We start from the raw sequence: 57,671 nt of genomic DNA, 5'->3' as shown, positions 1-57,671 counted from the left end.
CACAAAGAAATTGAAACCCAACTAAGAATCATTCATGCGTGTGAAAAAGGAGCAACGGGGGTTTACTACGGTCATAGGCTGATTGCAAAACTATTTTTTAAAGACATGGTCAAAGCACTAGATGAAATGCATCAACATGAAACTGAACATTTTAACCTGTTCGGTTATTTCTTTGCTCAATACAAAAATGCTGTTGTCTTACCCTCTATACTTTGGTGCGCAGGCGGAATAATTTATGGATTATTGATTGGATTGCTAGGTAGAAATGCAATTTGGATCAGTACTGCAAGCATTGAAAATATTGTAAACAAAGAACTTGATGAAGCTGCAATTTTCTTCAAAGAAAAAGATATTGAGATTCATCATGCAGTATTAGATATTCAAAAAGATGAAATTCATCATCAAAAGATTGCTTCTGAACATGCAGACTTTGATAATAATTTAGCAAAAATCATCAGTTACTTTGCTCAACAATGTGCATATTTAGCAAAGTTTCTTGCCATTTATCTCAAAATATCTGTTCCAACAAAAAAATAATCTTTACAATTGATAAAGACTATAGAAAATACGATCTCTCAAATTCACTCCATTATTTAAATGTATAGCTGAAAGGCTCTTCGAAATCTGATAAATATGCACAATCAATACGATAAGCTTAAGATCTAAAGTGTCTTGATGGTTATAATTTAGATCTCTCTATGTTCTGATTAAAACAGTTGTTAAATTTATCTCCTCAACCTAATTTCTCTCTTTTTCTGGTTATTTTCTCCTTGGCAGTTGGTAGTTTCTGTATTGGAACGACTGAATTTGTTGCTATGGGGTTGATTCAAGAAATCGCTACTGATTTAAATGTCAGTGTTCCACATGCAGGCTATTTCATTAGCGCCTATGCGCTTGGTGTTATGGTTGGCGCACCAATTATTGCAATTTTAGGAGCTAAAGTACCGCGTAAAACGCTATTACTCAGCTTGATGTTATTTTATGGTTTAGCCAATGCCGCAACCGCTTTCGCAACAACATCTGAAGCTATGCTGATATCTCGTTTTATTGCAGGCTTTCCTCATGGTGCTTATTTTGGTGTAGCCGCATTAGTTGCAGCCGAATTGGCAGGAAAACAACGTAGAGCAACCGCGATTGCACAAGTAATGATGGGACTCACCCTTGCCAATGTGATTGGGGTTCCTATTGCAACTTGGCTTGGTCAGCAATTTGGTTGGAAATCTGGTTTTGAGTTTTCTGCCGTCATTGCCTTTATTACTTTAATCTGTGTCAGCCTTTTTGTGCCTAATATTCCACTTCAAAAGACAGCCAGTATTAAAGCGGAATTGGCAGGCCTAAAAAACATCAATATGTGGCTAACACTTGCAGTGGGTGCAGTTGGTTTTGGCGGCATGTTCTCTGTTTATAGTTATGTATCTCCAATTTTAACTGAATATACACATGCCGATATTCGTATCGTCCCGATTGCGCTAGCCATTTGGGGTGTTGGTATGGTGATTGGAGGTCTCGTTTCAGGCTGGCTGGCAGATAAAAGCCTATTTAAAACGATGATTGGAATTTTGGTGAGTTCTGCACTCACCTTTGTACTTGCAAGCTTTATGATGTCTAATCTTTATACTGCGATTATAGCCTTATTTCTGATTGGTTTCACTGTGATTGGGTTAGGTGGTGCATTACAAACACATTTAATGGACATCGCAGGCGATGCACAAACATTAGCGGCATCATTAAATCATTCCGCATTTAATTTAGCCAATGCCTTAGGCGCATTTCTTGGAGGATGGGTACTTAGCCATAATATGGGTTGGTTAGCACCGATCTGGGTTGGGTTTGTACTGAGTTTAGGGGGATTAGCAATCTTATTAATTGCTCTGGCTTATGCTAAATACACTCACAAAAATCAATCTGCCGTAATTTAACGGCAGATTGATCAGTTTATCTATATGAACTGATCAATTTATTGAGTTGTTGGTTATGCCATTTAGATAAGAATAACAAGGCTGCGATCGCTCCTATTAAGGCAAAGAACATATCAGATTGAGTGTCCCACTCATATCCTTGTGTACCAAGAAACTCTTGCGCACCTTGTCCAAGTGCTAATGCAGCTGCCCATTCAATCAATTCATAAGTCGCACTAATGGCTAGTACAATACAGATCACAATAAAACTAAGCATTTTCCCTTTAGCTAAAATCTGATATCGAATCAAAATTTCCCGTGCAGCAATGGCAGGCACAAAACCTTGCATAAAATGTCCAATCTTGTCATAAGGATTTCGATCTAAACTGAACCATTGAGCGATCTCAAAACCTAAAGGTACACGTGCATAGGTATACGCCCCACCGACGATTAATACAATTGCATGCAAAAAAATTAGGCTATACAAGAGATTAGTTAGTTGAAATCTGGAATAAGTTGCAAATAAGATAGGTAAAACAACGAGGACAGGAACAACTTCCATCAACCATGTCGCTCTATCATACGGCTGTAAGCCAGATAAAAGCAGCAACAAAATTAAAATAATAGCTGCTAAACATAGAATCTTTGATTGATTCATATCAAACTCTCACATTAATTTTATTTTTAATTACATTAACATCAAAGCAAAAACATATTCCAGTAGATCGCTTGGTCAGACCAAACATCGAATTAGAAAAAGAAAAATTTTACGGAATCTATACTTGGCTTTATTATTGAAATGACCAAAAGTAAGGCCATAGATCCATTAAAGAGTTGAACTTTTTTCTGATTATTGACAATCTTTTGCAAGCGCTCACCCATGTAAGCCCAAATACCTACACATGGGATACTCACTACACCAAATACTGTACCAATAAAAATAAACTCAGCGAGATGGCTATCTACAGTACTATAAGTTGCGATTGCACCCATCGCCATAATCCATGCTTTAGGATTGACCCATTGAAACAGAGCTGCCCCGATAAAATTTAATGGTTTTTCTGAACGTTCCTCAGCTTGTACGCTACCCGCACCATAAATTTGATATGCCAAATATAATAAATAGACAATACCTATTATTTTAAGCATTTCATACATCACAGCAGATTGACCCAAGATTGCGCCAATACCGAAACCAACTAAACTGACCATGACTCCAAAACCAAAGCCGATGCCCAAAATATGTGGGATACTCTTTTTAAAGCCAAAGTTTAGTCCTGAAGCAGCTAACATAATATTATTCGGCCCCGGTGTAATGGAGGTCACAATCGAATAAATCACAAATGATAAAAAAGTCAGTAAACTCATAAATTCAGATAAAAAATATTTTCAAACTTGCAGACAATATAGCAGTCTAAAAGATTATTTTTGATTGATTGTTAAAATAATTCTGCCACCTTACTCCGAAAGCTTCTCACCACAATGTGGACAGAAACGATAAGATTTCTTCTCCTGCTCCTGATCTTCAAGTAGTTTTTCTCGCACGAGCTGAATGATAATTTCATGCGTCTGCTCTTTGGGTAAGCCGACTTTTTTCCGAATGCGTTCAATTTCCATTTGATCATGCAGTAGATCCAGACCTTTAGCTTGTAAGACTTCACGGAACTCCTGTTCCAGTCGCTGATTCCTCATATTCAGTTCATTGGCTAGACCTGAAGCCAAGATACCCGCTGGTAAAGCAGCAATCCCTACACCGAGAATAGTAATAAATGCACCTAATATTCGTCCTAGATTAGTCACAGGTGTGACATCGCCATAACCCACTGTAGTTAAAGTTACTACGGCCCACCACATTGCTTGCGGAATCGAACTAAAGGCTTCAGGTTGCGCTTTATTTTCAACGACGTAAATCGCAGAAGCAGTCATCACAATCATAATGACCAAGATAAAAATAACCGCTTGGAACGAGCCTTTTTCTCGCTGAATCACCCGTAAAAGAATTTGTAATGACACAAAATAGCGCGTCAATTTGAGCAATCTTACCAACCGTAGAACACGCAGGAAACGTAAATCGATATGGACAAAGAAATTCAAATAAGCAGGTAAAATAGCCATTAAATCTATAATTGCCCCACCACTTTTCATCCAACGAATACGCTGCTTCCATGCAGCCTCGTCTGGATTTTTTTCGACGATACTCCATAATCTTAATAAATACTCTCCACTAAAAATCAGGATTGAGATATTTTCAAACAAATCAAAATAAGCTTGGTACAGCTTATAGATTTCATTAATCGATTCAAGGAGAACAGCAGCAACATTACCAATAATGAGAATAATTAATAAATAGTTAATACAAGCGCTTATTGTACTTTTGTAGTCATCATTATGAAGATTATTATAAATAAAAAGTCGCAACCGTTGCCATGAAAGTTGAGTCATACCGTACAGATCATGATGTAAACTAAGCTAAAAATGTAACACGTTGCTTAACGATTTGATAAGTGATTTTGAGCAAAGACAATAATTTTACTTATCAATCAAAATAACGCTCTATACACAAAATTACCTTTGAACTTTTCTCTTTGGCTTTTAATAATCAATCTTTAATGAAAGTTTTTTAAATGCTCATTTATACACAACTATAAATTTTATTAAACCCATGACAACAAGGGGAATTCACGTGGGATTCAAGCCTATTCCAACCCTTATTTCTTTATTCATTTCGCTTCTCATATGGTTCATTATTCCAGTTCCTTCTGGTGTCGATCCGAATGCATGGCATTTGTTAGCAATGTTTGTCGGTGTCATTGCCGCGATTATTGGTAAAGCCATGCCAATTGGTGCAATTGCGATTATTGCTATTACCTTAGTCGCCGTGACGGGTGTCACCAATGATAGTCCCAGCGGAGCTATCCAAGATGCACTCAGTAGTTTTGCTAACCCTCTGATTTGGTTGATTGGTATTTCGATCATGATTTCTAAAGGTTTGCAAAAAACAGGATTGGGTGCACGCTTAGGCTATTTATTTATCGCGGTTTGGGGCAAGAAAACTATTGGTATTGGATATAGCATGGTGCTTTCCGAGCTGATTCTTGCGCCAGTGACACCTAGTAATACGGCTCGTGGCGGTGGGATTATTCATCCGATTGTACGCGCGATTTCTACCAGTTATGACTCTGACCCAGCCAAAGGCACTGAAGGTCGTATGGGGAAATATTTAGCTTTGGTGAACTACCAAGCCAATCCAATTACTTCTGCCATGTTTATTACCGCAACTGCACCTAACCCATTAGTGGTTGATCTGGTAGCGAAAGCAACCAACAGTCAGATTTCATTGAGCTGGAGTACATGGGCACTGGCGATGTTATTACCTGGTTTAATTGCCTTAATCATCATGCCATTAATCATGTATTGGATGTATCCACCTGAAGTCAAAGAAACACCCAATGCGGCTCAGTTTGCCAAAACCAAGTTAAAGGAAATGGGTCCCATCAGCAAAAATGAAATCATTATGCTCGGTGTATTTGGGATTTTACTGCTGTTATGGGCGGGTATTCCTGCCATGATATTTGGCTCAGTTTGGGCAGTTGATCCAACCACAACGGCTTTTATTGGTTTGAGCTTGCTGCTAATTACGGGTGTACTGACTTGGGAAGATATCCTGACGCAAAAAAGCGCATGGGATACTATTACTTGGTTCGCAGCTTTGGTAATGATGGCGACTTATTTAAATAAGCTCGGTTTAATCACATGGTTCTCAGGTGTGCTCGAAACTGGGATTGGCCATTTAGGCTTGAGTTGGATGCCTGCCTGTTTGTTATTGATGCTCGCCTATCTATATGCACATTATATGTTTGCCAGTACCACGGCACATATCACTGCCATGTTCGCGGCCTTCTATACGGCTGGACTGGCATTGGGTGCGCCACCGATGTTGTTTGCCTTAATGATGGCAGCGGCCTCTAGCATCATGATGACCTTAACCCATTATGCAACAGGTACATCGCCTGTGGTATTTGGTTCAGGTTACACCACACTGGGTGAATGGTGGAAGGCAGGCTTTGTCATGAGTGTCGTCAATATCATCATTTTTGTGGTGATTGGCGGACTTTGGTGGAAAATGTTAGGTTATTGGTGATTAAATATGAGGAACATTCTGTACGATTAGGAATGTTCCTCTAAATTTAGATTCCCAAATGTAGAACATATAAACTATTATTAGAATCAATGACCTTCTGCATAAGTTCTGCCAATATTTCAATTTTTTGTATCACTTCATTCTTTTGCATAATGATTTTTTCATAACCCGCTGTTTGTCTTAAAATACGATCAACATTTTCATTTGGGTCAATCACATCATCATATGCATGAATAAAAGTATACTCGCCTGTTAACGTTAAAACTTTTGGCGATAACTTTAAAATATTAACTAGACTAGAAAACAATTGAAATGCTTCTTTAGCTCCATCTCCATCAATCACTGTTACACCATAATAATTTAAACCAGTATGCCTAACTTTTAAACTTGGATTATAGGTAGGTATCCATTTTAAAAAATCATTAAAATAAATAATAAGATCATCATGGATTGAAACATCATGAGAAACCTTACCGACTAGCTCGCAGCAATCATCATAAGAGAATTCATTTTTATTTAATAAAACAAAATCATGTAGTAATGCCATAAATAGAACCTCAATTTAAATGGTAGTTTTCTCTATCTATCAAAGCTTTCCACTCTTCATGGCTATAAAGTTTAAGATTTTCTAGCTGAGTTCCTACCAACAAAAAACGATCATCCCATGTAAGAACCTCCCTATCATCTTCTAGTTTTCTTTCTGAAAACTTTGGAAAAAAATTAGCATCAAAATCCATTATACCTATTTCAAGTAGATGCTTTACCTCTCTAGGATTTTCAGGAAGAGAATGAAATACAGGAATAATTTCTATTAATTTGCAGGCAATTTGATATGGCTCAGAATAAAAATCATCTAAATACCATTTCTGATCAGCCCCTTTCCATATATATGCATCTGAACCATTTTGCTCGATTAACAATGTCTCAGTAACAGCATTTGGATCTTGATACCAAACGATAAATTCTAAACTTTTAGTAGGAATAATTGAAAACGTTGGAGGTTTTAGATACGGATACGCTTTTAATATCTTAGAAAATAATTGTTGGATTGAGATTTTTAACTCTTCAAGATTTTGCTCTTTATAAAAAATATTGTCTAACTCAAGGATATTGTCTTTTAAATTTAAAATGCTTTTCATTTTATAAAAAATAAGGGCTGAATCTTCAGCCCTTATTTTTAGCTAAACCAACAAATTAAGTCAATTGAGCAGCTTGGATCTTCTTAGTATCAACTTGATCAGCTTCTTTAGTATATTCGCCCATCTTGTCGAAGTTTAAGTATTTGTAGATGTCAGCAGCAGCACTGTCGATTTGCGACGCGTACTGTTGATATTCTTCTGGGCTTGGTAATTTACCAAGAACCGCAGCTACAGATGCAAGCTCAGCAGAAGCTAAGTAAACGTTTGCACCTTGACCTAAACGGTTCGGGAAGTTACGAGTAGAAGTCGATACACATGTAGTGTTCGGTGCTACACGTGCTTGGTTACCCATACACAATGAACAGCCCGGCATTTCAGTACGCGCACCAGCACGACCATAAATGTTATACAAACCTTCTTCCATCAATTGATGCTCGTCCATACGCGTTGGTGGAGCCAACCATAAACGAGTAGACAACGAACCACTTGGTACTTTGTCAAGTAACTGACCAGCAGCACGGAAGTGACCAATGTTAGTCATACAAGAACCGATGAATACTTCATCAATTTTGTCGCCTTGAACGTCAGAAAGAAGTTTCGCATCATCTGGATCGTTCGGGCAGCAAAGAATTGGTTCTTTGATGTCAGCAAGATCGATTTCGTAAACTTTTAAGTATTCTGCATCAGCATCCGCTTTTAACAAGCTTGGGTTGTCTAACCATTTCTGCATGTTTTCAGCACGGCGCGCCATTGTACGAGCATCGCCATAACCTTCTGCGATCATCCACTTCAACATGGTGATGTTAGAACGTAGGTATTCAGCAACTTTCTCTTCAGAAAGTGTGATTGAACAGCCAGCAGCAGAACGCTCAGCAGATGCGTCAGAAAGTTCAAATGCTTGCTCAACAGTCAAGTCATTTTCCATTTCTGATAAATCGATCTCAAGGATGTTACCAGAGAAGATGTTTTTCTTACCTTTCTTCTCTACAGTTAAGTCACCAGCTTTGATCGCATAGTAAGGAATCGCATGTACAAGGTCACGTAAAGTGATACCAGGCTGCATTTTACCTTTGAACTTAACAAGTACAGATTCAGGCATATCAAGTGGCATAACGCCAGTTGCAGCTGCGAACGCAACAAGACCAGAACCCGCTGGGAATGAAATACCGATTGGGAAACGAGTATGTGAGTCACCACCAGTACCAACAGTATCTGGAAGTAACATACGGTTTAACCAAGAGTGGATAATACCGTCACCTGGACGTAAAGATACACCACCACGGTTCATGATGAAGTCAGGTAATGTATGGTGAGTTGTTACGTCAACTGGTTTTGGATACGCAGCAGTGTGACAGAAAGACTGCATCACTAAGTCAGCTGAGAAGCCCAAGCACGCTAAATCTTTTAACTCGTCACGAGTCATAGGACCAGTAGTATCTTGAGAACCAACAGTTGTCATCTTAGGTTCACAGTAAGTACCCGGACGGATACCTTGACCTTCAGCTAAACCACATGCACGACCAACCATCTTCTGAGCTTGTGTAAAGCCTTTACCAGTGTCAGCAGGTTGTACTGGAGTACGGAATAAAGTAGAAGGTGCAAGACCTAATTCTTCACGTGCTTTCGCAGTTAAACCACGACCAATGATCAAGTTAATACGACCACCAGCACGTACTTCGTCTAAAAGTACAGGCGTTTTAAGCTCAGCTTCTGCAATTTGTGCACCGTCTTTGAATGCAGTAACTTTTGCAGCAGTATGATCAATTTTCAATACAACTTCGTCGCCCATGTTCATGTTAGCAACGTCGATTTCTACAGGTAATGCACCTGCATCTTCCATTGTATTGAAGAAAATTGGAGCGATCTTAGAACCTAAGCACACACCACCATCTTTTTTGTTTGGAATGTGTGGAAGTTCGTCACCGAAGAACCAAAGTACAGAGTTAGTTGCAGATTTACGGCTTGAACCCGTACCAACAACGTCACCAACGTAAGCAACTTGGTTGCCTTTCGCAATCAATTCTTTGATTTGGTTTAATGGACCAACTTCACCTGGTTTTTCAGGATTGATACCGTCACGCTCGTTTTTCAACATTGCATTTGCGTGTAATGGGATATCTGGACGGCTCCAAGCGTCTTGAGCTGGAGACAAGTCATCAGTATTCGTCTCACCTGTTACTTTGAACACTGTGATTTTGATTTCTTCTGGAACGTCAGCACGGCTTGTGAACCATTCTGCTTCAGCCCAAGATTGTAAAACAGCTTTAGCCGCAGCATTGCCTGCTTTTGCTTTGTCCGCTACGTCATGGAATGCATCAAATACAAGAAGAGTTTTCTTCAATGCTTCTGCAGCTAATTCAGCAAGCTCAGCATTGTCAAGAAGTTCAACTAAAGGAGCAACGTTATAACCACCAAGCATCGTACCTAGTAAGTAAACTGCACGCTCTTTAGTTACAAGTGGAGAAGTTGCTTCGCCTTTTGCTAGAGCAGCCAAGAAAGCAGCTTTAACATACGCAGCTTGGTCAACACCTGCTGGAACACGGTTTTCAAGCAAATCTACTAAAAATGCTTCTTCGCCTGCTGGTGGATTTTTTAATAAAGTTACAAGTTCAGCAGTTTGAGCATCATCAAGCGGCTTCGGTGGGACTCCGAGTGCGGCACGTTCTTCAACGTGTTGGCGGTAAGCTTCTAGCACAGTGTTATTCCTCTTTTTTAAAAAATTACTTGTAAGTTCCAGCTTGCTACAAGCTTTACAAGTAATATGGACAGCAAAATTTTACTAGACTTCGCGTTAAAAGTTAATGCAACTACCGTATTTCTACGTGATGCCCATTATTTTATAGCGAAATGTTCGTCTCTTTTGAATACCGCTTTGGTCTTAGATCAAAGCTTAATAAAACAACAAATTACATGCATAAAAAAAGACAACTAATGTTGTCTTTCAAATGAACCTATTAAAATGATTTATACTTTGGTAGCTGGTCATGTGGTGTAGCCAAGCATTGTTCAGTAAATTTCTGTTTCAACTGTTCACGTTCTGCATCGGGGTTCGCCTTCAGTTGATCGATTGGCATTGCATATACCGTTTCAATAATTTCAAAGATAAATTTACGTGTTGTTTCATCTTCAATTTTATCTGCATGTTCTTTTGCTTGCTTTTGTTCAATGCCATTTTGACGATCCAAAGTAATTGAACGTGCTGCATTGCCCACACTGACACAATAACCATGCCACTGTTCTACTGGAGTTAATTGCTTTTTATCTGCACAACCAACTAACACCAAACCTATTGCAATCAAAAAAACTTTTTTCATCATCGTACTGCGATTAATTTGATGCACACATCATACTGAAAGTTGTTCATTTTGCAAAAAAGAAGCGTTTAAATCGGTATGAGCTGCAATAAAATAATACAAATCATTTACTGCATCGCATGCTATTACCCATTTTCTGACATTTACCGCCTGTAGAAGAAAGATATGTTGTGCCTGCAACTAAATTATAAGGTTTACCTTTCGCATCCCAACATCTTACACCATTACAATTCTTCACAGGGATCAGTGCTTCGCTCGCGGCTGTAATGGTTGCGTTTGATGTTGCAATAGTTGTACCTGTTGATTTCGCAGTTTGTGTTGTTACCGTTGTAACATTTTTTTGTTCTTTGTTATTGGCCACGGAAACGTTTATCGCACTGGGAGTTGTCACTGTTGCATTTATATTTTTTTTAGTTGGATCAAGTTGAGGATCTTGCTTCTGAGTGGGTGGTGGTGTTGCAGAATAAGTCGTTACCCCTTTCGAATCGACCCATTTATAATACTCTTTTGCATTTGCTTGGATTGTAAAGCTGAGCAATATTAAGCCTATAGTTGCCAAAAGTTGACTTAAAGTGACAGGTTTCATCCACTCTCTCCAAAAAATGTCATTAATCTATATATTTTTCAATAGCTTATTTTTATTTTAGCATATTTTTAAAAATGTCCAGTATAAAAAAACCTGCTTTATTTTCATAAAACAGGTTTGCTAAAAAAGCTTTAAAAGCGCCAATTATAGAATACGTCAATTGCACGCTCTAAAGATTGACTTGCTTCTAAGTATAAACGGCGATTCATTTGATAACGCAAGGTCAATTTATTTACAGGTGTAAACACGCCTATGCCATAACGAATAAACAGGTCTGGCGTGATATAGCCCGTTAAACTCACTTGAGTGTCATCACCTGTACCCTGTGCATCAAGTGCTAAACCACTGAGACCAAATGTTCGACCAATCTGATTCGTTAAGGCCCGCGTTCCTCCTAAGCCCATACTAATGCCTGCCGCTGCAATGGTATTGTTTACATCAGATTTAAAGCCTTCTGTATTACTTAGGCCGCTACTCCCTTCATTGATACGACCTGTGACCAATGCATTCAATGCTTCTTGTTCAGATAAACCTGCATCATTATAAATTTGAACATTTGGAACGGTTGCTGTCCCAGTAACACGTAAACCAACCATACTACCTTGGACTGATTTATTCGCATCAATATCAAGTGTTGGATTCGCAAGTGGACCATTAAAACGTGCGATTGCTCGGTTTAAATCTAAGCTTTGACCATAAGCTTCAATCTTCACTTTCTGACTTACACCAATTGCACCATTTGCTCGCATTGCAGTTTCTAAACCACGTTGTGATAAATGCAAGCGACCAGCCAATGGAATATTACTTTCAAAACCTTGGAAGATCACTTGATTACCCAATGTCAGTGTCATATCCGCACGAATATCCCACGGTTTAGCTGCTTTCAATGTTGCAAGTAAATCTTGTCCTTGCTGTACGACTCGTACATCTGGTGAAATATTTACAACTGGTGCAGTAGTCTCTGGCATAGAAATACGAGCACGTGGTACATCAATCGTTCCTCTTAAACTCAATTGTTGTTTAAATGGGTAAACATCCAAATTTAAATCTGGTTGCACGATTGCGGTAATCATCGGCGCTTGTCGAATTAAAAGATTATCGCCTTTCAAACTAAGCGCGAGATGAGGATCTTCTTTCCAATCGAAGCTACCTTTTAATCGCCCAACCCCTTGTCCACTGTTGAACGCACCATCAATACTTGCTGAATCTTGTCGAATAGACGAATAAAGCTGGATATTATTTAGATTTACAGGCAGTGAAATCATACTAATTGCACCATTTTTTAAGCGCATTTCACCTGTAAATTGTGGCTGAGTCAGTGTGCCATTAATTTTTCCAGCAAGTGCTAGTGTACCCGCCATTGAACGTACATCTTTAATAAATGGCTTGAAGACTTTGAGTTGTACATCATCAAAAGCAACTTCACCACGCATTGGCATTCCATTTTGAAATGGATTCACGATCACGTTAGCGTAACCTGTACCAATGTCTGGTGTTTTCATATCCACACGGAATAACAAGCCATCATTGACACTTTTCGCAATTAAGCTCAATTCATCATAGGTGACTGTGGTCGCAATATCTTGAGGATCATCAGGTGCAAGACCTATTTCACCTTTACGAGTGACTAAACTTGCATCCAGTTTTGGGCGACTACCTTTAGCCCACGAAGCTCGAGCATAACCATTCAGTTGACCAGTAACTGCTAAACCTTCTGGCATAAATACCGCAAAATCATTTAAATCTAGATTATTGGTAACAACTGAAAAATTTCCTTTATTTTGGCTAATACGTGCCGATTGATCTAAACAAACCTGACTATGCAGACTTTGCCAACAATGCTGTCCAATATAAAGTTCAGATTGGGCTGTAGAATAAATGATAGCTGCGCTTTGATTTTGTACTAAATCAATACGGCGTGATTTAAAGTGACCTTTTTGTAATTGTCCTAACCATTCATTGTTCTGATTGAAACCACCTGCAAGCTGTACATAAAAATTAGATTGGCGATTATTACTTTCAACTTTTAATACATGTGCTTTGCGCGTACCACCTAAGTTAATCGTTGCATTTTCTATTTCACGATTACCACTACGTAAATGATCAACTTTGGCAACTAATAATGTAGGTGTTGCTTCAGAAGTTGGCAATTCACCTTGAATACGTAAAGATCGAATACTCGCCAACTCATTAAATGCAAAATTATCTACCGCAATATTTGCCGTTGCTTTTAAACGTGGTTGTGATTGAACGTTTAAAACGCCGTAGGCACGACCTTGCAAACCTGGATAAAGCTCATACAGGGCTGGAGCATTCAGTTTCACTCTTAAACTTTGTGCATTACCTGTGGCTTGTAACTGGTTCTGAGCATAGGCAAAAAATAAGTTATTGGCTTCAAACTGTTGTGGTAAAAAACCTTTCTGATTGGAGTCTAACAACAAAGTAAGATTGCCACGACCACGAACAGGTTTATTATTCAGAAACCCTGCCGCGTTTAAATCCCGAATATCAATGCGCTTCAACTTTTCGGACCAAACACCTTGTGTTTTAACATGCCCTGAGAGTTCACCTTTAAGTGTTGAAACAAAATACTGTGGTTTAAAGCGTACTAAAGATGCATTGATATCCCAACCAAGTTTATCTTTTAGATTCACAGCACCTGTAGCAAAAATCTTACCTGCCACACCATCATGTTTTAACTCATTAATTTTTATATATTCTGGTGTTCCTGCCACGTTGATTTTCAACAATCCATTGCCTTGATTTAATGCATTTAATGAACCGTTGTAATCAACTGCAAAACTTTTAAAACCTCCACCAGAATTCTGATCATTAAACATTAAAGCGGCTGTACTTTTGCCTTTTAATGCAACGGTTTCTATACGATCTGACTGAACAATTTGACCTTTTAAATCAATACGATCAAGTTGAATGATTTGTTGATTCGGTTTTGCAAAACCAGTTGCTTTAATATCACCATTTAATAGATTAACAGGTGCAGTAGCAACGACTGTTTGTGGATTGAAATTCTCGGCTTTAAGCTGAGCCTGCCACGCTAACTGTTGCTTTTCAGTAGGTAATTTAACTTTTGCTTGACCAGACAAACTACCTTTCGCAGCCTGATAACGAAAGTTTTCAACATTCAGCAGATTTGATTTTATATCAAGACGGGCATCATATTTACCTGTTGGTAATAATGCTTTCTCATGAGGTTTCACAGTTGTAGAAACATAGATATCTTGTTGACCTTGTTTTAAGGCGATGTCGGTATGACCGTCTTCGCTACTCAACCAACCAATATAAGGGACTGCTCGATCTATATTTTTCCATGCAACATTTAATAGCATCGGCTGCGGTTTGTGATCTTTCGATGCAGCTTGATTGAGTTTAACAGCCCAAGTTTCATATTTATCAAAAGCAAGCTGTGCACTTAAAGCTAAACCTTTTTCCAAAGATCCGGATGAACTTAAATTAGCATCTAAATTAGGTGGTAAAAAATCCTGTGCGATTTGCGGAACAGTTTTATCTTTAGGATTTAAATGATCCAAACGACCTTTAATATCCCATGAAACATGCTCATGCCAATTGACTAAACCTTTGAGCGCAATAGATCCACCCATTAATTGACCATTAAAGTCTTGAATATTCAATTGATTCTTTAGATCTGTCTCCATTAAAGCATTGTATTTACCTTCGGGGATTTGCTCACCTTTTAAATCGATATCTAGATTTAGAACCAATTTTTGAATATCACCACTAAATCTAGCAACACCATCTTTGGCAAATAATTTCTGTTCTTGCAACAAAGGTAAATGATAATTTTTAAAAAGCAGTTCGCCTTGCATCGGTACGTGATCGCGTACTGGGTGTATAACAGCCCAACCCGTTAATAAATCTGGGGTCTGGGTTGCGATACCTGCTTTTAATGTATCTAAAGATCCCGCTGCAACAACTTTAATAGTATGAATATTTAAACTTTTTAACGATGGAATAATTAGATCTGCTTTCGCATTAATTGGATATTTACCACTAAAATCCATTTTCCCTGTTGCATGTTGGACTGCTAGATATCCCATATCCATTTTAGAGTCCTTAAACTCTAATTTGGTTCCAGACCATAGGGCATCTTTCAAGTAAATATCATTAAAACCAACTTTCGATGTTTGAGTTTTAATCTCAAGATGATCAAGAGTTGCTTCATCTACACGCAATACAAATGGAAGTTTGATTGCATCAAAGGCAAATGGTTTACCTGAAGGCGGTTTTTTGTTGATCACTTTCAGATTACGTACATCAGCATGACTTAAATGTATTTCTTTATTTAAGATTGCGCGCCAACCAAGAGAAACATCAGCACGATCCAAAGAAACATCTACAGCTTTTAATTGAACTAAAACATTCTTAAGGATGATTCCTCTGAGTAAATTTCCACCTTCATATTCATAACGAATCATTTTTTGGCTTTGCAGTACTCGATCTAATAAAAAACGACTGCCTTTGTCGGTAGAAATCATAACGATTAAAGAGCTAACCAATAACAAAAGTATGATCGACAAAATTAACGCAACACTTCTCATGATGCGTCTTTCTGATCTTGGTCCAACTGGTGGCGTTAGTTGCGGTTCTACTTCCGTCATAATCAACCTAAAATTGTTTGAGCTTTTCTAGAGGATGTTTTTAAATTATTAAAGCTGTGAGCCGATGAAAAAATGTAATCGGATCGGGTTATTGTCATTGGAAATACCAGATGCCACATCAAGCCGTATTGGTCCTATTGGTGATCTCCAACGGATACCAACACCAATACTGTATTCGGTTGGATTACTAAACTGTTTGTCATATGCATTACCAAAGTCAGAGAAAATTGCTGCTCGCCAACCATCTTTAAACTGATAATTGTACTCTAAAGATCCTACGCCTAAAGCTTGTCCACCGATTTTAAAACCGTTCTCCTCTGGCGAAAGACTTTTGTAATCGAAACCGCGTAAGGACTGGTCTCCCCCCGTAAAGAAACGGAGGTTATAAGGCACTTTATTAAAATCATCTGTGAAAATATAGCTTGTGTCAGCTCGACCTACAAATTGGTGATTTTCATTTTCACCCAATGAATAAATAAAACGCCATCCACCTGTCAAAATTGCCATATTTGCATTTGATAATAATGACTCTGTCCCTAATTCAAGCTTGTAAGTTTGCTTAAAACCTTTGGTTGGATTCAAACGAGAATTACTATTAGTCTTAGAAAGTTCATATCCAAATAACAAAGATTCTTGTTCAGAATCAATCCCTGAAACTTTAAAAGCGTCAGGTAATTCATTAATATCAATATCACCTTTTTTAGTTAGACGATCTAAACGGTAACGTAAACCAATGATATGTTGCCAATCGCCCAAAGGATTTTTAATAACGCGTTCACCACCTAAAACAGCAGACTCAACCAATAAATTAATATCTGGGCCAATGTCGTTGCGCTCTTCGCGCTCGTAACCCCCCACAAGGTTAAAGTAATCGTTGAGTGGATGTTTATAAGGGATGCTGTATCGCCCATCTATAGATTGACGAATTTGTGACACCTCAATGTTGGCATCAAATGCATGACCATACTTATTTACAATTGCTCGTCTGTATTGACTACGCACACGAGCACCCGTGTCTGTACCGTAACCAATACCAGTTTCTAAACTATTCAAACGATCTGCATTAAGCGTGACTACGACTGGAATTTTTTTCTCAATTCTCGTTTGCTCTTCTAATTTCTGGCGTTCCTCTTCGTCATCATCATGTTCATGTGATAAGGGCATAGAGCGTGCTAAAGCGTATGCTTGTGGGGGTTGACCTCCAGAAAATTGCGTTTCATCAACGACATCTTGCGTCACTTCTTGTGCAGACGTTACTTTTTGTCTTGCCAACTCTGCTTTCTGTTGACTATTTAGCAATTGAGATTGTTGTATTTTCTGTTGATCGACTAAAGCTTGAAGATCTGGCGCTAATTCTAAAGTAGGCTGGACTGGGTCAGGTTTAATCGTATCTACCAATGTGTAATTAAAGTAACGTGTATTGGTTAAGTTATTTGCTAAGGCATTTACACGCCAAAATGCATAGTCATCACCCTCTTTCCAAGGTGCCAAACTATCTAAAACTTTTTGAGTTAAAGGCAATGGCTTAGTAGGATCGCTCATACGATACTCAACTTGTTTAAGCTTATATCGCTCACCCGTCTCATATTTTAGATTAATTTCAGCTACTTTTTCTGGCTGGCTAATTTTGACATCATGCAAACGCCAATAACTATCAAAAAAACCGTTATCTGATGCTGCATTCACTATCTTTGTTTTTGTCGTTTCATATTTACCGTGATTAAAGATATCCCCTTTGTCTTGTTCAGGGATCAAGCGTAAAACTTGGAATTGAGGCAAGTTTTCACCCGCACCAGAAAATTCAATATTTTGCTCTTTAATACGGACGGGTTCATTCGGTGTGACAATAACTTTGACTTTATTATCACTTACCCGTTCAAACTTATACGTGGCATTATAATAGCCTACAGCTTGTGCAGCCTGATTGGTCAACACTCTTAATTGAGGTAACGCAACGTTAAAGTCTTCAAAAGATTCTTGAGTAAAACTTGATAGTTTTGCTTTTATATTTGCAGCCAACGCAGGAGGAGCACCAGTTACATCAGCAGTAATACGTGGGATTTTCTCTGCACCCATTAAGTTATCTGGGTGAAAACGATTCCATATTTTTCGAAAGAACCCGACTTTTTCTTTAGGCTGATCACTTTGTGTTTGAAACTCAGGTAATGTCCGACCCGTTTCATTTGCTTCAACGACAATCTTACTGTCGGTTTGAATGTCTTGCATTAGCCGATTAATATCCACTGGAGCCTTAGTAATTTCTATCAGTTCAGGCTGTGAAATCTCATTAACAACTGTTGGTGGATTTTTTGACGTACTTTCTCGATAAGCTTGGGCCTCATTTTTTGCACTCTCAGCCTCACGAAAAATTTCATTCGCCATTGTTTGATCAACAGGGATAACTGGCAAATTTTCTAAATTATCATCAAGCTGAATCGGTTTTAATTCATTAATCTGATTATTAGACTGCTCTTGCTGTTTTAATGCCAACAAGCTGTCTTGTTCAGCTTGATTAGCAAGAGACTGATTTGTACTGCTTGATAAAACAGTTGATGTGTCCTCAGTACTTTGATCAGATTTAACTTGATTCAAAGACTGTTGGTCTACGGTTTTATTATTTGATGTATCTGTTAATTGTTCTTGCGCACAAACAGCTGATATACAAGAAGTAATTAAAAAAGTGCTACAAATAAGTTTAGGAAAGCTCTGCATTTTAAATATTAAATGCATAGAATGAACCAACGTTAACTGTTTAAAATTAGCTTTAGATGACATGTAGAACTCTAAACTTATTTTTAATTTATCATTTGTGACTGGTGAAAATACTTCAAATCTTTGATTTTCATCCAATCAAATATGAAAGTATCATACATGCATTTTGTAGCATTTTTACAGTACGTCACATTTTTTTATAAAACACAATGAAGTGAACACACGATGAAACAAGATGAGCGCTTAATGACATCACGTCGGTTTGCACCGATGTTTTTCACTCAGTTTTTTGGAGCCTTAAATGACAATGTTTTTAAGCAAGCTCTACTTTTAGTGATCACTTATGGTTGGATTCAGCAACAAAGTGCTCCCGTCAGTACGCTCAATAATCTAGCTGCCTTATTATTTATCTTGCCTTACTTTTTCTTTTCTGCAACTGCTGGGCAAATTGCTGATAAATATGAAAGATCTCAACTAATTCGCTTTATAAAAATATTAGAAATTATCATTATGTTGATTGGAACCGCAGGGTTTTTGCTTGGAAATTTATGGTTACTACTTTTTGCATTATTTCTGATGGGGACGCACTCAACTTGTTTTGGTCCAATCAAATATGCAATTTTACCAGAAATTCTAAAACAAGAAGAATTGATGTCTGGTAATGCACTTTTCCAATCAGGTACATCGATCGCAATATTATTAGGGATGATTCTTGGAGGTGCAGTCATTGCATCATCGGAAGGAAACTTATTGTGGATTAGTGTCACTGTTGTCATCATAGCTTGCTTAGGCTATTTATGTAGCCGATTTATTTTACCTCAAAAGGTTGCAGCGCCAGATTTACAAATTGACTGGAATTTTTTTCGTACAAGTTTTCAAACTTTAAAATATGCTAAAAGCCTTCCAATCATATTTATTGTTTTGCTCGGTAATTCTTGGTATTGGTTTTATGGCGCAACCTACTTAACTCAAATTCCTCAATTGACCCAACAAAACCTGCATGCTTCTGAAAACGTTGTCAGTCTACTTCTCACCTTTTTCTCTGTTGGGATTGGTGTAGGTTCATTACTGTGCAGACGTATCGGTGGTACAGAGATCAATATTAAAATGGTACCTTACGGTGCGATTGGGTTAACGATCTTTGCTTTGTATTTAGCAGCGAGCCTCTCTTTTGTTCCTGAACGAACTGGCGATTTACTGAGTTTAAAAGATATTTTTACCCAAGGTACCGTGTACTATCATGTCATGCTTGCCGTGACTTTATTAGGTATTAGTGGTGGATTTTATATTGTGCCGCTATATGCAATGATGCAAGCTTACTCACCACGTTCTCACCGTGCGCGTGTGGTGGCCGCAAATAATATTCTAAATGCTGTATTTATGGTTTCTTCTGCAGTTTTCTCAATTTTAATCTTAAGCATTTTAAAAATTGATATTAAAATATTATTTACGATTACTGCAGTTTTAAGTGCAATTTTCTCATTTTGGTTATTAAAGCGTTTAAAACCATTGTTGGAAAATGCACCCAATACTTTAGAGGATTAATATATGCGTCATTTTACAGGTATCGATAAACTTATTAATTCTTTTGATCAGGCGCTGCGTAGCTTAGTGCCAGGGGCAACTGCTGCTCAACGATCTAATCCCGCAAATTCAGAACCTTCACAATTATGTGTTAGCGATGCTCGCCATGTAGCAGGTTTAATGCGTGTCAATCATAGTGGCGAAGTCTGTGCGCAAGCGCTTTATCACGGTCAGGCGCTCACTGCAAAGCTGCCTCATGTTAGAGAAGAAATGCAACAAGCTGCGATAGAAGAACAAGATCATCTCGCTTGGTGTGAAGATCGTTTAAAAGAATTAGACAGTCATACGAGCGTACTCAATCCAATTTGGTATGGTTTATCTTATGGCATGGGTGCAATAGCAGGTATTGCAGGTGACAAATATAGCTTAGGTTTTGTTGCTGAAACGGAACGTCAAGTCAGCCAACATCTACAGGAACATATTCAACAACTTCCATCTCATGATGATCGTTCACGTAAAATTTTAGAACAAATGAATGAGGATGAATTACACCATCGCGAAACAGCCTTAAAGGCTGGAGGTGTTGATCTACCTGTACCTGTGCGTATTACCATGACAGCTATATCAAAATTGATGACTAAAACCAGTTATTATTTATAAATAAAAAAAGGGGAAATTGTAATTTCATAATTCCCCTTTTTTATTACTTCAATCAATTTAAATAATTCTATTTAAAAATTAACGTAACCCACGTTCAGCTTTAAAACGTTCCAAATTTCGAACTGCATCTTGATAACGGGATTGGACTCTGCTGCTATTAATACGCAAATCATATAAACGTTTTCTATAATCATCACGATCCTTAACAGATAAGTCTTTACGCTCTAACTCTTTTAAATAATAGTTAATGTCATTTTGTGAGCGATCAAATTCAGAATTTGCTTGATAGTAGTCATTTGCAACTTGATAATATATTCGCAACGATTCACGTTTATCTAACGGACAGATACGAAAATCACCACGCCCTTCTAATGCTTCATTGAAAATGGTTTCTGGTCGGCAGTAATAACCCAAACCTTTTTGGTAACCTTGTTCATAAAGCTTTTGATTTGGCACGATATTGGCTTTTTGGCAAGAAGAATAATATTTATCTAATCGAGATTCCTGTCCTGCTGCACCGTCTTTTTCTCCAACATTAAACCAATTTGCAGTTTTACATTGTTCAACACTCATGGCAGCACAGCCTGAAAGTAAAATTGTAAAGCCTACTAAAAATGAAATTCTCTTCATGGAATATTGTTCCTATTATTATAGTGTTACAGATAAAAAGCGTTACATAGAAATAACTGGATAAGAATTTTTCCTATCATAATCTAAGTCTGGAATCTGCCATAAATCATAAAGTGGAATTTTAACATCTAATGCTAATGGTAACTTTTTTGGATTAAATTGCATATCGTCTAAAGTCTCCCCCCAAGCAATCACATCAATATCCAAGCTAATATTATGTGATGGACGAACTCGACCAGATTGTGCTTCTAAGTTTTTCAGGGTTTCAGTGATCTCATCAACACTCAGTCGACTTTTTAATAAACAAGCTGAATTCCAATAATCGGCACCAACACGATCCCGACATGGGATTCTATAAATTGAAGAAAATTCCACTATACCTAAGCTTAATATCTGTTGATAAGCAAAAGTGAAATTTTGTTTTTGTTTGAGGTTACTCGCCAATGCGAGCGCAAAAATTGTTTCTGTTGCGTTCAAGGCGAATTCCTACTGCATTGGCTTGTGCAATGATGGCGGGTTTACGAATAGTGATAACGATCGATTCAATTGAAGAAAATGTCGTAAATAGACATTCAAGCACCAATTGTGCAGCATGCTCAATCAATTTGGGTTTGGCTTTTTGAATCACCTGAGCTGCAAGTTCGCAGATTTGTGCATAATTCAGCGTATCTTCTAGCTCATCTGATTGCGCAGCTTGAGTTAGATCATTATGAATGGTGAGATCTAGCATCAAAGGTTGAATAATTTGGCGTTCCCAGTTGAAACAACCAACCACAGTATCCACCTTCAACCCTTCAATTATAATGGCATCCATAATGACCTAATGAACCGATAAATAAATTAATGCTTTAAAAACGAAGCAGGTTCAATATTGTGAACCATTTTTAAACGTTGGTCAGCATAAATATCGGTATATGGTGCGAGAACACGCATGAAACGATCAAAATATAGCATTTGCTTGAATAACAAAGCGAAGTCACGTGGAAATTTAATGCCGTGACGTTCACCTACTGCCACCATATCCATCATGATGTCATTCAAATCTGCTGGATTGGAACTGAGAATTTCTTGTGGGTCTGCCAATAACACTCCACTAAACAAACGCTCTAAATCATCAGCAAGCACTTGTGTATCAATTTTCTGATGGGTCATCCCCATCTTAAGCATGTTCTCAGCCATAGCAGTGTAATTGGTATGCTGTAATGCATCCATAAATGCCATACATGCTGTCCAAACCTCAGGATTCAATTGCCCGACAATCCCGAAATCAATAAAACCAATACGGCCATCTTCAAGTAACATCAGATTTCCAGCGTGTAAATCAGCATGGAAACTCTTACATAGCATGAGACTACCAAACCAAGTATTCATGGCCGTAATCAGAACTTGTGTTGGATCTTTGGCATATTTTTTAACAACATCAAAATCAGTTAATGACACCCCGTACAAGCGCTGCATGGTAAGTACACGACGCGTTGAAAATTGATGATAAACTTTTGGTGCAGTGGCAGCCTGATTGCCAGAAATGTTCAGATATTGAATAAAGTCATCCAGATTCTGTGCTTCTTCAATAAAATCAACCTCACGTACCATACGTGTTTTGATCTCATCCACGATTTCAGAAAGTGAAGCAAATTTAATTTTAGGAACTGCTCTTTCTAACAGTTTAGTTGCCCAATGTACGACATTTAAATCAGTATATAAAATCGTCTCTACACCAGGTTTTTGCACCTTTAATACCACATCTTCACCCGTAACTAGTCGAGCGGCATGGACTTGTGCAATTGAAGCTGAAGCTAGTGGCTTTTCATCGATAAAACTAAAAATTTCATTCAGATTACGGCCTTCAAATTCTTCAGCTAATACTTGTTGGATATAGCTAAATGGTAAGGTTGGCGTTTGATCTAAACAGCCTTGGAATTCCTGAACGTATTCACGAGGGAACAAAGACGGCGTACTAGCAATAAACTGACCCAGTTTAATATATGTTGAACCAAGCGACTCAAAGGTCTCACGCATGAGTTTTGCATTACTTGGTTTTTCAGTTGCATATTTCACACCTGCTTGTGCCGCAACAATAACTGTTTCACCGATACGTGCAACAGAACGTAATCCATCGAATAAAATATTTCTTTTCATAATCTTTCATTGCCTTACAGATGGCCTTAGTTTAGCAAATTTTGCTCAATTTACCGATCAAGTTGCCTGACAAACTGGACAATTTACATCTTTTTCAAATTTAAGAATGCGTTGTGAGAGATTTAAACCATTCCAAAGCAACAATTTTTGCTTTAATGGTGTTAAACCAAGCCCTAAAAACAGCAAAGTGTGATGCGCTTGTAATGACGCTATCATTACAGGAGTGGTAGCTAATACACCTGACTCCGCACAACGTAACCCTTCATTGGCATGATCTTCTTTCGGAAACAGGCATTCATAACAAGCTGAATCAGCATCCACCATAAACAGTTGCCCTTCAAAACCAATGGCTGACGCACTGATAAGTGGTACTTGATGTTTTCTACACACCGCATTCACTAGATAACGGGTGGTAAAATTATCACAACCATCTAAAACTACATCTTGATGCTGTACAAGTTCATCAGCATTCGTTTCATCGAATCGTATATTTTGATAGCTAACTTGTATATTCGGATTAATGTCTTTTAGATGCTTTGCCAGTATTTCGGCTTTGTATCGACCTAAATCTTTTGTCGTAAAGGCAATTTGTCTTTGCAGATTACTCATTTCAATCGTATCGGCATCGACAATGGTAATTTTACCTACACCTGCACGTGCCAACAGCTCGGCACTGGTACAACCAATTCCGCCAGCTCCGATAATCAGCACATTGGCGAGTTTGAGTTTTTCTTGTGCTTCGATATCCCAACCATCTAATAAAATCTGACGACTATAGAGATGCATTTCCTCATTACTTAGCTCAAATTCGTTTTCAAAATGGTTTGACACGTAAATTGCTTCTTTATCATCAAAAGTGTTCATGATTTTAAGTCGATGTAGGTTCTGAGGAAAGTAATAAATTAGAACGAACACTGTTTTCTTTTGACAAAAAGCTATTTTTACCCCAATATTTTTCTTACTCTTTAACAGCTTAATAAAATCAATAAGTTACAATTTGGGTCAAAACTTTGGGTATTTACCCAATTTTCTTGATAAATCCATGTTTTAACTTATTTTATTTACTCTATTTTACTGTTCACTGCCATATAGGCAGCTTAGAAAACCGAGATTAATTGAATCGGTACTGTTTTGCAGTTCACTGCCATATAGGCAGCTTAGAAATCCTGAAATCATTATGTTTTCAAGAATGGGTCGTTCACTGCCATATAGGCAGCTTAGAAATAATGATATTGAAGATATTAAATTAGCTAAAAGTTCACTGCCATATAGGCAGCTTAGAAATAGTGAATTTTTTATTGCTGCTTATCCGTGTTGTTCACTGCCATATAGGCAGCTTAGAAAGCCCCAGTAAATAGTATTGTACATTTGCTTTTGTTCACTGCCATATAGGCAGCTTAGAAATATTCCAGTTATTAATTCTGATCATTCTGAGAGTTCACTGCCATATAGGCAGCTTAGAAACAGAGCTTACAAACGAGCAGATCGGTCAGGTAGTTCACTGCCATATAGGCAGCTTAGAAAACCCGAACCCATAACATTCTCACGGATGGGGCGTTCACTGCCATATAGGCAGCTTAGAAAATGTGCGGATAAGCCCCAAAATTGATAGCAACGTTCACTGCCATATAGGCAGCTTAGAAAATCACAGCAAGATTCTTTTTAAATTCAGGGCGGTTCACTGCCATATAGGCAGCTTAGAAACTATCATTGTGGTACTCCTGAAACATCGTTACCGTTCACTGCCATATAGGCAGCTTAGAAATTGATGCAGTTGATCACCGTTTACAGTTTCACGTTCACTGCCATATAGGCAGCTTAGAAAATCAATCGAGCTTTACCAAGCGCAGGCACAACGTTCACTGCCATATAGGCAGCTTAGAAATAAGGCACGATAAATTTTTGCTCGTACTTCATGTTCACTGCCATATAGGCAGCTTAGAAAGTGACCACACCGACTGCAGGCTTTGTCGATATGTTCACTGCCATATAGGCAGCTTAGAAACCAACGTTGGTTTGGGATGATGTCAAAGGCGGTGTTCACTGCCATATAGGCAGCTTAGAAAATGTTGTATCTAAATTACTTAATAGAGCGCCAGTTCACTGCCATATAGGCAGCTTAGAAATTGCTCTTTCAGTATTTCGTTTGATCCACTCAGTTCACTGCCATATAGGCAGCTTAGAAAATATTGTGAAAAAGGTTTAAACCCGCCCGTGTGTTCACTGCCGTATAGGCAGCTTAGAAACATCGAGCATCAATGAATTAATCTGTAATGCTGTTCACTGCCGTATAGGCAGCTTAGAAAAATCACAAAAAGTTTAGTTTTACTTGTCATTCGTTCACTGCCGTATAGGCAGCTTAGAAAATCAAAGGAGATAGGACGGACTTTAATTTGCCAGTCGTTCAGTGTCACATAAGCAATCTCTAAATATTCATCAATAAGAATTTACTACTGATTTAATTGGATGCTCTCACCAAAATAAATAAACTTCTAAAATGATATGCTTGTAGATTTTATAAAAACAATTTGTTAAATTGCATAAACGAATATTTATTGGATATATTATGAGAAAAAAAATATTAAAATCTGCTTTTGCTTTAATGATACTAACAACATTAAATTTAAATGCTTATGGAAATATTTATATCTCTATTCCCTCTTTTAAAAAACCTAAAATTTCACCTTTCACCAAAGCACAAGCTCTTAAAACTGATGAGTTTGAAACATCAACAAAACAATTATTGGAAGAAGGTTACATACCAATTAAATCGCAAACTTTTAATGGTCGAGATGATTTTCGAGGATATGAAAATGTAGTTGCTGCTTTAGAAAAAAGGGGGGATAATCTAGGTGCTCAAATCGTCTTATTTACAAATGAAAAACCAACTGGACAAATTGGCTACTATAATTTTTCAACTCCATTTGTACAAAATACATCGATGCAATCAAACTTTGAAAGCACTAATAATAATTTTAATTCAGCAAATAATTCTTTAACTCAAACTGCTCCGAAATATAATGCTCAAAGAGAATATATTGTCAGTTATTTTTATAAATTTCACTCAATTACAGGTGTCTATCCTATTGACTTATCAGATTTAGACAAATCAAGAACAGGGCAATTAGAAGGCATAAAAGCAAAATATATTTCAAAGAATTCACCTTCCACAGATGTAATTTTAGAGGACGATATTATTTTAAAAATTGATAATATTGTTGTCAGAGATGTTAGTAATTTTGTTGACATATCGAATTATTTAAAAAATGGAAAGGTTGAATTAGAAATTCTTAGAAAAGGCCAGAAATTAGTTAAAGAAATCTTATTAAAATAAGATTTCTTTAACAACTCAATTTAATGTTTAAACCAAAATTCATAAAAATTATAATTTCTTATTTAGTTAAGCTTCTTCTGATCATTCATAATTTCATAAGATTGTGCTCGGAGTAAATCTTCTTTTGTCGCAAATGTACTATTACGAAGTTGTTCAATTGATTGTTGTTTGTTGGAATCACTCGCATTGCTTTTAAGAATCTGTTCACGCTCAGACAAATAGCTATTCACTTGTTTCTGCCATCCAGCTTCTTCTTGGTCAACTTTTTCTAATCGGTCTGCCGCCTCAGCACCTAACAAGCTCTCACGCATGTTACGAAGCTCTTGTGCTGAGCCTCCTTTTTCTTGAATTTCCTTTGTAAGCTGTTGCAATTCAGCAAATTGCATAGACACTCGAACACCATCAGCCAAAGTCGATGGTAGTTGGTCAATCAAGTTTGCCAACTCGGTTGCTTTCTGTTGAGCATTCAAACTCTTATTCGCATGAATACGCATTTGATCAATATTAAATTGATTCAAGTTACGTTCATTTCCGAATAACGCATTAATTTCTGCTGAATTGAAGAATTGCTGCTGAACTTTGTACATTTGATCGAGTATTTTTTGAAAACCTTCAGCGTCTCCTGTTGTAAAGCTACTTGTAGGTTTTAGATTTTTTAATGCATGAGTATATGCAACATACTGATCTAGCAAATAACTCGCATAACTTGAAGCACTGTCAGGTAAAGTCGCTTTAAGATATTGTCGAATATCCGAGATAAGTTCCGTTTCAGTTTTTTCACCTAGACTAGAAAAGAAATAGTCAAAACAACTGCGAATACCTACGGTTAAGATTAATTTTCCATTTGCATCCACTTGAATTGGACAATCTATTTCTGTGCCCTGTAAAGACGGCGCAAGATTTGGTATTTTTCCTTGATGATTTGTATCGTCGATTTTTTGAATATTATTATTCTCGGATGATAATTGGTTTTGTTGATTGAGGTCATTCTCATGTTTTTGCGCTTCTGGTTTAAATATAAAATAGATCAAGACCAATGAGAGCAGTAAACACACCATCAAACCTAAGAAGATGATTCGATTATTCAAAAGTTTAATTTTCATAGTCCCTTGCTCTATTTATTATTCCGTTTTAAATCTTTTGTTGGTTAAGGGAGTAAGTCTCTACTCCCTTAATGTTTAGATTAAAGTCCCTGATTTTTCAAACGATTTGCTTGAGTACGATAAGGTGTAACTGGGTTTTGTAAGAAGCCAACTAAGCCTAATATTTGATTGACTTCATCCAAGTGATTAAACGCATAATTATCACGAATAACGGTACCAAGATGACTCGAACAGCGTGGAACTAAACCATCATTTTCACTAGGAATTAATAAAGATGTCGCTGTTAATGCATAATCCAATGGATCAAGCGCATTGGTAAATGGGCTCGTTCCACTCCATGAGTAATAACGGACACCATTAACCAACTCTGTACCTGAGCCACAAGCCGTTGTTGGAACAGCTGCTGGAAAACGTTGATTAAAGTTAGCAGAACCACGTGTCGTTAAAGAGTTCAACCCCGCGAGTGCATCCTGATCATAATAATGGCCAGAACCAATTCCTACTAATGAGAAAAAAGCATTTACTCCCGCCGCGATAATAGGTGCAAGTGCAGGACCAACAGGTGATTTAACAACTGAATCTACAACATCTGCAACTTCTGAACCTTTAGTTGGACCACCAACAGCCGTCACTGATGCCACTTTATCTGGCAATAAACTTGCAACATAACGAACTGATTGTGAACCATGACTATGGCCGATTAAATTCACTTTTTGAGCGCCTGTAATCGCAAGCACTTGTTTGGTCTGAAGTAATAACTGTTCACCACGTACTTCTGATGAATTAAAAGAAGCTTGTTGTGCGACAAATACATTGGCCCCATTACCAACGAGGTCCTCTGTAATTCCATTCCAATATTGCAATGGACCTACAGCAGAAAAACCGGCCATTCCGTGAGCTAGTAAAATTGGATACTTGGTTTTAGCATAACTAGATGTAACGTTAGTACTTCCACCAACCGTACAACTGCTTACGTTACAGTTTTGCCATGATGCTTTTGGTGCTAGAAAATCAAACAAACCTGCATGTACAACAGATCCACTGCTTGCTAGCATACCCGTCATTAACACCATAGCATTTAAATATTTTTTCTTCACATTTTGCTCCTAGCATTTTTCATTTTTATTACAACGATTGAGTCCTTAAACTTTGTATGTGGATTCATTCCAGGCATACAAAAGACTTGCAGAATTATACCCCCTTGCTAGATTGTATAAATTTTAGACTAAAACAAAGCGTGCCAAAATCATAACAATACATGCCAAAATTTTGCTTGATTCGTAAAATTCCGATGAATGTACATTTTCAAATCACAACAGCTAGATTACTTTTTGATTTAGTTTGATCAGTTTTAAAATGGAATTTGCTTAAAACTATGAGTATTCCCCGCCACCAACAGCATTTTATTAGTAGCTCTTATGTTCATGTATTAAGCGAAGTCGTATCTCGATGGAACATTAGCGCCGAAGAGTTATTTTGGGGAACAGGTGTAGAGACTGATCAATTACAAGATCTAAGCTATAAAATCAGCTTAAGTTCTTTTAAAAAGGTAATTACACGTACAATCGAATTAACAAAAGAAGATGGCATTGGATTCTATGCAGCAACGCAACTCAAGATTAGTTCTCATGGTTTATTAGGTTTAACTGCCGCAATATCTAAAAATGCACTCGATGCAATCACAACCATTAATCAATTTGTGAATTTACAATGCTCATTTGTCGAATTAAATTTCGAAATAAAAGATGATCTTGCTTATTATCATATTACTTACGAGCCATCACTACTTAACTTTAATCATCAGATTGATGCTCAAGCCTATGAATTTAGTTGTACCTTTTTTCTAATTGGCTTTGTTCATCTTGTCAGATTATTTATTCCAAGTTTTAAACCGATTATAGATTTACAATGCAAATGTCCAAATTACTTTGCGCGTTTCAGCGATCTATTAGCCTCCTCTTTTGCAGAAATACGCTATCAACAACCCTTCACTCGATTAATTGCATCTGCTGAATTTTTAGATATGCCTTTAAGCATGGCTGACCCATTAACTGCAGAGAAATTTAAGTTGATTTGCCAAAAAGAATTAGACGATCTTGCTGCAACTCAAGATATCTTATATCGGGTCAAATATCTTATTGATGATCCGAATGAAGGTTTACTCGGTATCGAACAAGTCGCTGAAAAGTTAAATTTAACTAAGCGGACTTTACAACGCATGTTGCAAGAAAAATCTATAAATTTTCAAATACTTTATGATGAAGTACGCAAACAAAAAGCAAAAAAACTGATGCTCAATCCTTTCATTACCAAAGATGAACTTGCTAAAAAACTCGGTTATTCATCCCTTTCAAGTTTTAATCGGGCATATAAACGCTGGGAAATTGATTAATCTTTTCGCCAAAGTTTATGCAACAATAATGTCTACAATCAAGATCGTGGATATTACATGAGTAGCCCAGAAATCATAGCCGTTGAACTTGCTAAAGCCTATCGTTTACTGAATCATGGTCCAACTGTTTTAGTCTCAGCACAGCATGGAAATGATAAAGATGTAATGGCTGCTGCTTGGGCATGTGCTTTGGAACTCACACCAGCTAAAGTTACTGTAGTACTCGATAAAAGTACCAAAACACGTCAGCTTGTGGAACAAAGTGGTTATTTTGCTTTGCAAATACCTTGCTATGCGCAAATTGATATGGTGCATCAACTCGGTACAATTAGTAAGTTTGATCAACCAAACAAATTGGAAGATTGTAAAACCGAATTGTTCTATCAAGATGAGCTTAACGTCCCACTTGTAAGCGGTAGTATTGCTTGGCTTGTGTGTAAAGTCATTCCTGAGCCACATAATCAGCAAACTCACGATTTATTTATAGGATCTGTTATTGCTGCATGGGCAGATTCAAGAGTCTTTCGTGATGGGCATTGGTATTTTGAAAACGCAGCCAAAGAATTACGTAGTCTTCATTATATTGCAGGTGGTACTTTCTATCTAATTGGGGAAGAAGTTAAAGCAAAATTATAAAGCTAAAATTTAAGAAGCAATTTTTGACAAGGATTGTTTCTTATTTTGATTCAATTTTCATTAACTCTGTATATAAACTATCTAAGAATTTCTGTTGCTGCGGATTATCTTTAAAATAACGTTGGTACAGCACACTACAACTTTCGACATCAGCAATATTGGCTTTGTTAAATGACCAGTCCGTCGTATCTTTTACAGTAATGCCCAAATCGTCATCACAACTTTGCCACTGTCTAGAAAATCGCGTTTTTTGATGTTCTGCTAATTGATCAAAACTAGCATAAACAGAAAAACCCTTCATTTCTGAATTAAAGAATTTAGCAATCATCGTCACGGGCACACCACCCCAATCAATGGTTTGATCTTTTGGTAATTGAATTTCAGTTAACTTATCTTCTGCTAACAAATTCTCCTGTTTACCTACTTTACCACGATATTTTTCATAAGTTAAAGTTGTTCCTGCGGGCACAACTATTTTTTTCACGACCATCACCTGTTGGGTCGTATAGTATGGATAATTAGGATTTGAGTTGCCGCCTGTTGGATTCATATTTCCAACACAACCATTTAAAAACAAGCTAAGTGCAGAACAGATCAAAATTGGATATTTCACCTATACAACCCTCTATTGAGTGAATGAATGATTTGCAAAAATACACAGAAACCAGCAGAAATGACTAAAACTCAAACTTAGTTTATGAATAAACCATATAAAAACAAAAACAGTTGTAAATTTTCATTTACAACTGTTTTATAAATTAATCTATAAATGATTTAAATAAATTTATTTCGCAGCCATACGAATACCGCCATCTAAGCGGATCACTTCACCATTTAAATATGAATTTTCAGCAATATGTGCAACCAAACGACCAAATTCTTCAGGACGTCCCAAACGTGATGGATAAGGCACCATTTGCCCTAAGGCATCTTGTACATTTTGCGGTAAGCCTTTCAGCATTGGAGTTTCCATAATCCCTGGTGCAATGGTTAAAACACGAATTTGATGACGTGCTAACTCGCGCGCAATTGGAAGCGTCATCGCAACTACAGCACCTTTTGATGCAGAATAAGCCGCTTGTCCAATTTGCCCATCAAAAGCTGCCACAGAAGCGGTATTTACAATCACCCCACGATCTTCATCGCCTTCAGCAACAATATTTTTACTCATTGCATCTGCTGCAAAACGTAACATGTTAAATGTACCCGTCACGTTGATATGTAAGGTTTTTGAGAACATGGCTAAATCATGTACAGATTCTTTGCCCACAACTTTTGCTGAGGGTCCAATCCCTGCACAGTTGACTAATCCATATACCGCACCATATTTTGCAACAACATCTTTAAAGAATTGCTCTGCAGCTTGTTCATCAGTTACATCTAATTTTACAAATTCAGCTTGCGCACCTAAAGCCTGTGCCTGCTGTTCACCCGCTTCAATATTCATATCGACTAAGGTAACCGTCGCACCTTGTTTAACGAGAACCTCTGCTGTTGCAGCCCCTAAACCAGAGCCACCACCAGTAATAACAAAATGTTTTCCTTGAATTTTCATCTAAATTTCCTCTTAAATTAAAGATATAAATTTTTATAAGCCAGAGTAAAGCCAAGTTTTTTCCGATACAATTCCTAAAAGTAGCAAAAGTGATGCGACTTTTGAGCATTCAACCTATTTACTCTCCTATATTTTATTTCTATATGAGCAAAAGCACCGATCTCGATCTTAATTCTGCTAAGGATACAATTTCAATTGCTTTAATTCGTGAAGCATTGAGTGTTGCCGCAAGTCGAGGTTTAGATATTCTCCATATCGCCAATCAAGCAGGCGTTTCAGTCGAACTGCTCAGTTCAGCTAAAGCCCGTGTTCCAGTGATGCAATGTGCAAGATTATGGATTGAGCTAGCAGAGCATATGAATGATGAGTTTCTAGGGATGGATTGCCACCCTATGCGCAGAGGGAGCTATAGCCTATTAGCAAAATTAGCATTCAGTGCAGAAACATTAGAACAAGCTATTCAAGAAATCTTAAAGTTTCTAAGTTTAGTGTTAGATGACATCCAAGGTGAATTGATTCAACAAGGTGCAAAAGCATACTTAATTCTGCATGATCGTGAACATCCTAAACGAATGTTTACTTATTCGACTTATTTGATGTTAGTCCATAGTTTAATGTGTTGGCTAAGTGACCAACGCATCCCTTTTCAGAAAATGACCTTTAAATGTCATCAACCTGTCGAAATACAGGATTATCGTGTTCGTTTTTGCGAAGATATTCAATTTAATGCTGATCAAAATCTCATTGAGTTTGATGCAAATTACCTCAAACACAAAATCAAAAAAGATAAACAGGCTTTAAATGACTTTCTCAGACAAACGCCTTACAACCTAATTGTTCGCTTTAAAAATGAAAATTCTTTAAGCTTGCAAATCCGTCGTCAACTGCTTTTACAACCACCCTCAGAGTGGGATGAACTCAAAGAAATTGCCCAACAACTAAATATGTCAACGGCAACAATTCAGCGCCGTTTAAAACAAGAAGGTGTGAGTTATCAGCAGCTTAAAAATGATATTCGATGTGATATTGCAATTGAACGACTCAGCAAAACTAATGACTCTATCCAAAGTATTAGTGATGATCTAAGTTTTCATGATCCAAGTGCATTTCATCGCGCTTTTAAAAAATGGACAGGAGTTAGCCCAGGTGCGTATCGTGCGAAAACACTATTTAGCAAAATAGAAGTTTAAATAGTTTTTTGTCCTAGACTGACACGATCATTGCCACCATAATCCTTGATAGTCTGAATCTGCTTAAAACCTTGTTGTTCAAAAATATCTCGTACCGCTTGGCCTTGGTCATATCCATGTTCAAGCACAATCCAGCCATTCGGTTTAAGCCAGTCTTTACCTTGAGTAATAATGGTTTCAATATCCGCCATACCCTGCTTATCAGCAATCAAAGCACGCTCAGGTTCAGACTTGAGCTTTTGCATATGTACATCATCAGGATCAATATAGGGCGGATTGGATACAATCAAATCAAACTGTTGCTGTTCTAAAGCCTCGAACCAAGCCCCACAAGCGAACTTCACCTGCATCAACCCGTGCCGAACCGCATTATCCTTAGCTACATCCAAAGTCGGCGCATAAATATCAGTTGCGGTGACTTGCCATTGAGGACGTTCACATGCAAGTGCCAAAGCAATTGCACCTGTTCCTGTACCTAGGTCAACAATATTCGCATATTGATCGAGTGGCAGTTTTAACACCGTTTCAACCAAAATTTCGGTATCTGGACGTGGCACTAGAGTGTCATGGGTGACTTTTAAATCCAACGTCCAAAAAGGTTGTGAACCTGTGACATAAGCCAATGGTTCGCCCTGTTCAATACGCGCAAGCCCTTCTAAAAAAGCGTGTTCCTGTATTTCAGTCAACTCTTGCTCAAGTCTTAATTTGAGTTCTAAAGCATTGATACCTAGTAGGTGTTCAAGTAACCATGCCGCCTCTTGACGTTCATAGCTATCAATTTCACCTTTGATTTCTAAGGCTTGAGCAATATTCATTAGCCGCCATTTTCCTGTGCAAGCATCGCCAACTGATCCGCCTGATATTCACGATGTAAGCTATCGAGTAATTCAGTTAAATCACCTTCCATAATTGCATCTAACTTATATAAAGTCAGGTTAATACGGTGATCGGTCATGCGACCTTGCGGATAGTTATAGGTACGAATACGCTCAGAGCGATCACCAGAACCGACCAAGTCACGGCGCATTTCAGAAGTTGCTGCATCAGCTGCCGCACGTTTAGCATTTTCTAACCGTGAAACTAACAAGGCCATAGCTTTGGCTTTGTTCTTATGTTGCGAACGCTCTTCCTGACATTCCACTACCACACCCGATGGAATATGGGTAATACGCACCGCAGAATCGGTTTTATTAATATGCTGACCACCTGCACCTGATGCGCGATAGGTATCAATGCGCAGATCGGCGGGATTGATTTCAACGGTGGTATCTACATCCACTTCTGGCAGAATCGCAACGGTACACGCTGAAGTGTGTACCCGACCTTGAGATTCAGTCGCAGGTACACGTTGAACACGGTGTGCACCACTCTCAAATTTCAAACGACCATAGACGCCTTCGCCATCAATACGACAAATGATTTCTTTATAACCGCCATGCTCACCTTCATTTTCAGAAAGTACTTCAATACGCCAACTTTGTGTTTCAGCATATTTACTGTACATACGGAATAAATCACCCGAAAAGATCGCTGCTTCATCACCACCTGTTCCAGCACGAATTTCAAGGTAGGCTGCATTGGCATCATTTGGATCTTTCGGAATCATTAGAACATTTAATTGTTCTTCGAGATCAACTAGAAGCGCTTTATTTTCTTTAATTTCTTCTTCAGCCATATCTTTGAAATCGGGATCTGATTTCATTGTTTCAGCCGTTTCAATATCTTCTTCCGCTTGACGATATTTGCTCCAAACCTCAGTGATTTCTGTTAAATCATTATGTTCGCGAGACAATTTACGAAAACGTTTATTGTCCGAAATTACTTCTACATCAGCGAGCAATGCAGTCAGCTCTTCGTGACGATCACAAAGTTGATCTAGTCTTAAACGGAGTGATGCTTTCATGGGCGGAATATCTCAAAACTAAAGACTCAGTGCCGATCAAAATAATGAAGCACGAGCAAAATCAAAAAATTGCGCATAGTTTACAGATTCTAGGGCTTAAAAGACATAGAGAAACTAGGTAACTTACCAATCCCCTATTATTTCATCACAAATTCTCCGTTTTTAGTATGTATAGGTTGTTCTCTTACCTGAGCTTCGATATAAATAATCAAAGATAAATTAGAATGATAAAACAGTAGGATAAACCATGAGTAATTTAATAAACCGCCCAACACTCGCCTTCACAGCCGCAAGCTGGCTTGCAGTCCTTATTGGTGTTGTTGGTTTTATGATTGGATTGTGGAATGCAGAAATGCCTCTGCATGAAAAAGGCTATTATTTGATAATTCTATTGTATGGACTCTTTTCAACGATCTCATTACAAAAAACATTACGAGATCAATTAGAAGAAATACCTGTGACTATGATTTATGTTGCGCTTTGTTGGGCATCAGTCGGTATTTGTATTGGATTATTACTATTTAGTTTAACTAACGCTACGCTCACTTTAAGTGAAAAAGGGTACTACATTATGTCTTTCTTACTCAGTTTGTTTGGCGTCACAGCGACCCAAAAGAACATTCGTGATCTAGATCATTTACGTCATCAACAAGAAGTAAATTCTCATCAACACAAATTAGAAGAAGAGCCAAGTAAGAAAGTTCAATTAGATTAATTGCAATTGAATTAAAGAGTGCTTGTGTCGTTCAAGCCTCTTTTTTGTGAATTAAATCAGTATTTGATTGATTACAAATATTTATTTCACGTTATTCAGGAATATTATTAACAAAACACTACATTCTCCTTACTAAGTAGTAATAATTTCTGTCGGCATCTCCATATTTTCTTTCTCAAACTTTGTTACATTTGCAGGCATTAAAAAGATGTCCCATGACTGGGAACATGGAGTCAAAATGAAAGCGAATATTTTCTTATTGAGCGCAATTTTAGCAAGCTCAACTTTAGCAACCAGCGTATATGCTGATAATGCAACACGTGTTGCAGCGACTTCTGCTTTAGGTAGTGTTGTTGGTACAGCAATTGGTAAAGAAATTGGTGGTAATAATGGTGCGATGATTGGTTCTGCTGTCGGTGGTGCTGGTGGTGCAGCGGCTGCAAGTAGCAAACGTACTCGTACTGAAGCTGCGATTGGCGGTGGTCTAGGTGGTGTTGGTGGCTACACTGTTGGTAAAAATGTAGGTGGAACCACTGGTGGATATATTGGAGCGGCTGCTGGTGCAGCGGGCGGTGCAGCATTAGGTCGTCAAGTTGGTCAAGATCGTGATTATGACAATCGCCAAGATAACAAACGTCATTGGAAAAAGAAAAAGCATCGTCATCATTAATCATTCTAAAAAAGCACCTTAGGGTGCTTTTTTTATGTGAGAGAAAAACAGCTATAATTCCGAGCAAAATGCTAGGTTGAATCTGAGCGATTATATTTTTAAAATAATTCCTTATTTTTTATATGCCTTTTGCATCATGATTACTGAATTACTCTCTCCTGCTGGTTCACTTAAAAATATGCGTTATGCTTTTGCTTATGGAGCAGATGCAGTTTATGCAGGACAACCACGTTACAGTCTCCGTGTTCGTAATAATGAATTTGATCATGAAAATTTAAAAATCGGAATTGATGAAGCACATGCATTAGGCAAAAAATTCTATGTTGTTGCCAATATTCAGCCACATAACAGCAAACTTAAAAATTTTATTCGTGACATCGAGCCAATTATTGCGATGCAACCTGATGCATTAATTATGTCGGATCCAGGCTTAATTATGATGGTTCGCGAACATTTCCCTGATATGCCTATCCACCTTTCGGTACAAGCCAATGCGATTAATTGGGCAACTGTAAAATTCTGGAAAGACTATGGTTTAAGCCGAGTCATTCTTTCTCGTGAACTCGCATTAGAAGAAATTGAAGAAATACAGAAAAATGTACCAGAAATTGAACTCGAAGTTTTTGTACACGGCGCATTATGCATGGCCTACTCAGGGCGATGTTTGCTCTCTGGGTATATGAATAAACGAGATGCAAATCAAGGCGCTTGTACCAATGCTTGTCGTTGGGAATATAAAATTCATGAAGCACAAGAAGATACCAATGGTGACGTGATTCCTGTTCAGCAGATAGAACCATCCAAACAATGCTGTTCCAATAAAGCTCAAGATAATCTAGTTCAAAGTGTTTTAGTGCAACGTAATGATGAGGAAATGTTTGCGGCTGAAGAAGATGAACATGGTACTTATTTCATGAACTCAAAGGACTTACGTGCCATTCAACATGTTGATCGTTTGACTCATATGGGAATTGCTTCACTTAAAATTGAAGGACGAACAAAATCCTATTTTTACTGTGCTCGAACAGCTCAAATTTATCGTAAAGCAATTGATGATGCGCTATCAGGTCAACCATTTGACTCAAGTCTAATGGATCAACTTGAAGGTTTGGCAAATCGTGGTTACACAGAAGGATTTTTACGTCGCCATGTGCATAGCGATTACCAAAATTATGAGGATGGTTCATCACATTTCGACTATCAACAGTTTTGTGGTGAGATAATTGAGCGCAATGGCGACTATGTTCAAGTCGAAGTTAAAAATCGATTTTTAGTTGGCGATACACTTGAGCTCATGACTCCCAAAGGTAATCTTGTCTTCACTTTAACTGAAATGCATGATTTAAAAGGTCATCCAATCGACAATGCAAAAGGTTCTGGACATATTGTGAAAATCCCACTTTCAGCAGATATCGATATTGCTTATGCCTTATTAATCCGTCATCTTCCACATGCCAAAACCCAGTTAAAAACTGATGCACTTGCATATTCGGCAGATTAAATATGGCGCTATTGATTACTACAGCATGTATCAACTGTGATATGTGCTTGCCAGAATGCCCGAATCAAGCGATTTATGAAGGTGCAAAAATTTACGAAATTGACCCACAACGTTGCACTGAATGTGTCGGCTTCTACGAATCACCCACATGTATTGCAGTTTGCCCTATTGATTGTATTAAACCTGATCCTTTACACATAGAGAGCAAGGATCAACTGCAAATTAAATTTAATGGCTTAAATTTATTAGGTAATTAGAGGCTTACACAATATAAGTGAATCACTCAATCGCATATCAATCATCGATTATCATCTCTAAAAAGAAAGCAATATTTACGGACTTAGGCAAAACACTGGCATCAAACTTGCTTTTTAGTATTACGTTTTTAACAATTAGTATTACTACAGGTGTTTGCCTATGCACCATTCATCCGCGTCAAATAAAAACAAGCTTTTTTTAAGTTTAGGGTCTTTTTTAATACCTTTACTCATTTGGAGCTGTGTCAGTTATTTACCCTTTATTTGGCATCCTCAAGTACAAATCACAAATTCAGGTGATGCATCCTATTTACAAGTGGGAACTCGCTTAGAAAAAGATGCTTATTATGCTGAAGCGCAAAATATCGTTGATCAAGGGAAAAGTCCTCCTACAGGCATCTTAGTTAATCCGATCTATTTACCTGCACCACATGAAGTCGCAAAAGCACTGTTTACTTCATTCATGACGCCACCACAGCAGGCCGACTCTCCGTGGTTACATCAAAGCCTATGGCATAGTATTAAGATTGTATTTACGGCTTTCTTTATATCGTCTTTGCTGGGTGTACCGCTTGGAATTTTATGTGGTTTTTCAAAAACTATCTCAAGGTTAACAGAGCCTTTTGTCGAGTTCTTCCGTTATTTACCCGCACCTGCTTTTGGTGCATTAGCAGTTGCTATATTAGGCATTAATGATGCACCTAAAATTGCCATTATCGTAATTGGTACTTTGTTCCAACAAATCTTGATTATCGCAAATACAACGCGAATGGTAGACCGAGGTCTTATAGAAGCGGGTTATACATTAGGTACCAATAAGATTAAAAGCTTATTCCATGTCGTTATCCCCGCAGCACTTCCTGATATTTATCGAGATCAGCGTGTTCTACTTGGGTGGGCTTGGACTTATTTAATTGTATCGGAATTAATTGGTGCAACCTCAGGAATTACATGGTTTATCACTCAACAAGCTCGCTATCAAAACTTTGATAATGTCTATGCAGCAATTCTTATCATTGGTGTTATTGGCATCGCTTGTGATTTGATTTTAATGAAACTCGGCGCACGTCTATTTAAGTGGAAAAAAGGAGTATGAATATGGATGAAATTTTTGATTCAAAAAGCTACTTCGACAGTATTTATGCTCGACCTGTCATGCTTGAAACCAGAAATTTAAGCCAAATTTTTCAGCATGGAAAAAATGAACGTGTGGTTTTAAATAACATTAATTTAAGCATTCACAAACGTGAGTTTATTTGTGTCATCGGGCCCTCAGGTTGCGGTAAATCAACTTTAAGTCGTGTCGTGGCAGGTTTGGATGATTTTCACAGTGGTGAAGTACGGGTTGAAGGACAAAAAATTCAAGGGCCAAGTTCCGAACGCGGTATGGTGTTTCAAGGTTATACCCTTTTCCCATGGAAAACCGTTAAAGAAAATGTGATGTTTGGCCCATTGATGAAAGGTGTGAGTCCGACTCGAGCTGAAGAAATGGCGCGTGAGTGGATCAATATTATTGGTTTAGAAAAATATGAAAATCAGTTTCCGCATGAGCTATCGGGGGGAATGAAGCAACGTGTTGCAATTGCCAGAGCTTTGGTCAATGAACCGAAAATTTTATTAATGGATGAACCTTTCGGTGCTCTAGACCCTTATACCCGACAAAAAATGCAAAAGCATCTGATGGATTTATGGCAAAACATCGACATCACGATTATGTTTGTCACACACGATATGGATGAAGCCATTTTATTGGCAGATCGTATTGTGGCTTTAAAAGCAAATCCAGGTGAAATCAAAGAAATTATTGAAGTGAATTTACCACGCCCACGATCATTAGATTTAATTCACTCCCCTGAATTTAAACAATTACGTCAGCAAGTAGATCAACTCGTCCATGCACAGGAAGAAGACATTGATCCTGCTTTAGAGGATCTGCCTAAAATTCCGCGTATGACCAAAATCAGTACATAGAAATAAAAATAGCAATTGGGACGACCCAACTTGCTTCATTTATTGCTGGACGACCAGCCTATGGTGAACCTTATGAGTCAATCTCATGATGCTTATGCACTGCCGCTGATTGATATTTCACTGCTTGCAAGTGATCGCTTACAAGATCGAATCAAAGTTGTCACAGCGCTTGATCAAGCCTGTAAAGATATTGGTTTCTTATATATTCGAGGAGAGCAATTTCAACCTGAATTATTCCACCAATTGAAACAGATTGCGCAAAGTTATTTTGCTCAAGATGAAGCGACCAAAATGCGCCATTATATTGGTCTTTCTAAGAATCATAGTGGCTATGTTCCTATCGGTGAAGAACAATTCAAGGCAAATGTTTACGATTTAAAAGAATCCTATGATGTGAATTATGATTATTCAGATCCATCAGATAGAAGACCATTATTAGGTCCTACTTTATGGCCTGACCACCCTCAGTTTAAAGCTATAGTTTTAAATTATTATCAGCATATTCGAACAATAGGTCAGCAGTTATTTAAGGCTTTCGCTTTAGCCTTAGAGCGAGATGAAGACTTTTTTGAACAACATACACAACATGCGCCAAGCCAATTAAGACTGATTCATTATCCCTACAATCCAGCAGCAGAAGATCAATTTGGAATAGGTGCACACACAGATTATGAATGCTTCACCCTGCTCTTTCCGACTGCTGAAGGACTGCAAGTCCTCAATAAACAAGGAGAATGGATTGATATTCCACTAATAGAAAATACCATGGTGATGAATATCGGTGACATGATGGAAATTTTGTCAAATGGCCGTTATTTAGCAACAAAACATCGGGTTAAACGAGTTCAACAAGAACGTTACTCTTTTCCTTTATTCTTCTCATGTGATTACGACTATATCATTCAGCCAGTCATAGAGAATGAAGCACCTCAGTACTCCGCCATGAAAGGTGGTGAACATTTGTTTAATCAAACTGCTCAAACATTCATGTATCTGAAAAAAAGAATCGAAACAGGTGAACTTGTTTTAGAAAATGCTCGTCCACTCTACTCCTTCGGTATGCAAGAAAAAGGAGAAACACAATGAATCTAGAGCAGCTTTTAGAACAATTACAACCAACTGCTTTAAGCGATATAGAATTACCTCAATATTTAATGGGAAGTTTTAGACGAAAAAGTATTACTTTTTTCAATGGAATGACGAATGAAAAGACCATTGTTTATTGGTTTCAGTCAAAGTCTTTTAGCATCGATTTAAGGCTGGTTGATGGCAACAATACTTCTATCTATCAACGTCAAGGATGGATTGGGGACACTATATGGGATGCGAAAACTGAACTTTTGTCATGGCATATCAAACACAATTATCAAAATCATGTGCAGTGGCCAGAGCCAGCAAAACTTTATCAGATTGGAAATAGCATTTTAGAATTTTCGCCCTCGAATGCTTACGTCGAAGATTGGCGTCAACAAGCTAAAAAAGGTTTGTTTCTCGGACTCAGATTATTTCAAATGCAACATTTAGCAAGCCAAGAAATAATCACGATGGATGGTGGTTTAATTATTACAGATCAACATATTGCATATGCACAATCTCGTCTACCATATCATCAGCAGCAGATTGGAAATGTAGCTTCGCTCTATGATTTGCAGGATAAAAACAGCTCCATTGAAAACTATGAAGTCTCAATTGCCTTAAATAATGCAACTATTCATTTTAGTACTCAGCCAGACAAAATTGATCAGTTCATTGCATTGGATCACTTTGAAATAATGGATAGCAATACCATTTCACAGTTCAAAGTGATTGATGGCGAGGAATATCGACTTTATTTCACTATTGATGTCTATCAACCACATTTTGAATTTAGTCACTCAAGTTCAACTACTTCTGCATCGAAACAATGGTTCGATCAGGAGAAGGACCACTTGTTAAAAAATTCAAATCATGTTCTCTAACTTAGAAATAGGCGATCTATGTCCTATCTATTTTTGACCATTGCAATTATTGCTGAAGTAATTGCGACATCAGCTTTGAAAGCTTCACAAGGTTTTAGCGTGTTGATGCCTTCTATAATTACGATATTAGGTTATGCAATCGCATTATTTTTCTTATCACTTACACTCAAAACCATTCCTGTTGGTATTGCTTATGCGATTTGGTCAGGTGCAGGTATTGTGCTAATTTCAACAATTGGTTGGATTTTCTTTAAACAACATTTGGATTTAGCCGCAATCATTGGGCTTGGGTTGATGCTGGCTGGAATTATTGTAATCAATGTTTTCTCCAACAGTACGCATATTTAAGACCTTAAAAAACCGTTCATTTTTGAACGGTTTTTGCATTTTCGAAATCTATTATTTCAGTTCGTTGAGCAGCGCAGGATAGATCAAACCATCAACATCAACTTCGCTTTTATAAATACCATTACTGACGTTAAATTTATTGACATGATAAGTTGATCCATAAATTGAATCAAAACCGTCTCCTTTTACAAATACCTTTTTATTGGCAGCAACATCTAATAAATGCGTACCATCAATAAATTGCTCATATTGTTTTGGATCAACACCAACGCGATTTGCCATGATTTTTACAGCATCATCATGTGTAGCAGGGTCTTGAATATATTTTACGGTTTTATCCCACACTTGGATGAGTTTCGTCCATTCATCTTTATGCATAGACAAGTGACTAGTATTGACCGCTAAAGTGTCATAAATCAAACCAGGTTTATCTTTTGAGGTATAAATAATTTTTGAACCTGCGACAGCTTTAAGTGCTTGATTGGCCACTGGCTGCCAAACTGCAATTGCTGCTATATCTTTACTCGCAAAAACTTGAGGTAACTCATTGGTCACTGAATTAACTAACTTAACATCAGTAGATGGAATTTTTGCATCATTTAATGCTGTCGCCAATAATAAATGATCGACTAAACCCTTTTCAGTTGCGACCGATTTTCCTTTTAAATCATTAATGTTATGAATACCTTCTTTAGCAATAATCACATCATTACCCGCAGAATAATCGGTAACCATAATGATCATGCCTTTGGTACCACCCGATGCATTGACAAGATTATCGCCATTGGTGACTAAAACTGCATCAAGTTGATTTGCAGCAAAAGCTGAAAGCGAAGCTGAGTAATCAAACCATTTAAACTCTACATTTAAACCTGCTTCTTTTAACCAACCTTTTTCAATCGCTACTTGCCATGCCACAAAACCCGGCCAATCACTATATCCAATGGTAATCGGTGTGACTGTATTTGCGCTTTTTGTTTCAGTTGCTTTATCTGCTGTTGGCAGCTTGGCAGAGTTGTCACATCCCACCACAGACATCGCTAAAAGAATTGAAACTGATAAAGAAGATATTGCACGCTTCATTGTATAACCCCATATTTGACGTTCAGAAAAGTTTTAAATTTCCATTGATAAATCTGTGTACAAATCAACTCATCTGGCTTTTAGCCAAATGGGTTTGTTACTCGTTTTGCTGTAAAGGTGGCATGACGGCATCCATAAGTTCTAAATGCCCTTTGATCACACCTTTGAGTGCTATAAACTGTTGGCTTATTTGTTTGAGGTCATTACTTTTTCCTTGTAAAAGCATGACTTCAAGAATCTTTTGCTGATCGAGTTGAATACTTAAAGAGCTGATCACTTGTTCTAAAAACTGATGTTGCAAATCACTTAACTGAACACGAATGTTGCTTGAACTGCGTTGATAGAGCAGCGTCAATGTGCCCACCATCACTGAATTTTCGGTGGTGTATTGATGAATGAGGTGCTTATTGATCATGTCAACAATCGCTTGAGAACGACTTTCATAATGTTCTTCAACAATTTTTTGATCTAAAGCTTCAACCGTTTTTTCAGGAACTGTAATGCTAATACGAGTTAGCTTAGGTTTTGCATTCATACTCATTCTGCTATTTTTTAGGAATTTGATTTTGCTTTACATACAAACCTGCTCTCACAGAAAGCAACTCGATCAACACTTTTGTCACAATATGAAAATACTGAACTAGAATTTTTTTGATTTTCATGGTCGCACCAGTAATACGAAATTAAATATTCGTAATATTAAATGCAGTATCCATGCCAGTTTTTACGCTGTTTTTAATGGGTAAATCATTTAAAAAAGATGAAAAAATGCACATAAAAAAAGCCCTAAGTTTCATCATAGGGCTTTTTCTGCATCATGATTTTTTGATTTTATGCTGGCGCAAGAGTAAACAAAGCTTGCCCTGTTTTTACGGTTTGTGCTTTATCAATCAGAATGGTATCAACTTTCATTTTTGCTGGTGCGATGATGGGAATCTCTATTTTCATTGCTTCAATCACAGCAAGAGTTTCGCCCTCCTCGATGATATCACCCACTGAACACTCAATTTTCCAAACTGATCCCGGCATGTGTGATTCCACGAGCATCCCACCATCTGGAATACTAATTTCAGTATCATCAATCAAAATATCGATCTGATCCGAGACATATTCAGCTAGACCCGCTTCATGCCATCTTTGTCTTTCAGCTTCAAAATTAGATTGCTGAACTTGTTTGAACGCACCAATACTTTGTTCATTCTCTTTTAGAAATGCATTGTATTCTTTAAGGTTCAAAACACCTTCTTCAATGCGTAGCTGTAAACGACCCGCTTTGAATGATTCACGCATTTCTAACAGTTCTTCTTCAGATACTTCATAGAATCGAATTTGATCGAAGAATCGTAATAGCCACGGTTTATTTTTTTCAAAATTAGGATTTTGACGATAACGGCTCCAAACCTGTGTCGTTCGCCCAACAAACTGATAGCCACCCGGTCCTTCCATGCCGTACACACACATATATGCACCGCCGATACCGACTGCATTTTCAGGTGTCCATGTACGTGCTGGATTATATTTTGTCGTCACCAAACGATGTCTAGGATCTAGTGGTGTTGCTACCGGTGCACCAAGGTAAACATCACCTAGTCCCATCACAAGATATGAAGTGTTATACACCACATCTTTAACAGCTTGCTTCGACTCCAGACCATTAATACGGCGGATAAACTCAATATTATCAGGACACCACGGTGCATCTGGTCTTACCAATTGCATATATTTTTCAGTAGCAAGTTGAGTTTGAGAGTCTTCCCAAGCGAGTGGCAAATATACCGTTCTCGATGCAACCTGCATGTTTTCTATGTCTGGTAACTCACTTTCGGCAGCCTGCAATAATTTCAATAATTCAAGCTGATCTAAAATTGTTGAATCAAAATGAATTTGTAAAGATCGAATACCCGGTGTAAGGTCAATAATGCCTTTTATATTTTGTTGTTGAACCCACTGCATCAAAGCATGAATACGGAATCTCAGATTTAAGTCTAAAACTAGTTCTCCGTATTCAACTAATAAATAATGATTCCCAGCAGGTCGATACGTTACATTTGGTTTATCCTCAGCTTGCTCTAAGGTCGCCAAGACAGCATTTGCTAATGTAATTTCTTCAGACTCAATTTGTGGCTGATAATTTATCTTTACCGTAGTTTCATCCGCCATTGAAGCTTGATAACGCTGTTCTAAGCGTTGTGCTTGCGTGTAACTCACAGGGATAAACTTCACTTTATCTCCTGCTTTTAACTGCCCAAGCTTCCATAATTCAGAATTTACAACCACAGCAGGACAAACAAAACCGCCTAAACTTGGGCCATCAGGTCCTAAAATAATCGGCATATCCCCTGTAAAATCAATTGCACCGATTGCATAAGCATTATCATGGATATTCGAAGGATGTAATCCTGCCTCTCCACCATCAATACGGGCCCATTCAGGTTTAGGTCCAATTAAGCGAACACCTGTACGACTTGAGTTGAAATGGATTTCCCATTCTTGCTCAAAAAACATAGAAATATCATTTTGGGTGAAAAAGTCAGGTGCCCCATGTGGGCCATACATCACCGCAATTTCCCAGTTTGTTTGAAATGTTGGTATTTGTTCTGGATTTAAAGAGATGGATTCAGTCTGCTCCGATGCAAATATTGGCAACATATCTCCAATAAGTAAATTTCTACCCGCATGACCTCCAAATTGCCCTAATGTAAATGTCGCTAAACTGCCTAAATATTCAGGAACATTAAAGCCCCCTTTTATTCCGATATAACTTCGGCAACCCGTAACGACACGACCGCATTTTAAAATCTGTCCTTTTGAAACATTAATCGTTGACCACATTGGAAGCGCTTGGCCATCTAAGCTGGCTTCCATGTCGCCACCTGTCAATATAATCTGGCTATTACAATGAAATTTCAACGTCGGCCCTTGCAACGTGCACTCTAAGCCAGCCGTGTTAAATGCATTACCAAGTAATTGATTGGCTACATTCAAACTTAATGCATCCATAGCTCCCGAAGGTGGAACACCCACGTCCCAATATCCTAATCTCCCCGTTACATCTTGGATGGCTGTTTGAATACCTGCCTGCAACACTTCTATTTTTTGTGTTTTCCATGCAAAAGTATTTAAAAAACGTGTTGTTTGCGTGCCTTGTTTAAAGGTTTCAGAATCAATAATTTCCTGTAAATATTCTAGATTTGTTTCAATCCCTGCAATCTCAGTATAGCTTAGGCTATTTTGCATCGCCGATATTGCATGATCACGGTCTTTGGCTGTCACAATAATTTTAGCGATCATTGGGTCATAAAAAGAGGAAACGTTTGATCCCGTTTCAACCCAAGTTTCTACACGAGCGGCTGGATCAAATGTAACATTCGTCAATAAGCCTGCACTCGGTTGGAAATTTTTAATTGGATCTTCAGCATATAATCTGACCTGAATAGAATGCCCTGAAGATTGCAATTTTTGCTTGGGTGCTTCCCAATCGCCACTTGCTAAGGTCACCATCCATTCTACTAAATCAACGCCATACACTTGTTCAGTTACACCATGCTCAACTTGTAAGCGTGTATTAACCTCCAAGAAATAAAACGCTTGACTATCGGTGTCCATGACAAATTCAACTGTACCCGCTGAACGATATTGCACAGATTCCATCAGTTGAATAGCAACATTTTGAATATATTGACGTTGCTGATCATCTAAATGAGGTGCTGGAGTTTCTTCAATCACCTTTTGATTACGACGTTGAACCGAACAATCACGTTCACCGAGAGCAATGACATTTCCTTTGCCATCACCAAAAATTTGAACTTCGATATGACGTGCATTCTGAACAAATTTTTCTAAATACAATCCTGCATCTTTGAAATTGGCTTGTGCAAGATAGGAGACCGTTTGATAAGCATCTTTTAATTCGGTTTCATTCCAAACCAAACGCATCCCAATACCGCCACCACCCGCAGTACTCTTGAGCATGACGGGATAACCAATCAAATCTGCTTGTTGAATCGCATCCGCTTGATCAAGTAATAATTGACTACCGGGTAACAAAGGCACATTATTTTGAATTGCTAATTCACGAGCGGTATGTTTAAGACCAAAATCAAGCATTTGCTGAGCAGTTGGCCCAATAAAAACAATTCCATTTTTCTCACATAATTCACTGAAAGCCGCATTTTCTGATAAAAAACCATAACCCGGATGAATCGCTTCGGCACCTGATGCTTTTGCAGCAGCCAGAATCTTATCAATATTTAAATAGCTTTCTTGCGCAGACGAAGGGCCAATAAAAATCGCTTCATCCGCTAAAGTGACATGTAAAGAATCTCGATCTGCTTCTGAGTAGACTGCAATAGATTGAATACCTAATTTTTTTAATGTACGGATGACTCGACACGCAATCGCTCCACGATTGGCAATTAATACTTTATTAAACATAATTCGCCTCTCAAGCTTCACGTACAATTAATTGAATTTTTGTCGGGTTGTAGGCGTTACATGGATTATTCAATTGTGGGCAATTCGAAATTAAAACAATCAAATCCATCTCTGCTTGAAGCTCTACATATTTACCTGCTGCTGATACGCCGTCTTCAAACTTTAAATGTCCTTCGGTGCTTACAGGAACATTCATAAAGAAGTTAATGTTTGGACCAATATGACTGACGTTCAGTTGATGTTTTTTTGCAATCGGATGCTGAGCTATGGCATACATAAAATTATTGCGGCAACTATGCATTGGATACTTATCATGTGCATAGCGCACCGTATTACTTTCACATGAACACGCCCCACCCAATGTGTCGTGTCTACCACAGTTATCATCTACAATAACTGCAATAGGACGGGCATAATTACTAAATAGCACGGTACCTTTTTCGAGATAAATTTGTTGATTTTGCGCTAGTGTGTCTGTGGCACTGTATCGTTCATCTGGATTTTCTGCGCTGATAAATAAAGTATCAACGGCTTGATTACCTTCTAAATCTACAATTCTAAAATACTGTCCTTTTTTAACCTCGCACATCCACGCTTCACCTGCTGGGCATACTTCATCAAGGACTGCTTTTTCGAGTTTTTGTAATGCTGACATCTTAGTTCTCCAATCCTTAATTTGATAATGCGTAATATCGTTTATTGTTGGCAAAACCACGTTGATTTTGCGGACATGAATCTTTGCAAATATCAATTTCAGTTAGAGGATTGGCTTTAAATAATCGAAGCTGAATATCAGCAGGTTGATAAGTTTCTGTTTGATCTAAAGGATGTGGTGCCGCAGAAAGAAAGACCAAACAATCCATCTCAAAGCGTAACTCTATTATTTGATGACGATTATCATTTTTGAGATACGTTAATTTTCCATTATCATCAGGTTGAACCTTAGAAAATAAATTAACTGTGGCTGTCAAATCAGCTTGTCTTAAACCAAATTTGGTTAGCTCAACCAATAAACTGTCTAATCCATTCTGAAACATATCATTACGTGCTTGTTGGAAATTTTGCTTTCCATATTTTTTTTCAATCTGTGCTGCTGTACTCGGACCACAAAAAACATCATTCCAACCGTGATCATCTTTCACAATAGATGCCATTACCCGACCTAAATCTGAATATAAAACATGTCCAGTTGACAAAAATGCGGTGTGCTGTGCCTTTAAGCTGTCTGGCATATTAAAACGTTCTAGTTTTTCTTCTGCATTTACGCAAAACAAAGCAAGATTGGCATTTTCATTGAGTGCTTCAACTTGTAATACCGTACCTCTTTGAATACGACCAGACCAATGATGCCCGCCTGGTAATTTTTCATCCCAAAGTATCTGATTGTCGTGATAAGACGATTGATTCATAACACACCTCTTGCGGATAATTTAACCTCGTAATGGCAAAATGCCTGACCTCCCGGGCTTTTATCCCTCCGTGTAGTTCTATCGAACCGTCATCTCTCGGACCAGTCATGTTGATCAACATCGGAACCCTAGACAACTTTTAGCTATGTTTAGGTGAAGCAAAAGACATGCCAAATAAGTATTACGATTTTTCGCATTCGTAATACTTATTTGATCATTTTTAGGGATAATTTGAGACAAGAGATAAAAATTAGCACCAATATGATGCTCTGCAAGAAAAAACTTTGTTTAGAACTTTTAGAAAATTTGAATAAAAAAAGCGCCTGACGGCGCTTTTTTTAGATATACAAATTAGTTTGCATATACAGGGAATTTAGCACAAACCGTTTCAACTTTAGCTTTAACATCAGCGATAACTTTTTCATCACCTTTGCTATCGATAATGTCAGCGATCCAACCTGCAAGATCACGAACTTCAGCTTCACCAAAACCACGAGTTGTTACAGCTGGTGTACCAATACGAATACCAGAAGTCACGAATGGAGAACGTGGGTCATTTGGAACAGCGTTTTTGTTTACTGTGATATGAGCAGCGCCTAACCATGCATCAGCGTCTTTACCCGTTACATCTTCTTGTTTAATTAAAGATAATAAGAATAAATGGTTATCAGTACCACCAGATACAACATCATAACCACGAGCGATGAATACTTCAGCCATTGCTTGAGCATTCTTAACAACTTGCTGTTGGTAAGTTTTATATTCAGGTGCCATAGCTTCTTTAAAACAGATTGCTTTTGCAGCAATTGCGTGCATTAAAGGACCACCTTGGTTGCCTGGGAATACAGCTGATTGAAGTTTCTTCTCGATTTCTTCGTTTGCTTTCGCAAGAATTAAACCAGAACGTGGACCACGAAGTGTTTTATGTGTAGTCGTTGTCGTTACATCAGCAATTTGAACTGGGTTTGGATAGACACCAGCAGCAACTAAACCAGCAACATGCGCCATATCAACAAAAAGGTAAGCACCAACTTTATCCGCAATATCACGGAAACGTTGCCAATCTACAATACGGCTATAAGCAGAGAAACCAGCTACGATCATACGTGGCTTATGTTCTAAAGCTAAACGCTCAACTTCTTCATAATCGATTTCACCTGTTTCAGGGTTTAAACCGTATTGGATTGCATTATAAGTTTTACCAGAGAAGCTAACTTTAGCACCGTGAGTCAAGTGACCACCGTGAGCCAAGCTCATGCCTAATACTGTATCACCAGGATTAAGAAGGGCTAAGTAAACTGCTGAGTTTGCTTGTGAGCCTGCGTGTGGTTGTACGTTTGCATAATCTGCACCAAACAACTCTTTTGCACGGTCAATTGCAAGTTGCTCGATAACGTCAACATATTCACAACCGCCATAATAGCGTTTGCCCGGATAGCCTTCTGCATATTTGTTAGTAAGTTTTGAGCCTTGAGCTTCCATTACAGCTGGTGAGCAATAGTTTTCAGAAGCAATTAACTCGATATGAGCTTCTTGGCGATCGCCTTCAGAAGCGATCGCTTGAGCTAATTCTGGATCAAATTCAGCAATAGAGATATTGGCAAACATTAGCGGAGGGTCCTATAAATTAGGGCTTTTAAGCCGTGCTAAAGATTGGTGCGAATTATAGCATGAAGTTTGCTATTACAGAGCTTGATATTTATTTAATTATTCGTGAATTTTACTCACATTTCACTAATAATTTTATTCTCCTAGAGTTAATTAATCCCTTTTATCTAATTTTAATATTTCTATTGAGAATCGCACAGCTCAAACCCTGAAAAAAATAGGGTTGAGCTGTATGTTATTGCTTATTGTTTGATGATTTGATTGGATGGTAGGAGCACATTAACATCAGTCACGATATTTCCAATATTTGTGGAATATGCTGTTGTATGATCCCATTCTCCGACTCTGTAATTAGAACTAGGAATTGCAGTTCCTACAGATTTAGCTGAGTTAACCAAAAAATCAGTCACTGGTTTAGGTACTGTTTTGTCTAATGTCCCTTGATAAATAATAATTGGAGTCGACACTTTCTTCTGCAAAGGTTGAGAATCTGTGGCTAAAAAACTTGTAACACTTGGAATTGACATAAAGTTAGTTTTTGTACGTGGGTAACCCTCAAGAGTTTTATTTTTGTCTAAATAAATCCCCATTGCATTACCTAAATTCTGACCTAAAGCCTGATAGCAAACTGAATTTTCTGAAGAAGTCTCAGCTGTTGCTGCTATTTCATCTGTTGGAGAATTAAAGACATCACTAAATTTTAAGCTTGGATACTGATTTCTTAAACCAGCAGTAATTAAGGCAGTGAATGTATCTAAAGGAGCTAATATTTCTATTTTCTTAATTGGATTAGGTTCATTATTCGCTTCGCGTTCTCCATCAGCTAAAATTAAAGCTAGATTTGACGCAGGTGCTACAGCAACTGTTCCTTTATAATCAAGCTTCGCACGACTTGCATATTGAGCTGCACCTAATGCTGCTTGACCACCTTGGGAATGCCCTACTGTCATCCACTGACCATTTGTTTTCTTATTTAAACTAGTTAAATAAGCGCGTGCAGCAACCACAGCATCAGTAATTGAATAAGCTTCACTTTTAACATTTAAGAATGGATGAGCATCTTTTTCACTTGGCTCACCTAATCCTTCATAATCAGGAGCAACAACTACATATCCAGATGCTAACAAAGCTTTTAATAAAAATTCATTTCCTCCTAAACCTTGTCGACTTGGCGCGCATTTATCCGCAACCCCGGTTGTACCATGTGCCCAAACGACTATCGGCCAACCATTTGCTGGTGGTAAAATTGAAGCCGGCGGTGTGAAGACAAGCGCTGTTGCCAATACTTCTTTATCATTAACTCCCAACATTTTATAGGTCATTATCACGCTATCAGATGACGCTGCAGCCATACCATTAAGTTCAAAGTTTTTAGGAATTCCAACAACAGGGTCTTTGATATTATTTTCAGGAATCTCAGGTTTAGGTACAAATACTGTCGATCCATTATCGTCGCCACCACAAGCTGTCAAAAACAAAGTCGTGCTCAGCATTGCAACCGTTAATAGTTTAATTTTCATTTAGTTTTTCCTTAACTAATTTTATTTTTAAGTTTTATGCTTAGATGGAATTTATCTAAGGTTATTACATCCACAAGAATTACGCCTATTACGAAATTGTTTCAAGTATTTTTTTATATCCTTTTATGTTTGCTTTTTATTTGCGCAATACATCACTAATTTATTTAAAATCCAGTCAATCAAAGCATGATTAAGCACAGCTCATTCTAAATTTCTTGTAAGATAAAAAGTATGAGAGACTATCCTACCCAATTAGGTTCAACTTTATGCAAACCATTATTTTAGATACGGAAACACATACATTAAATGGTTTGCCTATAGAAATTGCTTACGCGCCAATTGAAATTGAGCGTGGAAAGCTAAGCTTAGATAAGAAAAAGATTTTTGATCAGCTGTATCAAGTTGGTCAACCTATCTCTTATGCCGCGATGGCGGTGCATCACATATTAGAATCAGATCTAGCCGATCAACCTTTTTACAGTGAGTTTCAACTGCCTGAACAAACCCAGTATATTATTGGTCATAACGTTGATTACGATATTACAGCTATTGCAAAGTGCGGCGTAGATACATCAAAAATTAAACCAATTTGCACCTTAGCACTTGCGCGTCGTGTTTGGGAAAATGCGGAAGCACATAATATTTCAGCCTTAATTTATCTCATCTCAAAAGGGAGTGATAAAGCTAGAGAAATGCTCAAAGGCGCTCATAGAGCTGATGCTGACATTATTTTAACGGCTAATATTTTGATGCATATCATTCATCAATTAAACATTGAAAACATTGAACAGCTTTATATAGCTTCAGAAGAAGCTCGTATTCCGAAGAGTATTACTTTTGGTAAACACAAAGGTACTGCGATTCAAGATCTTCCAGCGGATTATATCCAATGGCTTTTACGCCAAGATGATCTTGATCTCTATTTACGTAAGGCATTGGAAACAAAATTAGTAAGATGAGCCCTCTTAGAAAATCTTTTAAATTATTTTCCAGTCATTCCAATCAAGACAATGATATTTAATAAATTGTTAACATTATTGTCATTTTTTAACCTTATCTTAATCCTCATGCTAGATCTTGGGCTTGTGGGGATTAAGAAATGTCTAATTTTTTTAAAACGGAACTCGGGCAAAATGCCCTGCAACAACGTGATAGTGCTTTAACTGCACGGCAGCGTCGTTTATTGCTTTTGATTGATCATGAAGATTTTCAAGAACTTGATCATGGATATAAAGAAAGAATAGCACCTACGGAATTAGTTCAACAACTGATTGATATGGGCTTATTAGCACATCAACAACCCGAATCTATACATATTGAAGAAGAGGTCACAACAGCAGACCATAATGCTTCTACGGCAATCCCACATATTCAACCAGATCAAAATAAAAACATATCTAACCCAACACAAAATCTAGAAGCAGAAATTATTACGTTAGAAAAACTTCCTTTTGTTGAAATCCAACAAGTTATGATTCAAACCTTAACAACTTATTGTGGTTTAATGGCGCGGCCATTGATACAAAAAATACAGATGATCAAAAATTTACAGCAATTAAAAGCTTGCCAAATGCAATGGATTACTTTTCTACAAGAATCAAGAATTCCTCCAGCACAATTGAATCAAACGTTGAAGTTGATTAATTATTCAGTACAGCATTTGCAAACATGATTTAAATATTTTGGCAATTAAGCTTCAAAATCGTTGTTTTAATAAACAACAGATCATATTGCTTACGTCTTTATATTTACCTATATGTATTTTTTGCCTATGATGTGCCACACATGTATGCGCTCATAGCTCAACTGGATAGAGTACAGGTCTCCGAAGCCTGTGGCGTGGGTTCGAGTCCCGCTGAGCGCACCACTTAATATATTGTTAAATTTAAAATATTTTTAATAAGCTTATCTAGCTGACAGGATTTTGACAGGATTTATAAAAAATACGTGTAACGTATGAAATCCCACAGATCAAATAAATATAAAGCATTAAAAAAATTCTTAGGTGAATGGCTGTTTTTTATAAATCTTTTTACCCTGAACGGCAAGGACAAAGATTAATCAATCCTTTAACTTCCAGTTCACTTTTTATGATCTGTACCATATCTATGGATCTATTGCCGTAACTCTCGACTATGGTAAATATAGGACTATAAAAACTGCTGAATCATAAGAAGGAGGACAAGAATGATGTCGCCGCAGGCTATGTTCAAATTAGTGATAAGAAGTTAAGAGCTGCCATGAATGAGATAGAAGAAATTGTTTTAGGCAAAAATAGAAATGCAAATGAAATGTATAGTGAAGAAAAATGAAAAACTGGATCTACTTCTATATAGAACACACTATCAAATACAGCGAGCCATTTGATAAAGAAACTGGTTGGTCATTGAGTTTGAAGAATAATTATGTAGTTGTGAGTACGATTCGAAGCTAATGAAAAAAAATGAATTTTATAGAATGAGCCCATCAACAAAAAAAGCTCACAGAACGTGAGCTTTTTTATTTTCAAATCTTATATAGTTTGGATATAAGTAGCTTGTGGCCCTTTCTTTCCCTGAGCAGCAACAAAAGAAACTCGCTGACCTTCATTAAGAACTTTAAATCCACTGCTTTGAATATCACTAAAATGAGCAAATAAATCTTGACCTGAATCAGCTTGAATAAAACCAAAACCCTTAGCTTCATTGAACCATTTAACTGTACCAGTAGTTGTATCTGACATATTTAAAACCTTTAATAATTTATTGAAAGATAAAATCTAAGTTTCTACTGAGATTTTATCTAATTAATCTTTTATAAAAAAAGAGACTACAAATGTGTTAATTATTTATGTTAATCGATAAAGCTGATTAACTTCAGTATAGAAGCTATTACCATCTAAATTAAAATCAATCTCTTGACCAGAATCTAAAAGTATCTTTTTTCCGACTTCTACCCATTTAAATCCTTTCAAAGTATTTTGCTGGCGTTTAAGAGGGATAATTTGTACACAAATTTCTTTGCCGTTGCTGGCTTTGGCTATACGCCATTCATTAATAATTTTTAGCACTAAGTTACTCATTTAAGAGCTCAAATGATTGATTTGATTTACTATAAGCTAGACAGATAAAAGAAAATAACTGGAATTCTAGAATTTAATAATTTATAGCTTTATTTAGGATTATCTAAGCTAAATTAATTGCTATTTGTTCTTTCCAGAATAGCAACTTTAAATATATCACTGAGCAAAATTAATATTGTCGGTTGGTAGCGGGAGCTGGATTTGAACCAACGACCTTCGGGTTATGAGCCCGACGAGCTACCAGACTGCTCCATCCCGCACCGACGAGTTAGCTTTATAGGCTCTTTAATATAAATAAGCAAGCTTTATATTGATTAATTATTAAATGTAGTTGAATTTGAGCTAATTTTATTCAATTTGAGTGTTTTAAATGAAATTTAGATATTTTAATACAAATAAGCTCTTAACAAAAAATCCGCTCAATAAATCTTATATCTAAATTTTTGCATCTTACTTGGCATATTTAATTTTACGTGCCACTTATCCCCTTTTGGATTTCCAAAGACAACTGCCTCAACCTCAAATGCATCATTTTTTGATAGACCTTTAATTTTTATAAAGTTGCAAAATTCTTTTGCACTGTTTGCATCTAAGTAACCAATTCTCATAGCATCAATATACACCCCCACCTCACCAGTATCTTCTTGAGCAATTATGGCATCTTTCTTTACTCTGATAAATTGCTCACTATCAATACCAATTACTGTTTTTAATTCATTCTGGTAGAGCACTACACTGACATTATGTTCAAACTCTTCATCTTTCTCAAAAAATATTTTACCAATAATATTTAACGTAAAATTTGGTAATTCTTGAACTCTACTTTTTTTCTTAATTTTTTCCTCAAAAACTATATATAGAACCCATGAAATAATTATTAAAAATACCCAAACCATAATTTTACTCTTTTTAAGATTTCATTTATTTTTCTATAAATGAAATATAGAGAGCTAAATTTTTAGCCCTCTATACATTTAAGATCTAATATCGAAAATGTCTACAATTATAGAAATAATAGCGGTTATTTATGCTGCTGATTATTGTCTTTAGGCTGTTTTGTACTGGGATCTTGGGTAACAGGTTGAGCAGCTGGTTTGTTTTGTGGCTCAGACTGCTGCTGTTGTCCAGGTGAAGGATTTTGCTGATTAGGTTGTTTGTTTGAATTATCTTGATTCTGAGACATTAGTGTCTCTCCTATATAATGATGTGCAGATAAATATCTAGCACCTATTCACCATAGGCTCTTAATCTACAGATTGATACAAATAAGATGTGTCCAGTTGTAAATATTACTTAATAATCATTTCCAAAAATCTTAATAGTCTAATAAATATAAACTTTAATCAAAAAATATAATTACAACATCAAATTTTCATTTCTCTTTTTTATAATTTCCAAAAAAATCCTCTGTTTTAAATCCATTCATTAGTTTCTCTCTTTTCCTATCATTTTCTTTTCTAGAATTGGTGCTAAAAGAGTTTACATAAGTATATTCCGTAGGAATATTTATTCTAATAGATGGTGGATTTCTTTTCCCACCTGTAGTTATTCTTTCTATAAAACCTGCCAGCCACAAAATAAACTCAAATTTATTTTCATAACTAGGAATAAGACTTATGTCCAAATGTAAAAACCCTTCATTA

The 57,671-nt window shown here is 37.4% G+C and carries 53 protein-coding genes, 2 tRNA genes, 1 pseudogene, 1 CRISPR repeat array and 1 riboswitch (1 of these 58 running past the window's edge); of the genes and pseudogenes, 21 read left to right on the top strand and 35 right to left on the bottom strand.

The features are described 5' to 3' along the window. A protein-coding gene (locus tag AAV96_RS06270) for a demethoxyubiquinone hydroxylase family protein (protein WP_046738702.1) crosses the window boundary here: on the top strand, positions 1-537 show its 3' portion. It extends 9 nt beyond the left edge of the window; the window shows 537 of its 546 coding nt (coding positions 10-546); the start codon falls outside the window, past its left edge; the stop codon is at positions 535-537. A gap of 179 nt (positions 538-716) precedes the next feature. Beyond that, positions 717-1,919, top strand: a complete 1,203-nt coding sequence (locus AAV96_RS06265) for an MFS transporter (protein ID WP_046738701.1) — start codon at positions 717-719, stop codon at positions 1,917-1,919. A 16-nt stretch (positions 1,920-1,935) separates the two neighbouring features. On the opposite strand, the gene AAV96_RS06260 is transcribed toward AAV96_RS06265, so the two are convergent. From AAV96_RS06260 to AAV96_RS06250, 3 genes are all read right to left on the bottom strand, one after another. Continuing rightward, positions 1,936-2,556 (bottom strand): DUF2238 domain-containing protein, encoded by a 621-nt coding sequence (locus AAV96_RS06260; protein ID WP_046738700.1) that lies wholly within the window; start codon positions 2,554-2,556, stop codon positions 1,936-1,938. 92 nt (positions 2,557-2,648) lie between these two features. Beyond that, on the bottom strand, positions 2,649-3,266 hold the full coding sequence (locus tag AAV96_RS06255) for a LysE family translocator (protein WP_046738699.1): 618 nt from the start codon (positions 3,264-3,266) through the stop codon (positions 2,649-2,651). Between the two features lie 90 nt (positions 3,267-3,356). Next, positions 3,357-4,340: a potassium channel family protein gene (locus tag AAV96_RS06250; RefSeq protein WP_046738698.1), complete on the bottom strand. Its 984-nt coding sequence runs from the start codon at positions 4,338-4,340 to the stop codon at positions 3,357-3,359. A 241-nt stretch (positions 4,341-4,581) separates the two neighbouring features. Between AAV96_RS06250 and AAV96_RS06245 the strand changes: the two genes are divergently transcribed. Further along, complete coding sequence (locus AAV96_RS06245; RefSeq protein WP_046738697.1) at positions 4,582-6,039, top strand: DASS family sodium-coupled anion symporter; 1,458 nt, start codon at positions 4,582-4,584, stop codon at positions 6,037-6,039. Positions 6,040-6,085: 46 nt separating this feature from the next. On the opposite strand, the gene AAV96_RS06240 is transcribed toward AAV96_RS06245, so the two are convergent. From AAV96_RS06240 to AAV96_RS06210, 7 genes are all read right to left on the bottom strand, one after another. Further along, positions 6,086-6,586, bottom strand: coding sequence for a hypothetical protein (locus AAV96_RS06240; RefSeq protein ID WP_032873050.1), 501 nt, complete (start codon positions 6,584-6,586; stop codon positions 6,086-6,088). 10 nt (positions 6,587-6,596) lie between these two features. Beyond that, entirely contained in the window at positions 6,597-7,178 is a 582-nt protein-coding gene (locus tag AAV96_RS06235; RefSeq protein WP_046738696.1) for a hypothetical protein, read from the bottom strand. A gap of 55 nt (positions 7,179-7,233) precedes the next feature. Beyond that, entirely contained in the window at positions 7,234-9,873 is a 2,640-nt protein-coding gene (locus AAV96_RS06230) for a bifunctional aconitate hydratase 2/2-methylisocitrate dehydratase (RefSeq protein ID WP_004661858.1), read from the bottom strand. A gap of 259 nt (positions 9,874-10,132) precedes the next feature. Beyond that, complete coding sequence (locus AAV96_RS06225; protein ID WP_046738704.1) at positions 10,133-10,492, bottom strand: hypothetical protein; 360 nt, start codon at positions 10,490-10,492, stop codon at positions 10,133-10,135. 103 nt (positions 10,493-10,595) lie between these two features. Continuing rightward, positions 10,596-11,078 carry a DUF4124 domain-containing protein gene (locus tag AAV96_RS06220; protein WP_046738695.1) on the bottom strand — a complete coding sequence of 161 codons (483 nt, stop codon included), beginning with the start codon at positions 11,076-11,078 and terminating at the stop codon, positions 10,596-10,598. 131 nt (positions 11,079-11,209) lie between these two features. Further along, positions 11,210-15,715: a translocation/assembly module TamB domain-containing protein gene (locus AAV96_RS06215; RefSeq protein WP_046738694.1), complete on the bottom strand. Its 4,506-nt coding sequence runs from the start codon at positions 15,713-15,715 to the stop codon at positions 11,210-11,212. A gap of 48 nt (positions 15,716-15,763) precedes the next feature. Beyond that, positions 15,764-18,490: an autotransporter assembly complex protein TamA gene (locus tag AAV96_RS06210; protein WP_046738693.1), complete on the bottom strand. Its 2,727-nt coding sequence runs from the start codon at positions 18,488-18,490 to the stop codon at positions 15,764-15,766. 162 nt (positions 18,491-18,652) lie between these two features. Here AAV96_RS06210 and AAV96_RS06205 point away from each other — a divergent pair, with 162 nt between their 5' ends. Further along, on the top strand, positions 18,653-19,972 hold the full coding sequence (locus tag AAV96_RS06205) for an MFS transporter (protein ID WP_046738692.1): 1,320 nt from the start codon (positions 18,653-18,655) through the stop codon (positions 19,970-19,972). 3 nt (positions 19,973-19,975) lie between these two features. Then, the gene (coq7, locus tag AAV96_RS06200; RefSeq protein ID WP_046738691.1) at positions 19,976-20,611 is read left to right on the top strand and encodes a 2-polyprenyl-3-methyl-6-methoxy-1,4-benzoquinone monooxygenase; all 636 of its coding nucleotides are present in this window, start codon (positions 19,976-19,978) and stop codon (positions 20,609-20,611) included. A gap of 78 nt (positions 20,612-20,689) precedes the next feature. Here the strand turns inward: coq7 and AAV96_RS06195 are convergent, their stop codons facing one another. The 5 genes from AAV96_RS06195 to AAV96_RS06175 are packed head-to-tail and all read right to left on the bottom strand — an operon-like array spanning position 20,690 to position 24,244. After that, a complete protein-coding gene (locus tag AAV96_RS06195) occupies positions 20,690-21,241 on the bottom strand; it encodes a DUF2799 domain-containing protein (RefSeq protein ID WP_046738690.1) in 552 nt (183 codons plus the stop codon). 42 nt (positions 21,242-21,283) lie between these two features. Continuing rightward, on the bottom strand, positions 21,284-21,718 hold the full coding sequence (locus AAV96_RS06190; RefSeq protein ID WP_004662463.1) for a 2-amino-4-hydroxy-6-hydroxymethyldihydropteridine diphosphokinase: 435 nt from the start codon (positions 21,716-21,718) through the stop codon (positions 21,284-21,286). Then, positions 21,675-22,055, bottom strand: coding sequence for a dihydroneopterin aldolase (gene folB / locus AAV96_RS06185; RefSeq protein ID WP_046738689.1), 381 nt, complete (start codon positions 22,053-22,055; stop codon positions 21,675-21,677). Before folB ends, AAV96_RS06190 begins: the two co-directional genes overlap by 44 nt. 26 nt (positions 22,056-22,081) lie before the next feature. After that, positions 22,082-23,380, bottom strand: a complete 1,299-nt coding sequence (locus AAV96_RS06180) for an ABC1 kinase family protein (RefSeq protein WP_004662468.1) — start codon at positions 23,378-23,380, stop codon at positions 22,082-22,084. Between the two features lie 57 nt (positions 23,381-23,437). Further along, entirely contained in the window at positions 23,438-24,244 is an 807-nt protein-coding gene (locus tag AAV96_RS06175; RefSeq protein ID WP_171249131.1) for a HesA/MoeB/ThiF family protein, read from the bottom strand. Between the two features lie 212 nt (positions 24,245-24,456). Further along, a CRISPR array of direct repeats spans positions 24,457-25,746; the repeat unit is 28 nt; unit sequence GTTCACTGCCATATAGGCAGCTTAGAAA. A gap of 200 nt (positions 25,747-25,946) precedes the next feature. Here AAV96_RS06175 and AAV96_RS17930 point away from each other — a divergent pair. Next, the gene (locus tag AAV96_RS17930) at positions 25,947-26,714 is read left to right on the top strand and encodes a hypothetical protein (RefSeq protein ID WP_046738688.1); all 768 of its coding nucleotides are present in this window, start codon (positions 25,947-25,949) and stop codon (positions 26,712-26,714) included. Between the two features lie 62 nt (positions 26,715-26,776). On the opposite strand, the gene AAV96_RS06165 is transcribed toward AAV96_RS17930, so the two are convergent. Both AAV96_RS06165 and AAV96_RS06160 read right to left on the bottom strand, forming a co-directional pair. Next, complete coding sequence (locus AAV96_RS06165) at positions 26,777-27,817, bottom strand: lipase secretion chaperone (RefSeq protein ID WP_046738687.1); 1,041 nt, start codon at positions 27,815-27,817, stop codon at positions 26,777-26,779. A gap of 80 nt (positions 27,818-27,897) precedes the next feature. Then, complete coding sequence (locus tag AAV96_RS06160; protein ID WP_004662480.1) at positions 27,898-28,914, bottom strand: lipase family alpha/beta hydrolase; 1,017 nt, start codon at positions 28,912-28,914, stop codon at positions 27,898-27,900. A gap of 278 nt (positions 28,915-29,192) precedes the next feature. Between AAV96_RS06160 and AAV96_RS06155 the strand changes: the two genes are divergently transcribed. After that, the gene (locus tag AAV96_RS06155) at positions 29,193-30,209 is read left to right on the top strand and encodes an AraC family transcriptional regulator (protein WP_046738686.1); all 1,017 of its coding nucleotides are present in this window, start codon (positions 29,193-29,195) and stop codon (positions 30,207-30,209) included. Between the two features lie 57 nt (positions 30,210-30,266). After that, positions 30,267-30,845, top strand: a complete 579-nt coding sequence (locus AAV96_RS06150) for a flavin reductase family protein (RefSeq protein WP_046738685.1) — start codon at positions 30,267-30,269, stop codon at positions 30,843-30,845. Positions 30,846-30,885: 40 nt separating this feature from the next. On the opposite strand, the gene AAV96_RS06145 is transcribed toward AAV96_RS06150, so the two are convergent. Beyond that, complete coding sequence (locus AAV96_RS06145; protein ID WP_046738684.1) at positions 30,886-31,458, bottom strand: hypothetical protein; 573 nt, start codon at positions 31,456-31,458, stop codon at positions 30,886-30,888. A gap of 171 nt (positions 31,459-31,629) precedes the next feature. Continuing rightward, positions 31,630-32,400: an SDR family NAD(P)-dependent oxidoreductase gene (locus AAV96_RS06140; protein ID WP_046738683.1), complete on the bottom strand. Its 771-nt coding sequence runs from the start codon at positions 32,398-32,400 to the stop codon at positions 31,630-31,632. 92 nt (positions 32,401-32,492) lie between these two features. Between AAV96_RS06140 and AAV96_RS06135 the strand changes: the two genes are divergently transcribed. Beyond that, positions 32,493-33,590 carry an AraC family transcriptional regulator gene (locus tag AAV96_RS06135; protein WP_046738682.1) on the top strand — a complete coding sequence of 366 codons (1,098 nt, stop codon included), beginning with the start codon at positions 32,493-32,495 and terminating at the stop codon, positions 33,588-33,590. Here the strand turns inward: AAV96_RS06135 and prmC are convergent. Continuing rightward, positions 33,587-34,405 (bottom strand): peptide chain release factor N(5)-glutamine methyltransferase, encoded by an 819-nt coding sequence (gene prmC / locus AAV96_RS06130; protein ID WP_046738681.1) that lies wholly within the window; start codon positions 34,403-34,405, stop codon positions 33,587-33,589. The two genes, AAV96_RS06135 and prmC, sit on opposite strands and share 4 nt — an antisense overlap. Next, complete coding sequence (gene prfA / locus AAV96_RS06125; RefSeq protein ID WP_004662494.1) at positions 34,405-35,493, bottom strand: peptide chain release factor 1; 1,089 nt, start codon at positions 35,491-35,493, stop codon at positions 34,405-34,407. The genes prmC and prfA overlap by 1 nt, the downstream gene beginning before the upstream one ends. Before the next feature lie 247 nt (positions 35,494-35,740). Here prfA and yiaA point away from each other — a divergent pair, with 247 nt between their 5' ends. The 9 genes from yiaA (at position 35,741) to AAV96_RS06080 (ending at position 42,913) form a co-directional block, all read left to right on the top strand. After that, a complete protein-coding gene (yiaA, locus tag AAV96_RS06120; RefSeq protein ID WP_046738680.1) occupies positions 35,741-36,208 on the top strand; it encodes an inner membrane protein YiaA in 468 nt (155 codons plus the stop codon). Between the two features lie 238 nt (positions 36,209-36,446). After that, positions 36,447-36,878, top strand: a complete 432-nt coding sequence (locus AAV96_RS06115) for a hypothetical protein (protein ID WP_004662500.1) — start codon at positions 36,447-36,449, stop codon at positions 36,876-36,878. A 136-nt stretch (positions 36,879-37,014) separates the two neighbouring features. Then, a complete protein-coding gene (yegQ, locus tag AAV96_RS06110) occupies positions 37,015-38,379 on the top strand; it encodes a tRNA 5-hydroxyuridine modification protein YegQ (protein WP_046738679.1) in 1,365 nt (454 codons plus the stop codon). Between the two features lie 2 nt (positions 38,380-38,381). Next, the gene (locus AAV96_RS06105; protein ID WP_046738678.1) at positions 38,382-38,636 is read left to right on the top strand and encodes a YfhL family 4Fe-4S dicluster ferredoxin; all 255 of its coding nucleotides are present in this window, start codon (positions 38,382-38,384) and stop codon (positions 38,634-38,636) included. A 160-nt stretch (positions 38,637-38,796) separates the two neighbouring features. After that, on the top strand, positions 38,797-39,732 hold the full coding sequence (locus AAV96_RS06100; RefSeq protein WP_046738677.1) for an ABC transporter permease: 936 nt from the start codon (positions 38,797-38,799) through the stop codon (positions 39,730-39,732). Beyond that, positions 39,729-40,607 (top strand): ABC transporter ATP-binding protein, encoded by an 879-nt coding sequence (locus AAV96_RS06095; RefSeq protein ID WP_171249130.1) that lies wholly within the window; start codon positions 39,729-39,731, stop codon positions 40,605-40,607. Before AAV96_RS06100 ends, AAV96_RS06095 begins: the two co-directional genes overlap by 4 nt. A 60-nt stretch (positions 40,608-40,667) precedes the next feature. Further along, complete coding sequence (locus AAV96_RS06090; protein ID WP_046738675.1) at positions 40,668-41,693, top strand: isopenicillin N synthase family dioxygenase; 1,026 nt, start codon at positions 40,668-40,670, stop codon at positions 41,691-41,693. Beyond that, positions 41,690-42,565 (top strand): hypothetical protein, encoded by an 876-nt coding sequence (locus tag AAV96_RS06085; protein WP_046738674.1) that lies wholly within the window; start codon positions 41,690-41,692, stop codon positions 42,563-42,565. The genes AAV96_RS06090 and AAV96_RS06085 overlap by 4 nt, the downstream gene beginning before the upstream one ends. Positions 42,566-42,583: 18 nt before the next feature. Further along, positions 42,584-42,913: a DMT family transporter gene (locus tag AAV96_RS06080; protein ID WP_046738673.1), complete on the top strand. Its 330-nt coding sequence runs from the start codon at positions 42,584-42,586 to the stop codon at positions 42,911-42,913. 51 nt (positions 42,914-42,964) lie between these two features. Here AAV96_RS06080 and AAV96_RS06075 read toward each other — a convergent pair whose 3' ends face one another. The 8 genes from AAV96_RS06075 to AAV96_RS06045 form a co-directional block, all read right to left on the bottom strand. Next, complete coding sequence (locus AAV96_RS06075) at positions 42,965-43,996, bottom strand: ABC transporter substrate-binding protein (protein ID WP_046738672.1); 1,032 nt, start codon at positions 43,994-43,996, stop codon at positions 42,965-42,967. Between the two features lie 97 nt (positions 43,997-44,093). Further along, complete coding sequence (locus AAV96_RS06070; protein ID WP_034710366.1) at positions 44,094-44,531, bottom strand: CopG family ribbon-helix-helix protein; 438 nt, start codon at positions 44,529-44,531, stop codon at positions 44,094-44,096. Between the two features lie 10 nt (positions 44,532-44,541). Next, positions 44,542-44,658: a hypothetical protein gene (locus tag AAV96_RS18555; protein ID WP_413772442.1), complete on the bottom strand. Its 117-nt coding sequence runs from the start codon at positions 44,656-44,658 to the stop codon at positions 44,542-44,544. Positions 44,659-44,827: 169 nt separating this feature from the next. Next, on the bottom strand, positions 44,828-48,430 hold the full coding sequence (gene uca / locus AAV96_RS06065; protein ID WP_046738671.1) for an urea carboxylase: 3,603 nt from the start codon (positions 48,428-48,430) through the stop codon (positions 44,828-44,830). 10 nt (positions 48,431-48,440) lie between these two features. Beyond that, complete coding sequence (locus AAV96_RS06060; protein WP_046738670.1) at positions 48,441-49,085, bottom strand: urea amidolyase associated protein UAAP2; 645 nt, start codon at positions 49,083-49,085, stop codon at positions 48,441-48,443. Positions 49,086-49,101: 16 nt separating this feature from the next. Beyond that, entirely contained in the window at positions 49,102-49,839 is a 738-nt protein-coding gene (locus AAV96_RS06055; RefSeq protein WP_046738669.1) for an urea amidolyase associated protein UAAP1, read from the bottom strand. A gap of 47 nt (positions 49,840-49,886) precedes the next feature. After that, positions 49,887-49,982, bottom strand: a riboswitch (guanidine-I (ykkC/yxkD leader). A gap of 208 nt (positions 49,983-50,190) precedes the next feature. Further along, entirely contained in the window at positions 50,191-51,447 is a 1,257-nt protein-coding gene (gene glyA / locus AAV96_RS06050) for a serine hydroxymethyltransferase (protein WP_046738668.1), read from the bottom strand. A gap of 242 nt (positions 51,448-51,689) precedes the next feature. Further along, positions 51,690-52,967: an alpha/beta fold hydrolase gene (locus AAV96_RS06045; RefSeq protein ID WP_046738667.1), complete on the bottom strand. Its 1,278-nt coding sequence runs from the start codon at positions 52,965-52,967 to the stop codon at positions 51,690-51,692. Between the two features lie 266 nt (positions 52,968-53,233). Between AAV96_RS06045 and AAV96_RS06040 the strand changes: the two genes are divergently transcribed. The 3 genes from AAV96_RS06040 (at position 53,234) to AAV96_RS06030 (ending at position 54,834) form a co-directional block, all read left to right on the top strand. Further along, positions 53,234-53,926 (top strand): 3'-5' exonuclease, encoded by a 693-nt coding sequence (locus tag AAV96_RS06040; protein WP_046738666.1) that lies wholly within the window; start codon positions 53,234-53,236, stop codon positions 53,924-53,926. A 140-nt stretch (positions 53,927-54,066) separates the two neighbouring features. Beyond that, positions 54,067-54,639, top strand: coding sequence for a hypothetical protein (locus AAV96_RS06035; RefSeq protein WP_046738665.1), 573 nt, complete (start codon positions 54,067-54,069; stop codon positions 54,637-54,639). A 119-nt stretch (positions 54,640-54,758) separates the two neighbouring features. After that, positions 54,759-54,834: transfer RNA gene (locus tag AAV96_RS06030), tRNA-Arg, on the top strand. A gap of 645 nt (positions 54,835-55,479) precedes the next feature. Here the strand turns inward: AAV96_RS06030 and AAV96_RS06025 are convergent. The 6 genes and pseudogenes from AAV96_RS06025 to AAV96_RS18255 form a co-directional block, all read right to left on the bottom strand. Further along, the gene (locus AAV96_RS06025; protein ID WP_046738664.1) at positions 55,480-55,689 is read right to left on the bottom strand and encodes a cold-shock protein; all 210 of its coding nucleotides are present in this window, start codon (positions 55,687-55,689) and stop codon (positions 55,480-55,482) included. Between the two features lie 105 nt (positions 55,690-55,794). Then, positions 55,795-56,028, bottom strand: a complete 234-nt coding sequence (locus tag AAV96_RS06020; RefSeq protein ID WP_046738663.1) for a hypothetical protein — start codon at positions 56,026-56,028, stop codon at positions 55,795-55,797. A 183-nt stretch (positions 56,029-56,211) separates the two neighbouring features. Continuing rightward, positions 56,212-56,288, bottom strand: a tRNA-Met gene (locus tag AAV96_RS06015). A gap of 159 nt (positions 56,289-56,447) precedes the next feature. After that, entirely contained in the window at positions 56,448-56,924 is a 477-nt protein-coding gene (locus tag AAV96_RS06010; protein WP_046738662.1) for a hypothetical protein, read from the bottom strand. 125 nt (positions 56,925-57,049) lie between these two features. Next, complete coding sequence (locus AAV96_RS18260) at positions 57,050-57,211, bottom strand: hypothetical protein (protein ID WP_171249129.1); 162 nt, start codon at positions 57,209-57,211, stop codon at positions 57,050-57,052. A gap of 189 nt (positions 57,212-57,400) precedes the next feature. Continuing rightward, a pseudogene (locus AAV96_RS18255) lies at positions 57,401-57,671 on the bottom strand (hypothetical protein); the annotation flags it as partial.

The organism is Acinetobacter sp. AG1, assembly GCF_001005525.1.
GTDB classification, from domain to species: Bacteria; Pseudomonadota; Gammaproteobacteria; order Pseudomonadales; family Moraxellaceae; genus Acinetobacter; species Acinetobacter modestus.
Note: the sequence above shows the minus strand (reverse complement) of the source record. Positions and strands in the feature narration are given on the sequence as shown.

Bases quoted from the DNA above. Each gene is read 5' to 3' on its own strand.
- AAV96_RS06260 (WP_046738700.1), bottom strand. From the start codon at position 2,556: ATGAATCAATCAAAGATTCTATGTTTAGCAGCTATTATTTTAATTTTG.
- AAV96_RS06255 (WP_046738699.1), bottom strand. From the start codon at position 3,266: ATGAGTTTACTGACTTTTTTATCATTTGTGATTTATTCGATTGTGACC.
- AAV96_RS06250 (WP_046738698.1), bottom strand. From the start codon at position 4,340: ATGACTCAACTTTCATGGCAACGGTTGCGACTTTTTATTTATAATAAT.
- AAV96_RS06240 (WP_032873050.1), bottom strand. From the start codon at position 6,586: ATGGCATTACTACATGATTTTGTTTTATTAAATAAAAATGAATTCTCT.
- AAV96_RS06235 (WP_046738696.1), bottom strand. From the start codon at position 7,178: ATGAAAAGCATTTTAAATTTAAAAGACAATATCCTTGAGTTAGACAAT.
- AAV96_RS06225 (WP_046738704.1), bottom strand. From the start codon at position 10,492: ATGAAAAAAGTTTTTTTGATTGCAATAGGTTTGGTGTTAGTTGGTTGT.
- AAV96_RS06220 (WP_046738695.1), bottom strand. From the start codon at position 11,078: ATGAAACCTGTCACTTTAAGTCAACTTTTGGCAACTATAGGCTTAATA.
- AAV96_RS06215 (WP_046738694.1), bottom strand. From the start codon at position 15,715: ATGACGGAAGTAGAACCGCAACTAACGCCACCAGTTGGACCAAGATCA.
- AAV96_RS06210 (WP_046738693.1), bottom strand. From the start codon at position 18,490: ATGTCATCTAAAGCTAATTTTAAACAGTTAACGTTGGTTCATTCTATG.
- AAV96_RS06205 (WP_046738692.1), top strand. From the start codon at position 18,653: ATGAAACAAGATGAGCGCTTAATGACATCACGTCGGTTTGCACCGATG.
- coq7 (WP_046738691.1), top strand. From the start codon at position 19,976: ATGCGTCATTTTACAGGTATCGATAAACTTATTAATTCTTTTGATCAG.
- AAV96_RS06195 (WP_046738690.1), bottom strand. From the start codon at position 21,241: ATGAAGAGAATTTCATTTTTAGTAGGCTTTACAATTTTACTTTCAGGC.
- folB (WP_046738689.1), bottom strand. From the start codon at position 22,055: ATGGATGCCATTATAATTGAAGGGTTGAAGGTGGATACTGTGGTTGGT.
- AAV96_RS06180 (WP_004662468.1), bottom strand. From the start codon at position 23,380: ATGAAAAGAAATATTTTATTCGATGGATTACGTTCTGTTGCACGTATC.
- AAV96_RS06175 (WP_171249131.1), bottom strand. From the start codon at position 24,244: ATGAACACTTTTGATGATAAAGAAGCAATTTACGTGTCAAACCATTTT.
- AAV96_RS17930 (WP_046738688.1), top strand. From the start codon at position 25,947: ATGAGAAAAAAAATATTAAAATCTGCTTTTGCTTTAATGATACTAACA.
- AAV96_RS06165 (WP_046738687.1), bottom strand. From the start codon at position 27,817: ATGAAAATTAAACTTTTGAATAATCGAATCATCTTCTTAGGTTTGATG.
- AAV96_RS06155 (WP_046738686.1), top strand. From the start codon at position 29,193: ATGAGTATTCCCCGCCACCAACAGCATTTTATTAGTAGCTCTTATGTT.
- AAV96_RS06150 (WP_046738685.1), top strand. From the start codon at position 30,267: ATGAGTAGCCCAGAAATCATAGCCGTTGAACTTGCTAAAGCCTATCGT.
- AAV96_RS06140 (WP_046738683.1), bottom strand. From the start codon at position 32,400: ATGAAAATTCAAGGAAAACATTTTGTTATTACTGGTGGTGGCTCTGGT.
- AAV96_RS06135 (WP_046738682.1), top strand. From the start codon at position 32,493: ATGCGACTTTTGAGCATTCAACCTATTTACTCTCCTATATTTTATTTC.
- prmC (WP_046738681.1), bottom strand. From the start codon at position 34,405: ATGAATATTGCTCAAGCCTTAGAAATCAAAGGTGAAATTGATAGCTAT.
- prfA (WP_004662494.1), bottom strand. From the start codon at position 35,493: ATGAAAGCATCACTCCGTTTAAGACTAGATCAACTTTGTGATCGTCAC.
- yiaA (WP_046738680.1), top strand. From the start codon at position 35,741: ATGAGTAATTTAATAAACCGCCCAACACTCGCCTTCACAGCCGCAAGC.
- AAV96_RS06115 (WP_004662500.1), top strand. From the start codon at position 36,447: ATGAAAGCGAATATTTTCTTATTGAGCGCAATTTTAGCAAGCTCAACT.
- yegQ (WP_046738679.1), top strand. From the start codon at position 37,015: ATGATTACTGAATTACTCTCTCCTGCTGGTTCACTTAAAAATATGCGT.
- AAV96_RS06105 (WP_046738678.1), top strand. From the start codon at position 38,382: ATGGCGCTATTGATTACTACAGCATGTATCAACTGTGATATGTGCTTG.
- AAV96_RS06100 (WP_046738677.1), top strand. From the start codon at position 38,797: ATGCACCATTCATCCGCGTCAAATAAAAACAAGCTTTTTTTAAGTTTA.
- AAV96_RS06095 (WP_171249130.1), top strand. From the start codon at position 39,729: ATGAATATGGATGAAATTTTTGATTCAAAAAGCTACTTCGACAGTATT.
- AAV96_RS06090 (WP_046738675.1), top strand. From the start codon at position 40,668: ATGGTGAACCTTATGAGTCAATCTCATGATGCTTATGCACTGCCGCTG.
- AAV96_RS06085 (WP_046738674.1), top strand. From the start codon at position 41,690: ATGAATCTAGAGCAGCTTTTAGAACAATTACAACCAACTGCTTTAAGC.
- AAV96_RS06080 (WP_046738673.1), top strand. From the start codon at position 42,584: ATGTCCTATCTATTTTTGACCATTGCAATTATTGCTGAAGTAATTGCG.
- AAV96_RS06075 (WP_046738672.1), bottom strand. From the start codon at position 43,996: ATGAAGCGTGCAATATCTTCTTTATCAGTTTCAATTCTTTTAGCGATG.
- AAV96_RS06070 (WP_034710366.1), bottom strand. From the start codon at position 44,531: ATGAATGCAAAACCTAAGCTAACTCGTATTAGCATTACAGTTCCTGAA.
- AAV96_RS18555 (WP_413772442.1), bottom strand. From the start codon at position 44,658: ATGAAAATCAAAAAAATTCTAGTTCAGTATTTTCATATTGTGACAAAA.
- uca (WP_046738671.1), bottom strand. From the start codon at position 48,430: ATGTTTAATAAAGTATTAATTGCCAATCGTGGAGCGATTGCGTGTCGA.
- AAV96_RS06060 (WP_046738670.1), bottom strand. From the start codon at position 49,085: ATGTCAGCATTACAAAAACTCGAAAAAGCAGTCCTTGATGAAGTATGC.
- AAV96_RS06055 (WP_046738669.1), bottom strand. From the start codon at position 49,839: ATGAATCAATCGTCTTATCACGACAATCAGATACTTTGGGATGAAAAA.
- glyA (WP_046738668.1), bottom strand. From the start codon at position 51,447: ATGTTTGCCAATATCTCTATTGCTGAATTTGATCCAGAATTAGCTCAA.
- AAV96_RS06045 (WP_046738667.1), bottom strand. From the start codon at position 52,967: ATGAAAATTAAACTATTAACGGTTGCAATGCTGAGCACGACTTTGTTT.
- AAV96_RS06040 (WP_046738666.1), top strand. From the start codon at position 53,234: ATGCAAACCATTATTTTAGATACGGAAACACATACATTAAATGGTTTG.
- AAV96_RS06035 (WP_046738665.1), top strand. From the start codon at position 54,067: ATGTCTAATTTTTTTAAAACGGAACTCGGGCAAAATGCCCTGCAACAA.
- AAV96_RS06025 (WP_046738664.1), bottom strand. From the start codon at position 55,689: ATGTCAGATACAACTACTGGTACAGTTAAATGGTTCAATGAAGCTAAG.
- AAV96_RS06020 (WP_046738663.1), bottom strand. From the start codon at position 56,028: ATGAGTAACTTAGTGCTAAAAATTATTAATGAATGGCGTATAGCCAAA.
- AAV96_RS06010 (WP_046738662.1), bottom strand. From the start codon at position 56,924: ATGGTTTGGGTATTTTTAATAATTATTTCATGGGTTCTATATATAGTT.
- AAV96_RS18260 (WP_171249129.1), bottom strand. From the start codon at position 57,211: ATGTCTCAGAATCAAGATAATTCAAACAAACAACCTAATCAGCAAAAT.